The following is a 40,485-nucleotide window of genomic DNA, read 5'->3' on the forward strand; positions in this document are numbered from 1 at the left end:
CTAAATTTTCAATCACCGTGAGATCATTATTTAACAGACTAAAGTTTTGATCCAGATATAGACAAGCACCATTAAAAAAGATTTCCTGAGTCTGATGATGAGCAATCATTTTTAACAACGTTGATTTTCCAATACCGTTGGCACCTTTAAGCTGAATTTTTTCACCAGCACGCAATGAAAATTTGATTTTTTGTGTCGATGCATAGGGCAATCTTAAATCATTGATTCTCAATATTTCACCTTGACGCGCGCTATGCAGTTGAAATTCAAACCTTTGCGGCTTAATTTTCTCTAGTTTGCTTTGTTTATCTTGTAAATCATGTTGTGAATCATCCATTTGACGAAGTTGTTGCGTGCGTAATTTTCCAAAACTTTGTCCAGCTTGCTCCTTTTTAAAGTCGAGTAGAATTTTAGCTTGAGAGTTTGAGTCTCTTAGCTGTGCTCCTTTACGTTGCCGTTTTTGGGCTTTCATTAAGCTTTCATGTTGTTGTTGCTTTAACTGTTTTAATTCACGTTTATCTTGTTGAATCGACTGAGTTAAAGCATTGATCTGTTGCTGATGTTGTAGAATGTAGTCTGTATAATTTCCACGGATGTGCTGCAATCCCAATTCGGTTAATGCATAAATATGTTGAACCTGATCAAGCAATTGACGGTCATGACTGATCAGACATACACCAGCAGGGTGAGCCAAAATAGACTCCATAAGCCATTGTCTAGATTGAATATCTAAATGATTACTCGGTTCATCTAACAGCAAATAATGATCTTGCTTTAAGAATAAACGACACAAAGCTAATTTGGTTTTTTGTCCTTCACTCAGTTGTTGTATTGGATAATTTAAATCCATCGGTAACTGTGCGTTATGTAAAATCTGTTGCCATTTTTGTGGCAGATCCCAAGCATTCTCAACCAAGTCATAATCTTCAAAATTGGCAGTATTTTCCTCAATCCGTTGAAATGCACGATGTAAGTGTTCAACCTCCAATCCTTGAGCAATGGTTTGTGCTTCTAAGCGTTGCAATTGTGCTAAATAGTCATGCTGGATATGCCACGTTATTTGACCGCTATACGCGAGATTTGAATATTGTTGCAAATGCAAAATCTGAAAAAGTAATGATTTACCTAAACCATTTCGTCCAATCAAAGCTGAACTTTGCCCTGAATAAAGCACCAAATTCAATTGATTAAACATATCTTGAGTGGGGAATGCCAAACTCAAATTAGAAATAATACATGCCTGTTGCATGGGAGAACCCTCATATAGAGGATGCACAAAATAGGATGAAATAAAGCTATAAATAACAGGATTATTCTATTTATCGTTAGTGTGGTATCAGAACCAAAAGATAAGTTTTGCCTTGAGTAAAATCTATTTTGCACATCAAAAGTTAAAAATAATGATGAGAAAATGACTTACTTCATTGGCGTTACTCTTTAAAAGATGAGATGAGAATATCTATTTTATAAAATTCAAACCAGATGTCAATCCATGTTTATGGATGATATTGGATAACTTAAAAAATCCCTAGCTTTTAACAACCAGGGATTTTTTTAGATTCAAACCACTCTTTATTAAATCAAGAGGTTGCTTTAATGACTTCTGCAACAGAGCTTGCCACATAGTCAATATTTTTCAAGTTTAAACCAGCAGCGCACATACGACCGCTACGAACCAAGTAAATGGCATATTGATCTTTCAAAATATCCACTTGTTCAGCAGTTAAACCTGTATAACTAAACATACCTTGTTGGGCAGTCAGATAATCAAAGTTGCGATCAGGCAGAGCAGTAGATAATTTTGCTTTTAACAGTTCGCGCATTTGAATAATACGTTCACGCATTTCTTTTAGTTCTGCATGCCATTGTTCAGTCAGCGTTGCGTCGTTCAATACATTATCGACCACTAACGCACCAGTTGTAGGTGGGCTTGAGTAAATACGACGTACAGTTGCTTTTAACTGACCTAAAACTTTTTGTGCTGTTGCTTGATCATCACATATGAATGTCAAACCACCAACACGCTCACCGTACAGTGAGAAAATTTTAGAGAATGAATTGCTGACAATAAAATTTAAACCAGATTGATCTAAAGCACGAATAGCATAAGCATCTTCTTCTAAGCCTTGCCCAAAACCTTGATAAGCAATATCAAGGAAGGGGATTAGATCACGTGCTTTTAAGACTTCAATAACACGATCCCATTCAGCAGGTGTTAAATCTGCTCCAGTTGGGTTATGGCAACATGGATGCAGTAGAACGATACCTTTGGCTGGAATTTGTTTTAAATCTTCCAACATGCCCTCAATATCAACACCATTGCTTGCAGCATCAAAGTAGCGATAGAAATGCGAATTGATTCCTGCGCCATTGAAAATTGCAATATGGTTTTCCCAAGTCGGTTGGCTGACCCAAACATCAGATTCAGGGAAATATTTTTTGAGAAAATCAGCCCCCACTTTGAGCGCACCAGAACCGCCCAGTGTCTGAATAGTCACAGCACGACCATCTTTACGCGCTTGACTGTTTTCGCCTAACACTAATTTTTGGGTCGCTTCGTTATAAGACTTTGAACCATCCATTGGTAAATAAAGCTTTACCTTATCATTGCTTGGTTCAATATTCTTCAACGCTGCTTTTACAGCATTTAACTGAGGAACAATCGTGTCCTCATTATAATAAAGACCAATACTTAAATTTACTTTATGTGTCCGTTCATCCTTACCAAAGGCTTCCATTAAAGAAAGAATTGGATCACCTGCATAAGGATCTACATGTTGAAACATGGTCTCAAGTCCTAAATCAAACGAAGATATTCGTGTTTGATAATATAGGTAATTCGAAGTCCGACTCAACAGCAGAATGAAGTTTATTTTTTATTATTTATTCAACTTTAGATGAAGTTCAGTCTTATTTGTCTATATTTACGACTGAATTTGCGATTAAAGCAGAAGCTAAGTAGAAAATAAGTAATATATGGTGGTTAATGCTAGGCACAAAATATTTTAAAATATGGCTTGCCTTTAAGTCGTATTATTATGACCTGAATGATAAAACTATTGTCCTAGATTTAGCTTCTTGTCATCATAGCCTGAAAGCAATTTTAATTTTGGAAGATTCCTAATGTTACTCAACTATCAATACGATCAAGCCCAATCTACATCGGAAAATCAACAAACACTTGTTTTGATCCATGGCTTGTTTGGTAGTTTAAGTAATTTAGGGATTATTGCACGCGCCTTTCAAGAAAAATTTAATATATTGCAACTCGATGTGCGTAACCACGGGCATTCTGAACACTCTGTAGAAATGAATTATACACTCATGGCATCAGATGTTTTGGAAACACTCGACCATCTCAAGATTGAAACTTTTGTTGTTGTTGGGCACTCCATGGGCGGTAAAATTGCAATGAAACTGGCGGATCTTGCACAGGATCGTATGTTGAAGATGGTGGTGCTAGATATGACGCCTTATGCATATCAAGAAAATCACCATGATCAAATTTTTAAAGCTTTATTTGCTGTTGAAAATGCGCAATTGGAGTCTCGAAAAGAAGCCACTGAGCTTATGCGCCAATATTTAAAAGAAGAAATGGTCATTCAATTTTTATTGAAATCTTTTAATAAAGGGAAGTGGCTATTCAATGTGCACGCATTATTTAACCATTATGCAGATATTTTGGACTGGCAAAATCAGTCGGTAAATACAGTTCCAGCATTATTTATCAAAGGTGGAAATTCTCCCTATATTTCAAAACCAGAGCATTTTGATGCAATTGAATCACAATTTAGCCACAGCCAAGTTGAAATCATTCAACAGGTTGGTCACTGGTTGCATGCCGAAAAACCCGCTGAAGTAAATAAATTGATTTTTACCTTTATAGAGAAATAATCAGATAAAATTTCGAATTTCCGCAGCACTTCATAAATCAATATTTTTGAATTATTGTGCTTAGTCTCATGAGTAAATGCTCATTATGTCATGATGTATTATTAGTTTTAATATTAAAAAAAATACATATTTTGAATTGAACATTGCACATGCACACAAAAAAAATCGTCTGGGCGGATTTTACAATTTATTTAAAACTGACCTGTGTAGCGATGCTATGGGGTGGAACTTTTATTGCAGGGCGTGTGATTGCCTTTGAAATGCCTGCCCAAATCGCAGCGTTGATGCGTTTTATCGTTGCCTCTATTTTACTGATGATAATTTTGATAAAAGTAGAAGGGTCATTTAAAACAATAAACCTTAAACAGCATTTCCTCACTGCATGTATGGGACTCACTGGGGTATTTGCCTATAATATCTTTTTCTTTGGTGCGTTATCACATATGCAAGCAGGGCGAACCGCTTTATTTGTTAGTCTCTCACCGATATTGACCATAATTGCAGCACGAATTTTTTTTAAAGAAGAACTCTCGAAATTTAACTATTTTGGTGTGGTTCTCGCATTTTTTGGAACTTTACTGGTTGTGACCAAAGGTCATCTTTTTTCTCAGTTAAATACTTCTTTTGGAACGGGTGAATTAATGATGAGTTGTGCTGTACTCAGTTGGGTTGCATATACATTGCTTTGTAAAAAAATTGCGGGTTTATCACCACTGATCATTACAACCTATTCAACACTTTGGGGGCTATTTTTCTTATCTATGAGCTTTATTCCATATCTTCGACAATGGCAAAGTTTTACGTTCCATGTCAGTATTTATTTGAGTGTCCTTTATTTAGGCGCTTTAGGTACAGTGTTGGCATTTGTATGGTATGCACAAGGCATTGCAAAAATAGGTACATCCAGAACAATTATTTTTAACAATTTAGTGCCTTTATTTGCAGTACTACTGGCATTTTTACTTCTTAATGAACCAATAACAGTAGTAATGTTGGTTGGCGGCGCAATGAGTTTTATTGGTGTTTTAATGACCAATAAAAAACCTTTAAATTGGCACGACACAGGCTAATCCACGGACAAATCAGCGAATCGAAATAGAATAGGATTTAATTGATATTTTCCAAATCAAAAGATATCGAATCATTGTCGGAAAATAAGTTTTAAAAATGATTTGGTTTCTTCAATAGAACAGCCCTCAAAAGAGGGCTGTTCTATAATCATTAGATTCAGTTTAAATTAAAATAAAATGGTTATAGCTTTTTACTAAACCTCTATCCAAGTATCTTTCACTTCTTGAGAGTCTTTGGTCAGAATAACTTTTTGATCTTGGATTTGTCCCACCCATGAGGTTGGGATCAGATGATGGTGTCCATCTCCATGTTTGGTCAGCTTAATTTGATCTGTACCTACCAGATGATCTACCTCACCAACTTTAGTTCCGCACGCAGCGATAACATCAGCATGATTTTTAATACTCTCAACATTGATAGAAGTCATTTGATTCTTTCCTATTGAAATGTGATTTGAGTATTCACCATAGCCTAAAGATCTCATAGAGTCTTGGAGTGAAAAGGAAACAATACAAGACCATCTAAACATTTACTTAAGGCTTTAAGATTGCTACATGGTAATGTCTTGAAATAAAAAACATTGTAGTATTTAATTCTTAATAATTAATTGTTTTTATTGACTATTTTTTGTTGTTTTTAACACTTTTATCGTAGTTTTGACAAAACTAAACTTCATTTGAATTGAATCATTAAAATGGGCTTCTTATGTGAGTAAAAAAATAAATTGATAAAATAAAGTACTGATACACGACTAAAAACGACAGGCTAAGCAGGGGGCTAATTTTTTAATCTTCATGACTAAATCAATTAGATACGAGTTTAAATGTCATCACATGAACTTATAAACTTCACTTAAAAGGTTCAACATTTGGATGATACTGGTAGATAATCAATAAAATGACTAAACTACCAGTCATAAAATAATAAACTTATCAATTCTATTGAGTATTCAATAGTTTGTACTAAATGGATTTTTTAACTCTACTAAGACGTTTTTTTAAATAGTTTAGAAGGTGTAAATAGATGTGTCTTAATTTGATCTGCTTGAATTTTTCTAAAAATGGTTTGATAGGTATTAAATTTTGAAACACGTTTATCATCTGTATTTGAATAATCCATAACATTGTCTGTAAAACCTTGATGAAATCTCATTTCATTATCATGAAATGTATGTAATAAGCCTAATGTATGGTTTAATTCATGTGCTATTACTTCGATGTAGGGTGGGGCATCGGCAAATATAACGACAGATTTTCCCCATTCTATATCTTTTGTTCTGTAAAGAGGCTCTATTTCAGGTTCTCGTTTAAAAAGTCGAGTATCAGCCTCAAAACTTGCAGATCCTTCAAGGACTGATCCAGGCTCAATCATTGTCATAACATCTTTTTTCAGGACAGGATCATAAACCATCTGATAAATAGGCTCATATCTCATTGCGATCGGTGCAAAAAAGACATATCTATGGGATTCATACGATGAATTTATGGGTAATAATTTAAAGTTTTTTCTCTCATATAACTTCAATAATTCCGCTTTAAATTTTTCACTATTATCCTCAACTAAATAAGTGACTTCTCCCTCTGCTGTATCTTTTTTATGAAATTCATTCACTGGAACGTAGAGCTGGTCTGGATCTCCAATTTTAGTTTCATCTTCGATTTTGATTTTATCTGACCACCATTTTTGTACAAATGCCTGAACTTCTGAATCAGTTTTAGCAAGGCGATCTAAATCAAATACTTCTTTTCTAACCACATCTGCGATCATTAAACATTGGTTAAATATTCTATTTTTTAATTCCCATTCATAATTTTTCGGCTTTTCTAAAATTTTTCCATTTACTTTGACATCAACCATAACTAATTTAATCACATAGATTTCTTTATTCTTAGCGACTAAAAGCATACCCACATTTTGTATTTTTCCAGACTTTTTTGCTTGTACCAGAATATATTCATTTTGGCTCAATGTGTCTCCTGAACAAATAATATTAATGGCTTTTTTCTTTTTATAAGAAAAACGTCTTTGTGTTGCTAACTGTTCTGCAATTCGAACAGAGTTGATAAAATTTGCCAGAGGTTCTTCAACCATTTGAGCTTGTTGATCTTTTCCAAACGTTGAAATTTTTAGACATGAATTTGAAGATTTAAAAACTAGGATAGTGCCATCATCAGCTAAAGGATTTTTATCATCATCTGGACTTTGATGAATCTCTAAATCAAGATTGGCGCCTTGACTATTGATTTGATCGCTGCCTAATGTTCCAGGACAGTTTGTTGCAAAAATGGATAGCCAAGCGGGTAGATAAAGACCTTTATTGATAAATACGCCCCTACCACCATCAAATTGATGGTTAAGCATACGTCGCACAACATTATCATAATCTTTAATTACGGTATCTTTTTTATTTTCATCAGTGTCGATAATTGTTAATGGATATATATATTCATCACGAACCCAATCAAAACCAAATTCACCATTATAATCTGCTGCAACAGGCTCCCCAATTTTATAAGGACGTCTAAAGTGTACAAAGAAATTTCTTAAGCACGTTTGGCATACACTACCTTTTTCTGGGCTTGATTCGATGCGCATCATTTTTATTATGACTCCAATTATCTAAGGCTTTTTATATATTCATGTTAAACAAGATAGTAATTTAAAAAAAATTAAGTGACAAAGGTGTAAAAATTGTTTGTCATTTTGTTTTTAAGACAAACTTTAATGACCGCATTGATTCATATTTTATTCTGATATTCTCAATGACATGGGCATTTGATTTTCTTCCAGATTTTTATTCTATTATAGTTGTTCTCATACATCCATTGAACTTTAAGCTAGGTGATAAAAGGTGAGAGAATGTTCATTAAACATCTGACTTAGGAGAATCGGCGCTAGAGAATAACGATCTACAAAAAGAATAGAATTAACTTAATTTGCCAAAACCTTATTATGCTAAGATATTGAAAATACATAGCAATCTAAGCTTATGCGCGCTTTTCCTATCCAATACAGACTGAGTGGATTTTATTTTTGGTATTATTCAATCGTCGGAACTTTTTTACCGTATTGGAGTTTATACCTTCAAGATCAAGGATTTAACTATAAAGAGATAGGCTTATTATCTTCCATTGCGATATTAACACGAATATTTGCGCCTTTTATCTGGGGATTTATTGCAGATAAAACAGGGAAGCGAATGCTTCTAGTCCGCATTGCAACATGGATGGAAGCGACAATTTGGTTTCTGATTTTTATTATTCCCAATAATATGCAATCAATTGCGTTGCTTATGCTGATCTTTAGCTTTTTTCAAAATGCAATTCTGGCACAATTCGAAGGAGTGACTTTATTTTGGCTTGGAAATAAACATACAGCAGAATATGGGAAAATAAGGAAGTGGGGGTCTATTGGATTTATTGTAGGTGTATTTAGTATAGGGGCAATACTTGACGTTATTGATGTTAAATATTTACCTATCATGCTGTTATGTATCGCATTTAGTGCTTTTATTTGGTCATTTTCAATTAAAGAACCGAGTTCTGCTCCAAGTGCCCAAAAAATACTAGAACCTTTATTGCCGATCATTAAAAGACCTGTTGTGCTCGCATTCTTTACAATTGAATTTATTATGCTTTTTGCACAAGCACCATTTTACAGCTTTTATAGTAATTACTTAAAACTCGCTGGATTTAATACCACACAAATTGGCTTTTTGTGGGCTGTTGGCGTCATTGCTGAAATTATGATGTTTAATTACGCCAATTTTTTTCTTAGCCGCTTTTCATGGCGAAGTTTAGTGGCTTTATGTTTGGTCATGACCAGTATTCGTTTTATATTAGCTGGTCTATTTTCCGAAAGTTTCTTGCTTCAATTCATTTCGCAGAGCTTTCATGCCTTCAGCTTTGGGCTATTTCATATCATAGCAATGCGAGTCATTCTACAAAACTTTGCTGCACAGCAACAAGGCAGAGGGCAAGCTTTATATAGCACAATGTGGGGACTTGGTGTTGCTTCAGGAAGTATTCTGGCTGGGCATTATTGGGAACAATTAACAGGAGCATATATTTTTATTATTGCAGGGCTGTCAGCCTTGTTTGGATTATTTTTGATTCAATTCTTACCTAAAACTTTGCAAGCGACATCAAAGTGAATGAATCTCTTTTATAATAAAGAGAACCATTCACTTAAAATGTTAGCCAAGTAAATGTACAATGATGTTAGCCATAAAAGGTCCAACCAATACCATAAAAATACCTGCTAAAACCATAGTTAAACTTGCGATAACACCTTCATCTTTGTGACGCATATATGCTTTACTGGCACCAAATCCATGCGCTGCATTGCCTAAAGAAGCGCCTTGAGCGAAACTTGATTTAAGCTTTAAGCAACCTAAAACCAAATCTCCAATCAGCATACCTGTAACCCCAGTGATCATGGTAAATAAAATCACCAGTTCAACTGAACCTCCGATATGAGTACTCAGTTCCATGGCAAATGGTGTGGAAATTGACCGCGCCATTAAACTATAGGTGGTCGTTTGATCGAAGTTAAATAACTTGGCTAGATAAAAAGCACTGATCATTCCTGCAAGCATTCCTATGACAACACCCATCGAAATCGAAATAAGATGTGCCTTGATAATCTGGCGATATTCAAAAATTGGAATCGCAAAAGCCACAGTTGCAGGTCCAAGCATCCAGATAATCCATTGACTATCCAGCATATAGGCATCATAAGAAATATGAGTAGTCAGTAAAATCGTAATTAAAACAATGGGAACAAGTATTGCGGGTGATAAAACAAGATATGGAAACTTTTGATAAAGTCTTTTAACCAATATATAAGCAACCAATGTTAGTACAACACAAAAAATTGAAATAATGGACATTATTTATCTCCATGAACCAGTTGTGTTGTTTTAACTGTGGCTCGCTGGCTTAGTTTTTTCTCTAACTTAAAGCCAAGATGAACACTATATGCAGTGAAGATCATCACGCAAATTGTGCCTAATACAACGACGACAATAAGTTGCCATCCTTCAGTCATAAATAAGTCTTTGTATCGCATCAAACCGATAAAACATGGGATAAAAAATAGGACCAATTCACCTAATATAAAATCTGAACCTGATTTGATCCAATTCAATTTAAATATACCTGTCATTAATCCAAATAAAACCATAAACAAACCAATAACAGCCGCAGAGATTGGCAAATTAAATTGTTTTTGAATTATTGAACCCATCCACCAAATCAAGATTAAAAGCCCAATTTGTAAGATGACTTTGTAAATTGATGAGAATGAATGGTGTTGAGTATGTGTAGACATTTACAGGCAGATATTTTCAAGAGATGTGTTATTTTAGTTGCAAATATTGCAGCATATTATGAATAATTAAACCATAATTATGCGTATTTGGAATAATTAATGGATATCAAAAACCTTAAAATTTTTGTGGAAATCGTTCATTGTGAAAGCTTTACGCTTGCTGCTGACCGACTGTTTATGACTCAACCAACAATTAGTAAATCAATCAAACATTTAGAAGAAGAACTTGGCACGGCATTATTTAAAAAGGGAGAAGCTGGCAGAAAAAGGGAAGTCGTACTTACCTATATTGGTGAATTAATTTATCAACATGCTTTAAATATTTTAAGTGAACAAAAACTAATTTTTGATAATATTGATCAGGTTCAAGATTTAAAAAAAGGTAAATTAACCATAGGCTTGCCACCATTAGGTTCAGTTTTACTCAGCCCATTGATTGCCTTATTTCATCAAAATTATCCAGATATTCAACTGAAATTTCTTGAGGTTGGAGCTAATGCAATTGAAGAAGCTATTGCAGCAAAAAGCATTGATGTAGGCATTTTATTGGGAAATTTAAGACCAAGTTTTGCTGCAATTCCTGTGATAGATTCGCCAATGTGTCTATTGGCTAAGAAAAGTTCACATTGGAATCAAAAAAATACTGTGAATCTAAATGAACTTAAAGAAGAAAAATTTTTACTTTATGCTGATTCATTTACTTTAAACAAAATGATTATTCAGGCTGCGAACTCCGTAGGTTTTGAACCCAAAGTTGTTTGTAAAAGCAGTCAATGGGACTTTATTACCAAGATGGTAGAGTTCAATATGGGGATTGCAATTTTACCTAAAATTTACTGTGACCAGTTAGATCCGCAAAAGTTTTGCTCAGCCATACTCAATGAACCTAAATTACATTGGACACTGAGTATGGCTTGGAATATTACAGTAGCGATGAGTCCTGCAACCAAAGCATGGTTGAATATCGTTGAAATGAACCGGGAGAAAATTCATTTTTAATGGGGCATATTTTACGTTAGGTTATACGACGTATTGATTTTCAATGGTTCAAACAAATTTTAGGTGTGGTATGGAATTTACATTAAAAGAATTAAATCAAATTTATTTATTTTTACTTAATCGTCCTGAAGATTCGGCTGTTAAGTTGATGAAGAAGATCGAGTCCAAATATAAGTTTTGTTGGATGTGTCAGGAGTTGGTGTTGCCTGAAAAATTTGAAGCTCATGAACAAGCGCATTTAAAGCGTTTTAGTAAATAAATAAGAACCATGTATATCAAATCTTTAATACATGTAATTTCGCATAATGTATATTATGTTAAATCCGATACCAAAGGCTGTGGCTACACAACGCTATTGTTGCCACAGATCGTCAACGTGAATCCTGATAATTTTAATTCACGTTTACTTACTTAAAGTTGTTAAATAATTTTTGATCATACCATTTACCAAATTGAAAACTACTCTCGGGAAGCTGTTTAATCAATTCCTCACACTCATTAAACATTTTTTTCATTTCATTTTTAACATCAATATTAAATGATTCAAGGTCTTCTAGCTCTGTTCCCCTATGAATTACATCAATTAAGCTTTTTGAATATTTGTTATCTTTTAATAGGTTAATCATATATGGAGCATATAAAAAGTACTCAGCTTCATGAATAGTTATATAATCATTTTTTAAAGAATGTAGAATTCCAAGATTCACCAGTAAAATGAACTTTTGTAAATCAGTTTTTCCGAATTGATCAGAACTATTCAATTAACATTACTCCAATCTTTTTTGTATTTTTAATGATTATTCATCAAAATATCTATTTTTATATACAATTATCACTATTAATTAAGTCATTCTGAAGTCGCATAACTCCATCTTACTCTAAATAACATAGTCTAAGACTACATGCCATGCAACCGTGATGATTCAAAAAATAGAAATTTTTTTTACTAACATTTTTTATAAAGATAAGATTTGATCATTTCATTTGCTTGTATGTCTAATAATTCATCAGCTACCCAAAATACAAAAGACTGATCTTGGACAAACACTTTTTTCTTTATATATGTTGTCACCAAGTTAGATGAAGCATTCTTCACTTTAAAAGATTTTTTATAATTTACTTTTCCAAGCAGCTTACTGCCATTCCAAGGTCCACCGATACAAAAGTTCATAGTATTTTTTATCAATTATTCATGTAATAAAAGTAATGTATTTTGTTTAATTTTTAACTAATACTTTGGTCTAAGCATCCAATAAACCTCTGAAAAGAGGTTTATTTACTTCATATTTTAAGGAATAGAAAATTTTAGCGGCTGATCTTTTTGCTGTAAAGGTATATTATTTTGCTTTAAAATTTGCTGTTGGTAGTCTTGCTCTGAAATCACTCCCCTATTTCTTGCCTGTTGAATAGATTTTAATTGTTGCTCATAAGTATGTGCGCTCAAAGCCTGAGTGTCATTGTTTTTAAGTAGATATTGAGATCTTTCAAATGGACTCATATTTGAAGTATTGGCGCGATTTTCATTTATTCGGAGTACATTTGCATCACGTTGATTGATCTGATCTTTTTCTTGCTGTCTTGAAAGCTCAAAAAAATCAACTTGGTTATCATTGTTATTTTCATGTTGCGTTTCATTTTGCAGAAACACATAAGACAGAGGCTTCTTAAAGATATCTTCAGCACTATACACTGAACATGCAATTATTGATGTTATTAAAACAGTTAAGAGTTTGTTCATCATAGATGTAAAATTTCAAATAAAAAAAGCAATCTTTATATTTTATAATGTCGCTATCATATTTTCAAAGCTTAAAAAAATTAACTGGAATAACAATTATTTGTATAAATTTATCACAGATTTAGACTGCATAAAAACTCACACTGAGTGAGTTTTTATTTGTTGAATTTTCATTAATCATAGAAAATTACCACGGATACTGATTAAAAATAATCTAAAGCTAACACCAAAAAGAATAGAATAATGGATAAAATTAAATATGTATTGATGTTATGAAAGCTCTTAAAATAGTCTAACATTCGTTATCTCCCATAAGAATTTAATAAAATGCTACACGGGTGATCATTTTTTAAAAGTTCAGGAAAACAAAACTAGACAAAAAAATACTCAATGAAATTCACTAATCGACTGATGAAACATTCATATAGATGTGATTGATAACTATGCTAACTTACAGCACTCTATTTTTACTGAAAAAACAACAATTTGATCAAGTGTTTATTCTAGAGTGCATTAACTAATGACCATTAAACGATAAATTTAAATTCAAATTTTCCTTGATAATCAATTTGATCCAAATAATCTTTAATTTCATGAGCGATATTTCTAAATACTTCTAAAACATCGCTGGGTGGATCTATTAGCACTTCTATTTTAAAATTTTCATCATCTTTTTTTGTATGGTGTATATATGTACCATCACAACTCATTTTTAACGTCAGATAATCTTCAATTGTGTCAGTAAACTGTTGTGTGACTAACTCAATTTTTGAAAACTTGTGCATTTGTGTTCTTTCCTCAATCTTATTTCGCGATCTGATAAAGAATCTCGTTTAGAGTCCTTTTGGGCTATAAGATCGATCTGTTATAGAGACGATGGCGCTTAAGCTACGAGTCTCTATATCGTATTTTTTAGATATATTAATTTAAAATTAGCTAAACAATCAACTTAAAATTTTAAAAGAATTATACCAATTTGAGATTTTGTATGACTTAATCAGCATTTTGTTCGTTTTTTTCTATTTAATTCTTATTTTTAATCTATATTGATGAAACCAAATTAACTGATTGAAAGCTGTAATTATTATTAAATTTAACCATCTGAGTAACGATCAAGTATTCGATGATTTAAAAATTTTTTCAACAATATGCTCATGCGTAGGGATGAGCCCAGCTTTTAATCCAAGGGGTTTAAACACTTTATCAACAACAGATTGAGTAAGTTTTCCTTTATCTTGCTCGATATCGCTCAGTGTACGTCGACTAATACCGACCAGTGTTGCATATTGTTCTTGTGACATACTTAATAGATTTTTCCGAAGATAAGCCAACAATTGCCCCATGCTTATTTCATTCATTAAGTACTTTGTATACAAATCAATCAGAACTTGCTGGCGATCTTGTGGTTGTTTTTTAATATTCATAAAAGTTCCCATCGCTTTAATTTAGCTTCAATGTAGTCGAATGAGAGTACAGGCATTTCAATGATCTGTTTGGGTATGCCCTTGTCTATTAATCTTTGTTTGAGTCCAAGCAATTTATTCGCCAATGATTTTAGCGTCTCTAAAGATATATCAGGATCACACCACGGCGCCAATTTCTGTGAAATTTGAATCCATTGGTATTCACCACCTTCTTCATAAGGACTTCCCCATGTTGTTGACCTAATCACATGCTCTGGGTCTGCTTTCATAGGAGCAAAATCATAAATCGGAGAAAGAAAAACATTTCCAGTCTTTTTTAAAAATGAAGTATTACGCCCATGATTATCTGAATTACCAAAAATGATATTAAGTAAATCTCGTTGTAGCCACTCGCAAACAAATTGAGTCGAATTAAACTTAGTATCTATGGTTTTAAATAAAATACAAAGACTGTCAATCACTTCAAAATGATTAAGATGACTCCCTGCTGACTTATTTAAAATTGAATACACTGATTCGAGTCCATATCGATGCCATCGTTGATCACACCATTCAGTATCAAATCTTGGCAACCACAATGAAGGATACCTTTCACCTTCAATAAGCCGCATATTGGCAGTATCAATTGTACTAAAACCCAGTTCATTGAATTCACGGTAATAATAATATTCAGCTTTTAGAATGTTACAGTCAATTTCACTGCGATTATTTCTCGGAAATTTAACCAAGTAATGCTGATCAGGAGTATCAAAGCTTTGTTGATAAGTATCAATCCAGACTTTTTGATCCGCTGTGTTACGCACAAGCAGTTTTGGTGCTTCACCACCTGCACCGGTTGCTCCTCCGCTGATAGCTCCCATTTGCTGTGCATACTCTAAAAAATCTGCATTACGATCAGCAACATCTGCCGTACTAAATTTGCGTAAATGTAAAGTGGACTCAAGATTTATGGGAGGAATTGATTCTTTAATTCGTAAATTTCCAACAGGTGCAATCACTCCTTTTTCTAATAAAATACTGTCTTGTTCTGCATGTGAGAATTTTTGTAAGTTCAGATAGTTAATCCAATAACGTCGTGCAGCACCTGAAGGAATAATATCATCTAAAAAGCCAAACCATGTTTTGGCTTCATGTTTAATAATCAGTTGCACTGGAAGCGATAAACTACAAGCATGTTCATCGCTTTTGTCTAAATATGAAATGGCGTATTCAATTTGGTACTCTAGTTCACAGGGACTCGCCGATCCCTTTTCAGGATCTAATATTTTAAGTTCTGCTATATCTAACCAGTGCGTATCAAATAATGCCTGTATTGTAAATTTCTTCATAAATAGAAATGAGCAATAATTTGCTCAAAATTAACTTGAAAAATTATAAATGTGAATATATTTGCTCATTTATTCAAATTTAAAAGATTTTCGTGCAAATTTTTGCTCAAAAACATACTGAATACCGCCATTATTTTTTGAACTTAGCCTCAAAATTTCAAACTAATCTTGTGGGTGAAGTACATCCAAAGACACTTTAATTCGATCTAATACCACAGTTGTTTTAAACCATTCAACATTCGAATTGCAATGAAATAGCTCATCACACAGTGCTTGAAATCGACTCATACTAGGAACAAGAAGGATTAAGATAAAATCTGCCTCACCTGTCACATAGTAACATTGTTGTACTTCTGGTCTAGAAAAGCTTTGTTTTAATAGATCAAGATCAGCTATATGGGTTTTATTGACATGAACCTCGACCATGATCGTGATCACTTGATTGAGCTTATCGGGATCTAAAATTGCGGTGTGTCCAGTAATATAGCCATGCTCTCGTAATTTCTGAATACGGCGCTGTACAGATGCAGTGGATAAATGTACAGCATCTGCCAATTCACGTAAGGGCGTTAAGCAGTCCTTTTGCAAGTGCATGAGTAACGCATAATCAAACTTGTCTAAGATCATATCAATTGATTGAGTGTCGTGAGAAATTTTCTCATTTATAATAGAAATTTTTAGCAAATTTATCAATCAAGTTGAAATAAAATATCGTTTTCACATTCAAATCACTCAGATGTCACAGCAATCCAATACCGCTTTAGGTATCACTCTCAATGTCATCGCTTCAATACTGTTTGCAATTATGTTTGCCTACACCTCCTTATTGGGTGCATTAGAGGGAAATGAAATATATGGTTGGCGAATTTTACTTACCTTACCCTGTTTGACACTTTTCATTATTGCTCAGGGAAATTGGTCACAGGTCAGGCATATTTATAAACGTTTATTCAAAGAGCCTTATTTTATATTGACTCGTCTGATTTCTTCATTTTTGATCGGATTGCAACTTTGGTTATTTATGTGGGCGCCTCAGCATGGATATGGATTAGATGTTTCCCTCGGTTACTTCATGATGCCGATCACTATGGTTATTTTGGGAAGAGTTGCGTTTAAAGATAAAATGTCAGGTTGGCAAAAGTTATCCTGTCTTTTTGCAATATTCGGCGTGATTCATATGTTGTTTGTATCAACAACCCTTACATGGCCAACACTACTGATTTGTTTGGGCTACCCAATTTATTTTTGGCTAAGGCAGAAAACCAATACCAATAATATTGGCGGCGTTTGGTTCGATATGATACTCAGTCTGCCTTTGAGTATTTTCTTTATTCTCAAAGGTGGTGTTTTAACAGGTGCTTTAGGTTCGCCTTCTTATACATTGTCGTTAATTTTAGGGCTAGGCTTAATCAGCGCACTCGCATTAGGATTTCAGTCTCTTTCAGCACCACACTTGAATTTGAGTTTATTTGGACTTTTGGTCTATGTTGAACCTGTTTTGCTATTTTTTGTTGCAATCATATTCGGTGAGACAATTCATGCAACTGAATGGCCAACCTATATCGCGATTTGGGTGGCAGTCTGTGTATTGGTTATTGAAGGTCTCATAAGTCTAAAGAAAAAAAGCAGTACTCAAGTATAATTTATATATTCGTCTTTTTGCTATTGAGATTGTAGAGTTCGTTCAGGCTCATTTTTTATAGTAGAACCCATCTGCTGAATCTACAGGATTCAGCAGATGCTTAGCTGTATAAGTCTATCTTTACAAGTTGTTGATTACAGCATCCAATCAATTAAATTGGGGCTTTCTTTTTTCCATAAAAGCAGCCACACCTTCTTTATAATTGTCTGAATGTCCGGCAATACGCTGAAATTGACGTTCTAGTTGCAATTGATCCGCTAAAGTATTCTGTGGTGCATGATTGAATGCTTGTTTAATCAGTGAAATTGAATTGCTGGGTTGGTTTGCTAATCTTTCGGCAAGTTCAATGACATTCTGCTCGAAAGCTTCATCCTCATAAACCTCCCAAATCAAGCCCCAATTTAAAGCCTGCTGTGCAGATAATTGATCGCCTAACATCGCCAAACCTTTGGCTCTGGCTAATCCGACTAGATGGGGTAAATGCCAAGTTCCACCTGCATCAGGAACCAACCCAACTTTGCAAAATGACTGTATGAATCTCGCTGACTGCTTAGCCACCACCATATCGCAGGACAAAGCCAGATTTGCGCCTGCTCCAGCAGCTACCCCATTTACCGCAGCAATGACAGGTTTGGACATCTGAGTAATTTTCAAGATCAAAGGGTTATAAAATTTTTCCAAGGCTGCGCCTGCATCATAGTCTGGAGCACTAATCACCTCTTTACTTCTTGTTGTTAAATCCTGTCCTGCACAAAATCCTTTACCTGCTCCTGAAATCACGATGGTATGAATATCTTGACTAAAGGACCATTGGTCTAACATTAAAATAATTTCTTGATGCATCTGTTCGTTAAAACTATTTAGTACTTCTGGTCGGTTTAAGGTTAAGTAACCTACTTTATTGTGCTGACGAACTAAAATATGTTGGAAATTCATTGATCTCTACCCATTCAAATATATATGACGTAATTTTGCTTAAAATGCAAAATCATCAGGATCGAGTTGCATAACGGCTTTCGCACCTGATTGGATCGAAGCAGCATGGCTTTTGGTACGATGAAGTAGTTTTTCAAAGAAAAATTGAGCAGTGGCTAATTTGGCACGATAAAATTTTTCTTCTTGTGTTCCATCATTTAACTTTTGCTCTGCGACTTGCGCCATACGAGCCCAAAGGTAAGCAAATACGACATAGCTTGAAAAGTACAGATAATCGACTGAGGCAGCACCAATTTCTTCTGGATTTTGCTGGGCTTGAACCGAGATATGCTGAGTGATGGACAACCATTGTTGTTTCAATTCAGTCAAAGTTGTTATATAGGTTACAAGTGCAGGATTTGATTGATGGGTTGCAATAAATTGATCAATCAGATCAATCATATTGTTTAACAGTTTTCCTTCAGACTTTAATACTTTGCGTGCCAATAAGTCTAATGATTGAATCTCTGTTGTACCTTCATACAAAGTAGAAATACGTGCATCACGAGCAATTTGTTCCATGCCATGTTCGACAATAAATCCATGTCCACCAAAGATCTGTACACCATGTTTAGCAGACTCATTACCAGATTCGGTTAAAAAAGCTTTGGCAATAGGCTTCAAAAAAGCCAGTAATTCATCTGAGTGTATCTTTTGCTCTGGATTGTGAGTGTTTTCAACAATATCGACATGTTGCGCTAAGAAATATGCCAGTGCACGCCCTCCTTCAGAAAATGCTTTTTGAGTCATTAACATTGAACGTACTGCAGGATGTACGATGATTGGATCCGCATTTTTTTCTGGGTATTTTGCACCAGTCAAAGCACGCATGGCTAAACGTTCCTTAGCGTAGTTCAAGGCACCTTGAAATGAAATTTCAGAGGCTGCAAGTCCTTGTACTGCTGTACCAATACGTGCGGTATTCATAAAGGTGAACATGCAATTTAAACCTCGGTTTTCAGGTCCAATTAAAAAACCTTTTGCCCCATCAAAATTCAACACACAAGTTGCATTACCATGAATTCCCATTTTATGTTCAATCGCACTACAAATGACTTTATTTCGATCTTGGAGATTGCCAGAATCATCTACTTTAAATTTGGGTACGATAAATAGTGAAATTCCTTTCGTTCCAGCGGGTGCTTGAGGAAGACGAGCGAGAACGATATGGACAATGTTTTCTGCCAAATCATGTTCCCCAGCAGATATAAAGATTTTCTCGCCAGTAATGGCATAACTTCCATCCACATTCGGTTCAGCTTTAGTGCGAATCAATCCCAAATCTGAGCCAGCATGTGACTCGGTTAGGCACATGGTTCCAGTCCAAATTCCACTGATCAATTTGGATAAATAGATTTGCTTATGTTGTTCTGTTCCATGATGCTCAATCGTACGCATTGCGCCATGCGATAAGCCTGGATACATTGCCCAAGCCCAATTCGCACCACATAACATTTCTGAAATTGCAATCCTTAATAACGTAGGTAAACCTTGTCCACCGTATTCAGGATCAGCTGTAAGTGAGGTAAATCCTAACGCTGTATATTTTTGATAAGCCTCTTTAAAGCCTTTCGGTGTTGTTACTTTGCCATGATCAAATAGGCAACCTTGCTGATCGCCATTTTGATTGATAGGTGCAAGTTCATTTTCACAAAAGTCTGCACCAGCCTGTAAATATTGGTTGATCAATTCACGACTCAGTTCATTCTGATCATTCAAAAATTGCTGATAAGTTTCTTCTGTATTCAACATTTCATGAAGTACAAACTGCATATCACGTAATGGTGCTTTATATAAAGGCATACGTTATTCCTTTTTCAATTGCGCTTCCTATGCTTGCTATAGGGAAAAGCGATTTCCTTTGAATGAACTTTATTCTCGAATGAATTAAAAATATCAAATAAATTTCATATTGCAAAATTTATTTTCATTATTTTGGTATAAAACCAAATTATCAACTACGTGTATATGTTTGGATTTTGATTAATTCATTGTATTTAAATAGTTTATTTAAATTTTAAATTAAAATTGCTTTAATGATATTATAAATTTAATTTTGTATTGCAAAATAACATTCCGTAAATTTAAAATTTATAGTATGTTAATGCTATCGCTTAACATTGCAAGGAAGATTTATGGATAGCCCTCAATACACTGGTCTTGAGTTCCTAACTGCTTTAAAGAATGGAGAAATTTCAGCATCTCCGATGGCACATACCATTCCGATGCAGTTAGTTGAAGTTGCTAAAGGAAAAGCAACGTATAAGGTTACGCCAAGTCAAGCACATCGAAATATACAAGGGACAATCCATGGTGGTTTTTGTGCAACCGCTTTAGATACAGCAACAGGAAGTGCCGCCCATACATTACTTGAACATGGCGTTGGTTATGGCACGATAGACCTGAACGTAAAAATGATTCGCCCCATGCAAATAGATACAACCTATTATGCACAAGCAGAATTGATTAATGCAGGACGTAATATCATCACCACTGAAGGAAAAATTATCGATGACCATGGCAAAATTTATGCATTTGCAACAGCAACATTGATGGTCATACGTAAGTAAGGCTTTAAATAAATACCTTAAGTAGCATTTGCTTTAAGCTCCTGATGGAGCTTAATTTTTGATCTGTTGTTTTTTCATCGTGTAAAAGTCAATCCGGTCTATCGCCAAGCTCACTAATGCCATAGTAAAGCCCAATATCACACATGCCACCCATCCCCAATGTTTCCAAGCATAAACTGCGACAAAAGAACCTAATGCAGCACCACCAAAATACAAGGTCATATAGATAGAATTAATCCGAGAACGTGCCTGTGCCGAAATGCGATAGACCAAATTCTGATTGAGAACATGAAATGCAGATAAGCCAAAATAAGCTAAAATGACGCCAAATGCATAAGCAAATAAAGAGCGTTGTGCAAAAAATAGTGGAATCCATGCAATCAACAGCAATGACATACAAATGATAGCAACTTTATTCTCTAAGCCTTTGGCGATTTGTTTTCCAGCCCAAGGCGTTGCGAAAACTCCTGCTAAACCCACTATGCCAAATAAACCAATTTGAAAATCGTTAAAATAATAAGGTGCATTGGCAAGAATAAACGTCATGGTGGTAAAGATCAGCGCTAAAATACCAAAACCAATCCCACCCGCTATGCCACGGCGAATTAAATGCGGTTGGTCAACAGCCAAAGTAAATAATGAGCGATAAATCTGTAAAACAGTGAGTTGATGTGACTTTCGAGCGAGAGGTAACTTGATCCACATTACCATAGCGAAAGCTAAAATGACGATGCCACTCAGTAAATATACGGCATGCCAAGACCATATGGTGGATAGTAGACCTGCGATTGATCGTGCCAATAGGATACCGAGAAACAACCCACTCATCAGTGTTCCAACCACCTGAGGGCTTTTTTTCGGACTAGCTAGACCTGCTGCAAAGGGAACCAAGACTTGTGTGGTGATTGAGAAAAAGGTCGCCAAAAAGGTAAAGCCATACAATGTGTGTAAGGATTGACTGAAAGAGAGTCCAATTTGTGCAAAACCTGTGCAACACATCAGCAAACAAATGTAGCTCCGTTTTTCAAAAAAATCACCAAGTGGTACTAAAACGAATAGACCAACTGCATAAGAGAGTTGGCCGATAACAATAGTGAATGCGACTTGTTCAACATGAACCTGCAAGGCATTGGCAATAGAATAAATCAAAGGTTGATTATAATAGTTTGAACCTGCACAAATTCCACAAGCCATAGCCATGATGAAAATAAAGCTTTTTGACAAGATTTGTGTTGTTTCAGGTCGAACTACGCTTTGCATTGCCTTAACCTCACCTGTAGTTAAAATTTATACATCGACACAAAATTAATGCGAGACACATCCGCTGTTCTTCCATCAAACACTTCCCGTTTGCCTTGGTGATATTCCATGCCAATATCAATTTGTTCCGCAGGCGAATAGAACAGGTTTGCTGCATAATCTGTCAGACGTTTGTTTGCATCAGGGTTAAGTTTTGCATAGGCTGAATCATCATCAAAAGCAAAAATAGAGGCTGACAAATTGGCACGCCATTGTGGATTAAATTTATAGGAATAGCCGACATTTAGACTATTGAGCTTATTCATTAGTAATTCATTTTTTTCTGTATTTAACGAAAAATCACCTGCTGCATTCAAGTTAGTCGCATTTGTTAAACCACTCTGGGTGATGTAAGGCATGAATTTTTGATCACCTACAATATATTGATAATTGGCTTGGAGGGATTGTTGTGGTGTCAGTTGGTATTTTAATCCAGCACCGAGTCCCCAACTTACTTTCTTGACCGTATCTTTTGCGACATCGACAGACTTTTCATTGATAAAACCTTGAGCTAAAGCAGTCAAAGCCCCTTGTTTAACCGTATAGCGACTGGTCAATGTCGGGAATGCTGAAACTCGAGATCCTGTATATTCCAATGCAACTTTTAAATCGCTGTTTCCGTTTACTTTCCAATCGTAACGCACTTGAGGCGTACGGGTATAGGATGTTCCCATAAACTGGGTATAGTCCACGGATTCTGTTCGAGTTTCCATATTTGACATCAATGACCAAGTTTGACCAAAGGTCCAGTCTTTATACGTAAAGAAAGCATGACGAATACGGAACTTACCATCACCCGTTCCCATATTTGAACTGTCAAAAAAATCTGCTTCAATATTTCCTGTAACAGCCTTATCTGGACTATTGAAATACACGCCTATTCGACTGGCATTGATCATGGAATCCGAACGAGCATGATCAGAACGTTTGTCACTTTCAAATGGGGTGCGGTTCAAACTATTTGTGGTTCTTCCCCCAGTGTCAGGTGACGACTTGAAATCAACTGCTGCATCCAGTCGAGCAATCCCATAGACTTTGACATTATCTGTCCATGTCACCCATGAAGGTGCGATGGGTTTTGCGCTTTCATCGGTCTTATTTTTTTCTACATTTTCTTCAATTTTTGCTTGCTGGACTTGCAAGTTATTTTGCGCGCTTTTTTGTGCTTCCAGTTCTGCTTTCAGTTTTTGCAACTCAGCTTCTAATACATTAATTCGTTGTTCTGCTGTGTTCGGAGAATTTGCAAAAATAGTCCCTGAAGCCACAGCACAAGCTGTAGCTAAAATTAATTTTTTCATCTTTTAATCCTTAAAGAAGCGTTTTTCCATATAGGTCAATTAATTGACACGGGCATCTATCAGTGGGCAACCCGTTAGTGCTTGTAATTCATCAAAACTCAGTCCTTGAACGACTTCTGTGACATAAGCCTTGTGATCTTTCAGTTCGATAATGCATAAATCAGTGTATATACGATTGACACATTGTTCTCCAGTCATTGGATAGCTGAGTGTATTGACGATTTTTGCTTCGCCATGTTTGGTCACATGTTCCATATAGACATAAATTGATTTTGCACCCACCGCCAAATCCATCGCACCACCGACTGCTGGTACATCATCTACTTTTCCTGTATGCCAATTGGCAAGATCGCCATTCACCGCAACTTGAAATGCACCAATCACACAAATATCAAGATGACCACCACGCATAATGTCAAAGGAATCACCATGATGCATGAAACAGCCACCATCTAATAATGTGACTAACTCCTTTCCTGCATTGACTAAGTCTTGATCTTCTTCATCTGCTTTTGGCGGAGGCCCAAAAGCCAAAACACCATTTTCTGAATGCAGGAAGATTTCTTTATCTTGAGGTAAATACTTGGCCACATTGGTCGGTAAGCCAATACCTAAATTGACATAAGAACCTTCGGGAATATCCAAAGCAATCAATTGAGCGATATCTTCACGTGAACGTTTTTGAATTGACATTAGATATCTCCTACTTTAACGACATGCTGTACAAAAATTCCGGGGGTAATAATGCATTCGGGATCAAGACTCCCCAACTCAACAGTATGATTGACTTGAACGATTGTTGTTTTTGCAGCCTTTGCCATAATCGGACCAAAGTTCCGTGCAGCTTTACGATAGGTCAAATTGCCCCAACGATCTGCTTGATCTGCATAAATCAAAGCAAAATCGGCTTCAAGTGGATACTCAAGTACATAGTTTCGACCATGAATCGTTCTGGTTTCTTTACCTTCTGCGACTTTTGTGCCATAGCCTGTAGGTGTAAATATGGCACCGAGACCTGCACCTGCCGCCTGTATCCGACAGGCTAAATTACCTTGAGGCACCAGTTCCAATTCTATTTTTCCTGCACGATATAAATCTTGAAAAACGCTAGAACCGGCTGACTTTGGAAAAGAGCAGATCATTTTTCTGACACAACCTGCAATGATAAGTTGGGTTAAACCACGATCACCAGAAGCAGCATTGTTATTCACGATGGTTAGCTCTTTTTTACCTAAATCAATCAAGGCTTCAATGAGTTCTGCTGGCTGACCTGTGACACCAAAACCACTGGTCATGATGGTTGCACCATCGGGAATTGCCTTTAAAATGGGTTCAATATCACTGGTGATTTTATTGATCATTTCCCTTGTCCCTGTATATGCTTGAATTCAACTGGCAGCTTAAACATCACTCTGCCTTTTGTGGATTAAATAGTCTGTCTTTGATAAATAACAATGGAATTACCCCACAGATAAAGTAAGCACCTGCCATGACCAACAGTCCTAAGCCAATCGAACCATTTTGTGACAGAAAACCAATCGTGAGTGGTGAAAAAATCGAAAGCACTTTACCAATGTTATATGCCCCGCCTACAGCAGAACCGCGGATGGAGGTAGGAAAACTTTCCGTCATATAAGTGGCATTAATGGCATACGGTATGCCGTATAAGAAACCAAAGAACAACATGAGCCATAGAATATTTGCTGGCGTATTCAGATAAACAATCACGGGAATAAACAGCGCAGTACCAATTGTCCCAAAGGCAAACACAGCACGGCGACCCAATTTATCGGCAATAATTCCTGCAATGATCTTAGCGAACATCATGATCAAGAAAGTACCTACCATATACATGGCCATTTCTTTAAACTTGATTCCTAGATCTGACTCTAAATAGGCAGGCAACCAATTACTTACGCCGTAGTAGCCAAATTGCAAAGCACCTGTACTGAGAATCCATAACACAAACATAGTGCCATGTTTTTTATCACGTAAGATTTCCCAATATGGATTTTGACGTTTAACCGCTTGTGTACTTTGAGGCGTAACCAGCATTTTTAATTGGCGTGCTTTTTTCCATGACTCCGGCTCAGGAACAATAAAATGCATCAGTACAGATAATATAATCGGTGTAATAGCGAGCCAGTAAAGAAAGCGCCAACCATGTTCTGGAATAATATGACCCGCCAACAATGTGGCAAGTAAAGAACCGAGGGTATAACCCGTCATCAGTGTTGCTAAAACAGTTGAACGGTGTTTAGTTGGCACCATCTCAGACATTAAAATATTGCAGGCGATATAGAGTGCCCCCAAGCCCATTGCTCCAACTGTTCTCAAGATGGCAAATTGCATATAAGAATGGGTAAAACCCAATGCACAAGTGAGCACTGAAGAAAAAGCGATGAAAAATACAATAATTCTGACTCGACCAAACCGATCACAAGCCCAACCGCCAATTAAACCGCCTACGGCTGAACCGAGTAGTGTTAAACTCCCCAATGTACCAGCTTGTACACCGGTCAGATGAAATTCAGTTTTTAAACTGGTCAAACTCAAGGCTAAAAAGCCTAAATCTGCGCCGTCGCATAACAATGTAAAAAATGCAAATATAAATGCAGTAATCCAAATCTTCTTAGGCGTTTGAATGGCTTCTCCAGCATCCAATTGACCACCATTATTTTGTGTAACAGTTTCCGTTGTCATGTCCATATCCTCAGAAAGAATATGAGGCATCCCCTGCCTCAAGCGATGTATGCTTTATTAAGTTGTTGCTTCCCGAATCATATTTTTTGCAATAATCAATTGTTGAACCTGCGTAGTTCCTTCATATAAACGGAATAAACGTACATCACGATAAAAACGTTCAATTGCGTATTCACTGATATAGCCCGCACCACCATGAATTTGCACACAGCGGTCTGCAACTCGACCACACATTTCAGTGGCAAACATTTTGCTACAAGAGGCTTCTGTACTAATGTTTTCACCACGATCACGGCGACGTGCAGCATCAAGGACCATGCATTTCGCTGCATAAATTTCTGCTTTTGAATCTGCAAGCATGGCTTGAATCAATTGAAAGTTAGCAATGGGCTGACCAAATTGCTTGCGCTCAATGGCATAGTGCAATGCATCATTTAACATCCGTTCAGCGATGCCCACACTATAAGCACCAATATGTAAGCGCCCTTTGTCTAGGACTTTCATTGCAGTTTTAAAGCCTATGCCTTCCACACCACCGATTAAAGCAGATGCGGGAACTCGACAATTTTCAAAAATTACATCACAAGTATGAGAACCTTTTTGTCCCATCTTTTGATCAATTTTTCCTAAACTTATCCCAGGGGTATTGGCTTCGACTAAAAAAGCAGAAATGCCATTTGCACCTTTGATTTCGGGGTTTGTTCGCGCCATAACTGTAAAAGTTGAAGCATGAGGAGCATTGGTAATAAAGCGTTTTGTGCCATTGAGAATATAAAAATCACCCTCTTTAACTGCACTGGTTTTTAAAGAGGCTGCATCTGAACCTGCTTCAGGTTCGGTCAAACAAAACGAACCAATAATTTCTCCACTGGCGTAGCGAGGAAGGTATTTTTGTTTTTGCTCTTCTGTACCATCGATTAAAATAGCACTTGAACCGATACCATTATTGGTACCAATGAGTGAGCGAAAAGCTGGAGAGGTTTGTCCAAGTGCAAATGCAACATTAACTTCTTCTTCCATGGTAATCCCTAAACCACCATATTGCTCTGGAATGGTGAGTCCAAATAAACCAAGCTCGCGCATTTGTTGCACAATATCTTCTGGTATTTTGTCTTGCTCAGCCACTTCATTTTCACGTGGAATCAATTCATTTTTTACAAAATCACCAATTGTCGTCAGTAATTGCTGCAACATCCCTTCATCACGAATCATCTATGATCTCCTTTCTTGTATCTATTTTCGGTGAATTACGCCCAACGACGATATCCTGCATCGGGCTGGATTTTTAATCTTATTGACTATGAATGTGTTTCATAATAAGAGATTAAAAATGAAAAATTCAAGCTTTTTTGAAAATTAATTTCGTTTAACGAAATTTTATAATTGACGATTATTAAATATCAATCACTTAGATAAATAGTCAACCACTTAAATTTTCATAGAGACAAATAATGCTTGAAATAAATTTCAAAATAAGCATTATTAAAGAAATATAGTTTTGATATGCGAAACAAGGAATTCATAAATGAGTGAAATCACAGGGAACAATTTCATCGAAGTTGATTATGGTTTTCAAAATATAGCAATCATTAAGATCAATCGTCCAGAAGCTAAAAATGCGTTGAACACTGAAGTACGTAAACAACTGGCTCAAGTATTTACTGAATTAAGTTTCGACGATCAGATCCATGCCATTGTATTAACAGGCGGTGATGAGGTGTTTGCAGCGGGTGCTGACTTAAAAGAAATGGCAACAGCAACATCGACAGAAATGCTTTTGCGACATACAGAGCGCTATTGGAGCGCCATTGCCCAATGCCCTAAACCTGTGATTGCTGCAGTAAATGGCTATGCATTAGGTGGTGGTTGTGAACTGGCAATGCATAGCGACATCATTATTGCCGGCAAAGGTGCAATTTTCGGGCAACCCGAAATTAAGGTGGGCTTGATGCCAGGCGCTGGTGGTACACAACGCTTATTCCGTGCTGTAGGTAAGTTTCATGCGATGCGAATGATTATGACGGGTACAATGGTAAAGGCGGAAGAAGCTTATATCATTGGATTGGTTTCTCAAGTGACTGAAGATGATCAAACCATTCCCACTGCGATTCAAATGGCTCAAAGTCTCGCAAAAATGCCACCAATTGCCCTGCAGCAAATTAAAGAAGTTGCATTGATGAGCGAAGATGTTCCTTTAAATGCAGGGCTATGCTTAGAGCGCAAATCGTTCCAATTGCTGTTTTCAACTGAAGATAAAAACGAAGGTATTCAAGCTTTTATTGAAAAGCGTAAACCATCATACCAAGGCAAATAACCTTCACCGATCAACAACGTGGAATAAAAATGGCAAGAAAAGTATTGATTAGCGCGGGCGGTGCTGGAATTGGGCGTCATATTGCAGAAGCATTTTTAAATCAACAAGATGATGTCTATGTTTGTGATATGAATGCAGACAGCTTAACTCAATTTCAGCAAGCGTATCCTAGCCTTCATATTTATCAGTGTGATCTATCGAAACATGATCAAATCAAAAACATGTTCAATGATGCGACAGAAAAACTGGGACATATCGACATATTGGTTAACAATACTGGGATTTCGGGTCCAACTGTAGCAGCAGAAGAACTGAGTTTTCATGATTGGAATACTGTATTGAACCTAAATTTAACCAGTACTTTTCTGCTTACCCAATTTGCTATTCCTTATCTAAAACGTGCTAAGTCTGGTGTCATTATCAATATGTCATCCATCGCTGGACGTTTAGGCTATCCCTATCGGTTAGCCTATTCAACATCAAAATGGGGACTGATTGGTTTTACCAAGACATTGTCAATGGAACTTGGTCCAGACAATATTCGGGTAAATGCCATACTTCCTGGTGCCGTAGATGGTGAGCGTGTACAACGTGTGCTGCAAGCACGTGCAGATCTGACCCATAGCACCTTAGATGCTGTCACTCAAAATGCACTCAAAAACCAATCACTCAAATATTTTGTCAATCCTAAACACATTGCTGACTTATGCCTATTTTTAGCTTCAGAGAGTGGTCGTTCGATTTCAGGACAAATTTTACCTATAGATGGTGATAAGCAATGTCTGAGTTAAAAACTCAAATTTTACGCGTTTTATTTTTGAATATAGATCAGTTATCAGGATGATCACATGACTTATGATATTAAAAGCTTGGCTGTAATCGGTGTGGGCATTATGGGCAGTGGTATTGCTCAAATCGCAGCACAATCAGGTCATACAACTTATTTATATGACACAAAAGATGGGGCTGCGCTACAGGCTAAAGAAAAGCTTGCAGCAACATTTCAAAAATTAGTCGAAAAAAATAAAATCACTGTTGAACAAGCTGAAAGTGCCAACCAACATTTAATTGTTGCGCAACAACTTGAAGACTTAAAATCTTGCGATCTTGTTATAGAAGCGATCGTTGAACGTCTAGACATTAAACAAGGTTTAATGCAGCAACTTGAACAAATCGTTTCAGATACCACCATATTAGCTTCAAATACCTCATCGCTGTCTATCACGGCAATTGCTGCAAACTGTAAACTGCCTGAACGTGTTGTCGGCTTTCATTTCTTTAATCCTGTTCCACTGATGAAAGTTGTCGAAGTTATCCAAGGGTTAAAAACAGATCCACAGATCATTGAAGCACTTTGTCAGTTATCTCATGCATTTGGTCATCGCCCTGTAATTGCCAAAGATACTCCGGGATTTATCATTAACCATGCTGGGCGAGCATATGGAACAGAAGCATTAAAAATTTTAAATGAAAATGTTTCAGATATTAGTGAAATTGACCGCATTTTACGAGATGGTGTGGGTTTCAGAATGGGTCCCTTCGAGCTCATGGATTTAACTGGGCTTGATGTATCACATCCAGTAATGGAATCGATTTACCATCAATATTACGAAGAAGCACGCTATAAACCCAATCCTTTAACCAAACAAATGCTCGAAGCTAAACAACTTGGGCGAAAAGTCAAACAAGGTTTTTATAGCTATGCAACAGGTAGCAAAAGCGGTGAAAAACCAGCACAGTATGTCGAAGCATTAACAAAGTATCCGAGCGTATGGATTGCAGCAGACTTTGCTGAGGATAAACAACGCATCGAGGATTATCTCATCCAGCACAATATTTCTTTGGATACGGGCGAACATCCGCAGGCGGAAAGTTTATGTCTAGTGGCTTGTTATGGTGAAGATACCACACAAACAATCAAACGGCTTCACTTAAACCCTGAGCATACAGTAGCAATCGACCTGCTATATGGTATCGAAAAACATCGAACACTGATGCCATCGCTACGAACAACATCTGAGTACCGTCAGGCTGCCCATTCTATCTTTAACTTAGATGGCGCAATGGTCAGTATGATCAATGAAAGTATTGGTTTTGTTGCACAACGTGTTTTAGCCATGGTGATCAATCTGGGTTGTGATATTGCCCAGCAAAATATCGCATCAGTTGATGATATTAATGCTGCTGTTCGTTTAGGGCTCGGGTATCCATTTGGTCCAATTGAATGGGGTGATCAGATTGGAAGCGATAAAATCTTACTGATCCTCAACCGTATATCTGCCTTGACCTATGACCCACGTTATCGTCCTAGCCCATGGCTACAGCGTCGTGTCGCATTAAACTTACCACTTACTTTTAATTCTGAATATTGAAAAGGAAATTCTCTATGTTAAATGCTTATATTTATGACGGTCTACGTAGTCCAATTGGTCGACATGCAGGCGAACTTGCATCAGTGCGCCCCGATGATCTTGTTGCGATGGTTATGCAAAAACTTCTAGAAAAAACAGGTGTGCCTGGTGCAGACATAGAAGATGTCATTTTAGGAGATACCAATCAAGGTGGTGAAGACAGCCGCAATGTTGCCCGGAATGCTCTATTGCTTGCAGGTTTACCTGTAACGGTTGCTGGACAAACAGTCAACCGCTTATGTGCCAGTGGTTTAGGTGCTGTCATTGATTCAGCACGTGCGATTACCTGTGGTGAAGGTGACTTATATATTGCTGGAGGTGTAGAAAGTATGTCTCGTGCGCCTTTTGTGATGGCGAAAGCTGAAAGTGCTTATAGTCGTGATGTAAATATCTACGACACCACCATTGGTTCACGTTTTCCCAATAAAAAGCTGATTGCACAATATGGTGGACATTCTATGCCTGAAACAGGCGATAATGTTGCAGTTGAATTTGGCATTACTCGAGAACAGGCAGACCTATTTGCTGCTCAATCACAGGCAAAATATCAACAAGCCAAGCAAGATGGCTTTTTCAATGATGAAATTACACCCATCGAAGTTTTTCAAGGAAAAAAATTACCTCCAAAATTGGTCACAGAGGATGAACACCCACGTCCGAGTTCTACACTAGAAGCTTTAAGCAAGTTAAAACCGCTATTTGAAGGTGGTGTAGTCACAGCGGGTAATGCCTCGGGCATCAATGATGGTGCAGCAGCACTTCTTATAGGTTCAGAACTCGCTGGTCAAAAATATGGCTTAAAACCTATGGCTAAAATTTTATCCGCGGCAGCGGCAGGCATTGAGCCACGTATTATGGGGGCTGGTCCAATTGAAGCCATCAAAAAAGCTGTAGCACGTGCAGGCCTTCGTTTAGATGATATGGATATTATTGAAATCAATGAAGCTTTTGCTTCTCAAGTCTTATCTTGCTTAAAAGGTTTAGATATTGATTTTAATGACCCACGTGTGAACCCAAATGGCGGTGCAATTGCGATTGGTCATCCTTTGGGTGCTTCTGGTGCACGTCTCGCACTGACAGTGTCACGAGAACTGATTCGCCGTAATAAAAAATATGCAGTGGTGAGTTTATGTATTGGAGTGGGACAAGGCTTAGCAATGGTGATTGAAAACGTTGCTTAAGCATTAACGATTATCCATTCATCACAACAGCGCAGTGATGAATGGATTTATTTTGCATAGCGAAATATAATGGATAAACTGTTGTTTATTATATTTGAGTATCGAATGTCTCAGAATTCAGAACCTGAACAAACTATAAATTTTGATGAGATACGTCTAGATCCTATTTCTCATATTCATCGTGAAAATAACCCACAATTTATTGCATCTTTGGCACGTGGCTTAGAGCTGTTACGTTGTTTTTCTGCTAACCATCAAGTGTTAGGTAACCAAGAGTTGGCAAAAATGACCGGTTTACCCAAACCGACGATTGCACGGATTACCAACACGCTTGTGTCTTTAGGTTATTTAAAACAACTGCCTAACTCAACTAAATACACTTTAGACATTGGTGTCTTGTCTTTGGGTTATGCTGCCTTGTCCAATATTTCGATTCGTAATATTGCGCATCGCTATATGGAAGAATTGAGTCAATATGTTCAAGCACCTGTTGCAATGGCGACACGTGATCGCTTAAACATGGTTTATATTGATGTAGTTCAAATTGAAACAGCGTTAAATATGCGCCGTCCGATAGGTTCAACCTTGCCCCTCCACAGCAGTTCTATGGGAAGAGCATGTTTAGCGGCAACACCTGAACGTGAACGTAATTTCTTGCTCGATGCGCTGAAACAAAAAAATCCTGAAAACTGGCCTGCAATTAAACGCTCTCTTGAACGTGCTTTTCGAGATTACCAAGATTATGGATATTGTCTTTCTTTAGGTGAATGGCATAAAGAAGTCAATTCTGTTGCTGTGCCTTTAGTGAGTTCTCAACATGGTCTTTATGTCTTTAACTGTGGCGCACCTAGTTTTCATTTAAATCCGGAAAAACTTGAAGGTGAAATTGGACCTCATTTAATTCATATGGTGCATAACATTCAAGATGCATTGAATGAAACACACTGATCAGCTGATTTGAAAAAAGATCAAAGATCATATGAATAAATGATTCAATTTCATGCTAGCAAACAAAAGGCATGATGAAAAACACACTCTATACCCCGACCATTATTTTAATGGCAATTGCAGCAGGCATCTGTACGGGCGGGAATTACTTTAGCCAACCACTGATTCACTCAATGAGTTTGAGTTTAAATATATCGGATACCACAACAGCGTGGGTGCCAACTTTGGCGCAAATTACTTATGCTTGTGGCTTGCTGTTTTTGATGCCTTTAGGGGATATTCTTGAAAAGCGTAAGCTGCTTTTTATCTTTATGTTGCTTGCTGCATTCGGACTGATTATTAGTGGCTTTTCTCACAATATTTATCTGTTGATGTTTGGAACAATCATTACAGGGCTATTCTCGAGTTCAGCTCAACTACTGTTACCGCTTGCAGCGAGTCTGGTCCCTGTTCAACAAAGCGGGCGTGTTGTGGGATTTTTACTCAGTGGATTGATGATGGGCGTGTTATTGGCACGTTCAATTTCTGGACTGATCTCTACACTCTTTGCATGGCATGTGATCTATTTGATCAGTGGATTTTTACTCTTAATTATTGCGATTATTTTATATCGTAATATTGGTCGATTCCCTCCAACCCAATCTGAAAACTATGTAAAAACCATTCATTCCTTGCCAAAGATCTTTTTTCAGAATCGTCGACTAAGAAGAAGAACCTATATTGGTGGATTAACTTTTGCCTGTGTCAGTTTGACCTTTACCATAATGTCACTATTGCTGGCTCCAGCACCATATTTTTTGAGTGATTTCACGATTGGATTATTTGGTTTTGTTGGTATTTTAGGCACATTTGTGGCGAATTTCTCAGGTAAATTCATTGATCAAGGCTACATTCATAAAATATCAATCACTTGTGGTTTCGGGCTAATCCTCAGTTGGTTATTATTTTTATTATTGGATTATCATTTCATCTTTTATATTTTTGCCCTACTCATCCTTTATGCATCACTTTCTGCTGTTCATGTCACCAATCAAAGCATTGTGTTTAAGCTTAACCAAGAGTTACGATCACGTTTTAATGCAATCTATATGACGGGATATTTTGCAGGTGGTGCATTAGGCACGACGACAGGCAGTTATGCTTGGAAACATTTTGGCTGGATAGGTGTGTGTAGCTTAGGCTTGGTATTCGCCATTTTATGTTTATATTGTTGTATTTCAGATGCAAAAAAACCAGCATAATTTATGCTGGTTTTTTTAAATTTGTCTGGATCAATAAATCAGCTATACACGCTGTATTTAACTAATCTCAGTACGAATATTATTCACCATATGTAATAAACGTGGCGCAATATCTTCTTCCAGTTTTTCACGATTCATTATAAAGCTTGGACCACCGCAGTTAAATACCAATAGACCATGTTGTTCATGAATCAATGGAACAGCTACAGAGTTGACATCTTTATGCCACTCCCCAATGGAAAAGCAATAACCAAAATCTTGATAATCTTTGAATGCTTTGTCTAAATCACGATTGATTTTAATCCAGTCTTCTTTATGTTTACGACGGATTGCATCCAGCAAAAATTCTCTTTCATCTTCAGGCATTGCTGCAAGACACGCACGCCCCATCGAGCTTAAATGAATCGGCAAATAGGTTCCAACCTGACGTCGCATGGTCATATTACCTTTACCTTGAACCACATCCAAATAAATCATATTCAAACGATCACGTGTCGCCATTGCAACAGCAGCACCTGCGTAATCTGCTAAATTCTTCATATAAGGATGTGCAATATTACGGATGGACACATTGGAAAGCATTGAATATCCGAATGCCAAAACACCAACAGAGAGTTGGAATTTACTCGAATTTGGCACTTGTTTGATATAGCCCAAGCGTGACAAAGTATGGGTTAAGCGAGTAATTGTCGGTTTAGGTAAACCTGTCATTTGTGAGAGTTCTTGATTACCTAAATGTTGATGTTTTGGCGTAAAACAACGCAATAGCTCTAAACCACGTCCTAAGGCAGTGATAAATTGACGATCATTTTCATCCTGCATATCTTCTATAGGATGCAATAGCTCATGGCGCAAAGGCGCTAATAATTTTTCTGTTTGTTCTGCATCAAAGGCATCAGTCATGGTTATAACACTTCATCTATTTGTTTCGCACTGCGAAAATTATAATCTATTTTTTCTATAAATACACTTTAAAATAAATAATGCATAAAGGTGGATGTGAAAAGTCTAATTTTTCTGATGATTGCGAAACTTAATCATCATAGCCCTTTCACATCAATGGATTAAAACTCTTAACCAATCACACCTTGAGCTTTTAATTCTGCAAATTTCTCATCTGAAATAATACGACCTAAGATTGTTTGTGTATGCTCTCCCAATAAAGGTGGTGCATTTCGATACTCTACAGGTGTCCGAGAAAGTTTGATGGGAGAACCAACGACTGTCATTTTTTCACGAAGTGGATGTGGCATTTCTACCAACATTTCTCGTGCAATCACTTGAGGTTCATTAAAAGCTTGTTCGAGATTATTAATCACCCCAACAGGCACTTTGGCTGCATAAATTGCATTTACCCATTCATCAGCAGTCTTGGTTAAAAAATGCTTGGATAAAATATCAATCACTTCCTCACGATGTTTGATTCGACTCGCATTACGGCTAAAGCGAGGATCGTTGGGTAAATCAGCTAAACCAATACTGTTACATAGTTGAATGAATTGGCTGTCATTACCACAAGCAATAATGAATTCTCGATCTGAAGCTTTAAATAACTGGTAAGGCACAATATTGGCATGTGCATTGCCATAACGCTCAGGAATTTTTCCTGAGGAAAGATAGTTCATTCCTTGGTTTGCCATCGTAGCGATTTGCACATCAAGTAAAGCCATATCTATATATTGACCTAAACCTGTTACATGACGGTTGAGTAAGGCTGCCTGTATGGCAATGGTTGAATATAATCCAGTGGATAAATCAGAAAACGCTACCCCCACTTTTTGAGGACCACCGCCGGGTAAATCATCCTTTTCACCTGTGATGGACATCAGACCGCCCATACCTTGGATGATAAAATCATAACCCGGTTCTTCTGCTCTTGGTCCATTTTGTCCAAAACCAGTGATTGAGCAATAGACCAGTCTTGGGTTGATTTCAGATAAAGTGGCATAATCTAAGCCATACTTTTTTAAAGAGCCTGTTTTATAGTTTTCAATAACCACATCCGTATCTTGGATGAGTGCTTTGATAAGCGATTGCCCTTCTGGATTTGCAATATCAATCGCAACAGAAAGCTTATTTCGATTGGTCGACTGATAATAAGCAGCTTCACGTGTGTCCTGCCCTGCATCATCTTTCATCCAAGGTGGTCCCCAAGAACGGGTATCATCACCCAACTTTGGTCTTTCAACCTTAATAACTTCTGCACCTAGATCAGCAAGAATCTGTCCACACCACGGTCCAGCCAGTACTCGACTTAAATCAAGTACACGAATTCCATTTAAAGCGCCCATGTCTATTCCACGTTCGATTTGTTTAATTTCCTACAGAAAAACTTATCTAGTATAAGTTTCGCATAGCGATATGTATTTTTAATATACATGCAAGTATGCAAAAATCAATCAAAATATTTTTCCTAGTTGATAATAATGTGTTTTTAAATAAACATAGATCAATAAAATCAAGTAATTATAATATTTTAAATAAAATACAACATATCGCATTGCGAAATTAATTTTCAAAATATATTGTTTTATGCAATTCCATTGATTAATATCGAAACGAAATGCAGGGTTTTGCCCGCATTAGATTGATGTTTTAAGTAAGTTGTATAAAGGACAAGACTATGATTCGAGATCAGGAAACACTTAACCAACTGGTAGATATGATTCGACAGTTTGTAGATGGTGTATTGATTCCTCATGAGAATGAAGTCGCAGAAACAGATCAGATTCCTCAAAAAATTATTGAGCAAATGCGAACTTTAGGTTTATTTGGTCTGACGATTCCTGAGCAATATGATGGTCTTGGACTGACTATGGAAGAGGAAGTGACGATTGCATTTGAACTTGGTCGTACTTCCCCTGCTTTCCGTTCCTTGATCGGTACCAATAACGGCATCGGTTCAAGCGGTTTAATCATTGATGGGACCCAAACTCAAAAATCATTTTTCTTACCTCGTCTAGCACGTGGAGAGCTAATCAGCTCATTTTGTCTCACTGAACCAGATGCGGGTTCAGATGCAGCTTCGCTCAAGACGACTGCCATTAAGGATGGTGATTTCTATATTTTAAATGGTACTAAACGCTTTATAACCAATGCACCACATGCAGGTGTATTCACAGTCATGGCACGTACTAACCCTGAAATAAAAGGTTCTGGTGGGATCTCAGCATTTATTGTGGATAGCACAACAGCAGGAATCTCTTTGGGTAAACAGGATCAAAAAATGGGACAAAAAGGTGCGCACACCTGTGATGTCATTTTTGAAAACTGTCGGATTCCTGCCTCTGCACTGATCGGTGGTGTCGAAGGCGTCGGCTTTAAAACAGCAATGAAAGTTCTAGATAAAGGGCGCTTACATATTGCTGCAATTAGTGTAGGTGCCGCTATCCGTATGTTGGATGATGCGCTCAAGTTTGCGATTGAACGTAAACAGTTTGGACAAGCGATTGCAGAATTTCAATTGATTCAAGCCATGCTTGCTGACTCTAAAGCTGAAATTTATGCCGCCAAATGTATGGTCATAGATGCAGCTAGACAACGTGATGCTGGACAAAATGTCAGTTCAGAAGCTTCATGCGCCAAAATGTTTGCGACTGAAATGTGTGGTCGTGTCGCAGATCGATGTGTACAGATTCACGGGGGTTCAGGTTATATCAGCGAATATGCGATTGAACGTTTTTATCGAGATGTGCGTTTATTCCGTCTTTATGAAGGAACAACTCAGATTCAGCAAATGATTATTGCCCGAAACATGATTCGTGCTGTGTCTTAATTAATTCTTCGGCACTTTAAAACGAATTAAAGTGCCATAAATCAAATGTAGGTAATGGATTATGGCTACAAACTACACCACCTCTATCTCCCCAATACAACCCCACACTTGGAAAATTGCATTTATTTTTGCATTCTTGGCTTTGTTGGTCGATGGCGCTGATCTCATGCTGCTGTCTTATAGCCTAAACAGTATTAAAGCAGATTTTGGCTTAAGCTCAGTTCAAGCAGGTATGCTCGGTAGTTTTACGTTGGCGGGTATGGCTGTAGGGGGAATATTTGGAGGATGGGCATGTGATAAATATGGTCGAGTGCGTATTGTAGTACTTTCGATCCTAACTTTTTCACTCCTGACATGCGGATTAGGCTTTACCCAAAATTTCCTAGAGTTTGGCTTACTGCGCTTTTTTGCTTCACTGGGTTTGGGTTCACTTTATATTGCCTGTAATACTTTAATGGCTGAATATGTACCGACGCGTTACCGTACAACCGTCTTAGGTACATTACAGGCAGGTTGGACAGTCGGTTATATCGTTGCAACTTTGCTTGCTGGTTGGATTATCCCAGATCATGGTTGGCGCATGTTGTTTTACGTTGCCATTGTCCCTGTATTGATTGCGATTTTGATGCACGTACTTGTGCCAGAACCTTTAGCGTGGCAAGAGTCTCGCCTTAAACAGCCAGTCGTTACTCATGATGTTGAAAAAACCTCTGCTTTCCAATTGATTTTTAAAGATAAGCGTAATCGTAATATGTTTATTTTATGGGCATTAACAGCAGGTTTCTTGCAGTTTGGTTATTATGGGGTCAATAACTGGATGCCATCCTATTTAGAAAGTGAATTAGGGATGAAGTTTAAGGAAATGACTGCATATATGGTCGGAACTTATACTGCCATGATTCTCGGTAAAGTTCTTGCAGGGATGATGGCTGATAAATTGGGGCGCCGTTTTACCTATGCATTTGGCGCAATTGGTACCGCGATTTTTCTACCTTTGATTGTTTTTTACAATTCACCAAGCAATATTTTGTATCTTTTGATCGCTTTTGGATTCTTATATGGTATTCCATATGGTGTAAATGCAACATATATGACTGAAAGTTTCCCTACAGCGATTCGTGGTACAGCAATTGGTGGCGCTTATAATGTGGGTCGACTTGGTGCTGCACTTGCGCCTGCAACGATCGGATTCTTGGCATCTGGTGGTTCGATTGGTTTAGGTTTTGTGGTTATGGGAGCTGCATATTTAATTTGTGGTGTTATTCCTGCGCTTTTTATCAAAGAAAAATTATACGATCCGCAAAAGTCCTAAATTTTAAAATTTAACGACCGTGAAGCCAGCTTAATTTTGCTGGCTTTTTTGTTGCTATCTTTTTGGATTTATTTATAAAATTGAGTTTATATCGAGCTCTTTCATTTGATATTTTTATTAAAATAATTTAAAATACCGCCAAGCGAAATGGAATTTCTTTTATGAATGATATACAACGCGAATCGATGGAGTTTGATGTCGTGATCGTAGGCGCAGGTCCTGCGGGTCTTTCTGCTGCGATTAAAATTCGTCAATTGGCTATTGAAAACAACCTTCCAGACCTTTCTGTTTGTGTAGTTGAAAAAGGCTCTGAAGTTGGTGCGCATATCCTTTCTGGTGCTGTACTTGAACCTCGTGCAATCAATGAACTTTTCCCTGACTGGAAAGAACAAGGTGCACCTTTAAATGTACCTGTGACTGAGGACAGGACTTATTTCCTCATGTCTGCTGAAAAATCTCAAGAAGCACCGCATTGGATGATTCCTAAAACCATGCACAACGATGGCAACTATGTCATTTCATTGGGTAATGTTGTTCGTTGGTTGGGTCAAAAAGCTGAGGAATTAGAAGTTTCTATTTTCCCGGGCTTTGCTGCTTCAGAAATTCTTTATCATGAAGATGGTTCTGTAAAAGGGATTCAAACTGGTGATATGGGCGTTGGTAAAGATGGCGAACCAACGCATAACTTCACACCTGGTTATGAACTTCATGCCAAATATACGATTTTTGCAGAAGGTTGCCGTGGACATCTCGGTAAACGTTTAATTGCAAAATACAACTTAGATCAAGATGCCGATCCGCAACATTACGGTATCGGGATTAAAGAGCTTTGGGAAATCGACCCTGCAAAACATAAACCAGGTTTGGTGATGCATGGTTCAGGTTGGCCATTTTTAGAAACAGCAACATCAGGTGGATGGTGGTTATATCACGCTGAAAATAACCAAATAAGCTTGGGAACTTTTGTTGACCTGAGCTATACCAACCCACATATATACCCTTTTATGGAAATGCAACGTTGGAAAACACAT

38 protein-coding genes and 1 pseudogene (1 of these 39 only partly in view) are annotated in these 40,485 nt (G+C 37.0%); 16 read left to right on the forward strand and 23 right to left on the reverse strand.

Going from position 1 to position 40,485, the window contains the following annotated elements; genetic code table 11:
• Both AC1Z3T_RS05820 and AC1Z3T_RS05825 read right to left on the reverse strand, forming a co-directional pair.
• On the reverse strand, window positions 1-1,249 hold the 5' portion of the coding sequence (locus AC1Z3T_RS05820) for an ATP-binding cassette domain-containing protein (RefSeq protein WP_100885222.1). Its footprint begins 320 nt before the window's first position; the window shows 1,249 of its 1,569 coding nt (coding positions 1-1,249); its start codon is at window positions 1,247-1,249; its stop codon lies off the left edge, out of view.
• A 331-nt stretch (window positions 1,250-1,580) separates the two neighbouring features.
• A complete protein-coding gene (locus AC1Z3T_RS05825; protein WP_005028851.1) occupies window positions 1,581-2,786 on the reverse strand; it encodes an amino acid aminotransferase in 1,206 nt (401 codons plus the stop codon).
• Between the two features lie 337 nt (window positions 2,787-3,123).
• On the opposite strand from AC1Z3T_RS05825, the gene AC1Z3T_RS05830 reads away from it, so the two are divergent.
• Window positions 3,124-3,894 carry an alpha/beta fold hydrolase gene (locus AC1Z3T_RS05830; RefSeq protein ID WP_100885223.1) on the forward strand — a complete coding sequence of 257 codons (771 nt, stop codon included), beginning with the start codon at window positions 3,124-3,126 and terminating at the stop codon, window positions 3,892-3,894.
• Window positions 3,895-4,043: 149 nt separating this feature from the next.
• Entirely contained in the window at window positions 4,044-4,964 is a 921-nt protein-coding gene (locus AC1Z3T_RS05835; protein WP_100885224.1) for a DMT family transporter, read from the forward strand.
• A 194-nt stretch (window positions 4,965-5,158) separates the two neighbouring features.
• Here the strand turns inward: AC1Z3T_RS05835 and AC1Z3T_RS05840 are convergent, their stop codons facing one another.
• Both AC1Z3T_RS05840 and AC1Z3T_RS05845 read right to left on the reverse strand, forming a co-directional pair.
• A complete protein-coding gene (locus AC1Z3T_RS05840; RefSeq protein WP_004830796.1) occupies window positions 5,159-5,392 on the reverse strand; it encodes a DUF2171 domain-containing protein in 234 nt (77 codons plus the stop codon).
• A 557-nt stretch (window positions 5,393-5,949) separates the two neighbouring features.
• Window positions 5,950-7,563: a hypothetical protein gene (locus AC1Z3T_RS05845; protein WP_483396536.1), complete on the reverse strand. Its 1,614-nt coding sequence runs from the start codon at window positions 7,561-7,563 to the stop codon at window positions 5,950-5,952.
• Window positions 7,564-7,954: 391 nt separating this feature from the next.
• Between AC1Z3T_RS05845 and AC1Z3T_RS05850 the strand changes: the two genes are divergently transcribed.
• Complete coding sequence (locus tag AC1Z3T_RS05850; RefSeq protein ID WP_100885226.1) at window positions 7,955-9,118, forward strand: MFS transporter; 1,164 nt, start codon at window positions 7,955-7,957, stop codon at window positions 9,116-9,118.
• A gap of 42 nt (window positions 9,119-9,160) precedes the next feature.
• On the opposite strand, the gene AC1Z3T_RS05855 is transcribed toward AC1Z3T_RS05850, so the two are convergent.
• Both AC1Z3T_RS05855 and AC1Z3T_RS05860 read right to left on the reverse strand, forming a co-directional pair.
• Window positions 9,161-9,856 carry an LrgB family protein gene (locus AC1Z3T_RS05855; RefSeq protein WP_009586300.1) on the reverse strand — a complete coding sequence of 232 codons (696 nt, stop codon included), beginning with the start codon at window positions 9,854-9,856 and terminating at the stop codon, window positions 9,161-9,163.
• Complete coding sequence (locus AC1Z3T_RS05860; protein ID WP_004830792.1) at window positions 9,856-10,296, reverse strand: CidA/LrgA family protein; 441 nt, start codon at window positions 10,294-10,296, stop codon at window positions 9,856-9,858. Before AC1Z3T_RS05860 ends, AC1Z3T_RS05855 begins: the two co-directional genes overlap by 1 nt.
• A gap of 99 nt (window positions 10,297-10,395) precedes the next feature.
• On the opposite strand from AC1Z3T_RS05860, the gene AC1Z3T_RS05865 reads away from it, so the two are divergent.
• Window positions 10,396-11,295: a LysR family transcriptional regulator gene (locus tag AC1Z3T_RS05865; RefSeq protein ID WP_004830791.1), complete on the forward strand. Its 900-nt coding sequence runs from the start codon at window positions 10,396-10,398 to the stop codon at window positions 11,293-11,295.
• Between the two features lie 70 nt (window positions 11,296-11,365).
• Entirely contained in the window at window positions 11,366-11,554 is a 189-nt protein-coding gene (locus tag AC1Z3T_RS05870) for a hypothetical protein (protein WP_004830790.1), read from the forward strand.
• Between the two features lie 148 nt (window positions 11,555-11,702).
• Here AC1Z3T_RS05870 and AC1Z3T_RS05875 read toward each other — a convergent pair whose 3' ends face one another.
• The 7 genes from AC1Z3T_RS05875 to AC1Z3T_RS05905 form a co-directional block, all read right to left on the reverse strand.
• Window positions 11,703-12,056 (reverse strand): DUF3969 family protein, encoded by a 354-nt coding sequence (locus tag AC1Z3T_RS05875; RefSeq protein ID WP_042086410.1) that lies wholly within the window; start codon window positions 12,054-12,056, stop codon window positions 11,703-11,705.
• Window positions 12,057-12,241: 185 nt separating this feature from the next.
• Window positions 12,242-12,466 carry a hypothetical protein gene (locus AC1Z3T_RS05880; protein WP_004830777.1) on the reverse strand — a complete coding sequence of 75 codons (225 nt, stop codon included), beginning with the start codon at window positions 12,464-12,466 and terminating at the stop codon, window positions 12,242-12,244.
• A 117-nt stretch (window positions 12,467-12,583) separates the two neighbouring features.
• Entirely contained in the window at window positions 12,584-13,036 is a 453-nt protein-coding gene (locus AC1Z3T_RS05885; RefSeq protein WP_100885227.1) for a hypothetical protein, read from the reverse strand.
• 524 nt (window positions 13,037-13,560) lie between these two features.
• On the reverse strand, window positions 13,561-13,818 hold the full coding sequence (locus AC1Z3T_RS05890; RefSeq protein ID WP_004830774.1) for a hypothetical protein: 258 nt from the start codon (window positions 13,816-13,818) through the stop codon (window positions 13,561-13,563).
• A 327-nt stretch (window positions 13,819-14,145) separates the two neighbouring features.
• Window positions 14,146-14,457 carry a helix-turn-helix transcriptional regulator gene (locus AC1Z3T_RS05895; RefSeq protein WP_004830773.1) on the reverse strand — a complete coding sequence of 104 codons (312 nt, stop codon included), beginning with the start codon at window positions 14,455-14,457 and terminating at the stop codon, window positions 14,146-14,148.
• Complete coding sequence (locus AC1Z3T_RS05900) at window positions 14,454-15,785, reverse strand: type II toxin-antitoxin system HipA family toxin (protein WP_100885228.1); 1,332 nt, start codon at window positions 15,783-15,785, stop codon at window positions 14,454-14,456. Before AC1Z3T_RS05900 ends, AC1Z3T_RS05895 begins: the two co-directional genes overlap by 4 nt.
• A 162-nt stretch (window positions 15,786-15,947) precedes the next feature.
• The gene (locus AC1Z3T_RS05905) at window positions 15,948-16,412 is read right to left on the reverse strand and encodes an Lrp/AsnC family transcriptional regulator (RefSeq protein WP_100885229.1); all 465 of its coding nucleotides are present in this window, start codon (window positions 16,410-16,412) and stop codon (window positions 15,948-15,950) included.
• Between the two features lie 109 nt (window positions 16,413-16,521).
• Here AC1Z3T_RS05905 and rarD point away from each other — a divergent pair, with 109 nt between their 5' ends.
• Window positions 16,522-17,427 (forward strand): EamA family transporter RarD, encoded by a 906-nt coding sequence (gene rarD / locus AC1Z3T_RS05910; RefSeq protein ID WP_100885230.1) that lies wholly within the window; start codon window positions 16,522-16,524, stop codon window positions 17,425-17,427.
• Window positions 17,428-17,574: 147 nt separating this feature from the next.
• On the opposite strand, the gene paaG is transcribed toward rarD, so the two are convergent.
• Together paaG and AC1Z3T_RS05920 are read right to left on the reverse strand one after the other, a co-directional pair.
• On the reverse strand, window positions 17,575-18,363 hold the full coding sequence (gene paaG / locus AC1Z3T_RS05915) for a 2-(1,2-epoxy-1,2-dihydrophenyl)acetyl-CoA isomerase PaaG (RefSeq protein ID WP_100885231.1): 789 nt from the start codon (window positions 18,361-18,363) through the stop codon (window positions 17,575-17,577).
• A gap of 39 nt (window positions 18,364-18,402) precedes the next feature.
• Window positions 18,403-20,205 (reverse strand): acyl-CoA dehydrogenase C-terminal domain-containing protein, encoded by a 1,803-nt coding sequence (locus tag AC1Z3T_RS05920; protein ID WP_483396537.1) that lies wholly within the window; start codon window positions 20,203-20,205, stop codon window positions 18,403-18,405.
• Between the two features lie 317 nt (window positions 20,206-20,522).
• Between AC1Z3T_RS05920 and AC1Z3T_RS05925 the strand changes: the two genes are divergently transcribed.
• On the forward strand, window positions 20,523-20,972 hold the full coding sequence (locus AC1Z3T_RS05925; RefSeq protein WP_100885233.1) for a PaaI family thioesterase: 450 nt from the start codon (window positions 20,523-20,525) through the stop codon (window positions 20,970-20,972).
• 51 nt (window positions 20,973-21,023) lie between these two features.
• Here the strand turns inward: AC1Z3T_RS05925 and AC1Z3T_RS05930 are convergent, their stop codons facing one another.
• From AC1Z3T_RS05930 to AC1Z3T_RS05955, 6 genes are read right to left on the reverse strand one after another with little or no spacing between them, the layout of a single operon-like run.
• Window positions 21,024-22,232, reverse strand: coding sequence for an MFS transporter (locus tag AC1Z3T_RS05930; protein WP_100885234.1), 1,209 nt, complete (start codon window positions 22,230-22,232; stop codon window positions 21,024-21,026).
• 20 nt (window positions 22,233-22,252) lie between these two features.
• Window positions 22,253-23,569 (reverse strand): outer membrane trimeric porin-like protein DcaP, encoded by a 1,317-nt coding sequence (dcaP, locus tag AC1Z3T_RS05935; protein WP_100885235.1) that lies wholly within the window; start codon window positions 23,567-23,569, stop codon window positions 22,253-22,255.
• A 39-nt stretch (window positions 23,570-23,608) separates the two neighbouring features.
• Window positions 23,609-24,262 (reverse strand): 3-oxoacid CoA-transferase subunit B, encoded by a 654-nt coding sequence (locus AC1Z3T_RS05940; RefSeq protein WP_042088109.1) that lies wholly within the window; start codon window positions 24,260-24,262, stop codon window positions 23,609-23,611.
• Window positions 24,262-24,930 (reverse strand): 3-oxoacid CoA-transferase subunit A, encoded by a 669-nt coding sequence (locus tag AC1Z3T_RS05945; RefSeq protein ID WP_100885236.1) that lies wholly within the window; start codon window positions 24,928-24,930, stop codon window positions 24,262-24,264. The genes AC1Z3T_RS05940 and AC1Z3T_RS05945 overlap by 1 nt, the downstream gene beginning before the upstream one ends.
• A gap of 46 nt (window positions 24,931-24,976) precedes the next feature.
• Window positions 24,977-26,272 carry an MFS transporter gene (locus AC1Z3T_RS05950; protein ID WP_213065026.1) on the reverse strand — a complete coding sequence of 432 codons (1,296 nt, stop codon included), beginning with the start codon at window positions 26,270-26,272 and terminating at the stop codon, window positions 24,977-24,979.
• Between the two features lie 57 nt (window positions 26,273-26,329).
• Window positions 26,330-27,484 (reverse strand): acyl-CoA dehydrogenase family protein, encoded by a 1,155-nt coding sequence (locus tag AC1Z3T_RS05955; protein ID WP_100885238.1) that lies wholly within the window; start codon window positions 27,482-27,484, stop codon window positions 26,330-26,332.
• A 313-nt stretch (window positions 27,485-27,797) separates the two neighbouring features.
• On the opposite strand from AC1Z3T_RS05955, the gene AC1Z3T_RS05960 reads away from it, so the two are divergent.
• The 6 genes and pseudogenes from AC1Z3T_RS05960 to AC1Z3T_RS05985 all read left to right on the forward strand — a co-directional run bounded on the left by AC1Z3T_RS05960 (window position 27,798) and on the right by AC1Z3T_RS05985 (window position 34,386).
• Complete coding sequence (locus AC1Z3T_RS05960; protein WP_100885239.1) at window positions 27,798-28,586, forward strand: enoyl-CoA hydratase; 789 nt, start codon at window positions 27,798-27,800, stop codon at window positions 28,584-28,586.
• A 29-nt stretch (window positions 28,587-28,615) separates the two neighbouring features.
• Window positions 28,616-29,377 carry an SDR family oxidoreductase gene (locus AC1Z3T_RS05965; RefSeq protein ID WP_100885240.1) on the forward strand — a complete coding sequence of 254 codons (762 nt, stop codon included), beginning with the start codon at window positions 28,616-28,618 and terminating at the stop codon, window positions 29,375-29,377.
• 57 nt (window positions 29,378-29,434) lie between these two features.
• The gene (locus AC1Z3T_RS05970) at window positions 29,435-30,958 is read left to right on the forward strand and encodes a 3-hydroxyacyl-CoA dehydrogenase (RefSeq protein ID WP_004830755.1); all 1,524 of its coding nucleotides are present in this window, start codon (window positions 29,435-29,437) and stop codon (window positions 30,956-30,958) included.
• 14 nt (window positions 30,959-30,972) lie between these two features.
• Complete coding sequence (locus AC1Z3T_RS05975) at window positions 30,973-32,178, forward strand: 3-oxoadipyl-CoA thiolase (RefSeq protein WP_009586414.1); 1,206 nt, start codon at window positions 30,973-30,975, stop codon at window positions 32,176-32,178.
• Between the two features lie 105 nt (window positions 32,179-32,283).
• Window positions 32,284-33,126 carry an IclR family transcriptional regulator gene (locus tag AC1Z3T_RS05980; RefSeq protein ID WP_004830752.1) on the forward strand — a complete coding sequence of 281 codons (843 nt, stop codon included), beginning with the start codon at window positions 32,284-32,286 and terminating at the stop codon, window positions 33,124-33,126.
• Between the two features lie 71 nt (window positions 33,127-33,197).
• A pseudogene (locus AC1Z3T_RS05985) lies at window positions 33,198-34,386 on the forward strand (MFS transporter).
• Window positions 34,387-34,424: 38 nt separating this feature from the next.
• On the opposite strand, the gene AC1Z3T_RS05990 reads toward AC1Z3T_RS05985, so the two are convergent.
• Complete coding sequence (locus AC1Z3T_RS05990) at window positions 34,425-35,270, reverse strand: IclR family transcriptional regulator (protein ID WP_004830750.1); 846 nt, start codon at window positions 35,268-35,270, stop codon at window positions 34,425-34,427.
• Window positions 35,271-35,440: 170 nt separating this feature from the next.
• On the reverse strand, window positions 35,441-36,658 hold the full coding sequence (locus tag AC1Z3T_RS05995; protein WP_100885242.1) for a CaiB/BaiF CoA transferase family protein: 1,218 nt from the start codon (window positions 36,656-36,658) through the stop codon (window positions 35,441-35,443).
• A gap of 332 nt (window positions 36,659-36,990) precedes the next feature.
• On the opposite strand from AC1Z3T_RS05995, the gene AC1Z3T_RS06000 reads away from it, so the two are divergent.
• The 3 genes from AC1Z3T_RS06000 to AC1Z3T_RS06010 form a co-directional block, all read left to right on the forward strand.
• Entirely contained in the window at window positions 36,991-38,142 is a 1,152-nt protein-coding gene (locus AC1Z3T_RS06000; protein WP_100885243.1) for an acyl-CoA dehydrogenase family protein, read from the forward strand.
• Window positions 38,143-38,203: 61 nt separating this feature from the next.
• The gene (locus AC1Z3T_RS06005) at window positions 38,204-39,454 is read left to right on the forward strand and encodes an MFS transporter (protein WP_100885244.1); all 1,251 of its coding nucleotides are present in this window, start codon (window positions 38,204-38,206) and stop codon (window positions 39,452-39,454) included.
• Window positions 39,455-39,615: 161 nt separating this feature from the next.
• A partial coding sequence (locus AC1Z3T_RS06010; RefSeq protein ID WP_483396538.1) for an NAD(P)/FAD-dependent oxidoreductase occupies window positions 39,616-40,485 on the forward strand: 870 nt, incomplete at its 3' end.

The organism is Acinetobacter sp. B-6 (assembly GCF_056930735.1).

Coding starts and splice junctions, on each gene's coding strand:
- AC1Z3T_RS05825 (WP_005028851.1), bottom strand. CDS start 2,786: ATGTTTCAACATGTAGATCCTTATGCAGGTGATCCAATTCTTTCTTTA.
- AC1Z3T_RS05830 (WP_100885223.1), top strand. CDS start 3,124: ATGTTACTCAACTATCAATACGATCAAGCCCAATCTACATCGGAAAAT.
- AC1Z3T_RS05835 (WP_100885224.1), top strand. CDS start 4,044: ATGCACACAAAAAAAATCGTCTGGGCGGATTTTACAATTTATTTAAAA.
- AC1Z3T_RS05840 (WP_004830796.1), bottom strand. CDS start 5,392: ATGACTTCTATCAATGTTGAGAGTATTAAAAATCATGCTGATGTTATC.
- AC1Z3T_RS05845 (WP_483396536.1), bottom strand. CDS start 7,563: ATGATGCGCATCGAATCAAGCCCAGAAAAAGGTAGTGTATGCCAAACG.
- AC1Z3T_RS05850 (WP_100885226.1), top strand. CDS start 7,955: ATGCGCGCTTTTCCTATCCAATACAGACTGAGTGGATTTTATTTTTGG.
- AC1Z3T_RS05855 (WP_009586300.1), bottom strand. CDS start 9,856: ATGTCCATTATTTCAATTTTTTGTGTTGTACTAACATTGGTTGCTTAT.
- AC1Z3T_RS05860 (WP_004830792.1), bottom strand. CDS start 10,296: ATGTCTACACATACTCAACACCATTCATTCTCATCAATTTACAAAGTC.
- AC1Z3T_RS05865 (WP_004830791.1), top strand. CDS start 10,396: ATGGATATCAAAAACCTTAAAATTTTTGTGGAAATCGTTCATTGTGAA.
- AC1Z3T_RS05870 (WP_004830790.1), top strand. CDS start 11,366: ATGGAATTTACATTAAAAGAATTAAATCAAATTTATTTATTTTTACTT.
- AC1Z3T_RS05880 (WP_004830777.1), bottom strand. CDS start 12,466: ATGAACTTTTGTATCGGTGGACCTTGGAATGGCAGTAAGCTGCTTGGA.
- AC1Z3T_RS05885 (WP_100885227.1), bottom strand. CDS start 13,036: ATGATGAACAAACTCTTAACTGTTTTAATAACATCAATAATTGCATGT.
- AC1Z3T_RS05890 (WP_004830774.1), bottom strand. CDS start 13,818: ATGCACAAGTTTTCAAAAATTGAGTTAGTCACACAACAGTTTACTGAC.
- AC1Z3T_RS05895 (WP_004830773.1), bottom strand. CDS start 14,457: ATGAATATTAAAAAACAACCACAAGATCGCCAGCAAGTTCTGATTGAT.
- AC1Z3T_RS05900 (WP_100885228.1), bottom strand. CDS start 15,785: ATGAAGAAATTTACAATACAGGCATTATTTGATACGCACTGGTTAGAT.
- AC1Z3T_RS05905 (WP_100885229.1), bottom strand. CDS start 16,412: ATGATCTTAGACAAGTTTGATTATGCGTTACTCATGCACTTGCAAAAG.
- rarD (WP_100885230.1), top strand. CDS start 16,522: ATGTCACAGCAATCCAATACCGCTTTAGGTATCACTCTCAATGTCATC.
- paaG (WP_100885231.1), bottom strand. CDS start 18,363: ATGAATTTCCAACATATTTTAGTTCGTCAGCACAATAAAGTAGGTTAC.
- AC1Z3T_RS05920 (WP_483396537.1), bottom strand. CDS start 20,205: ATGCCTTTATATAAAGCACCATTACGTGATATGCAGTTTGTACTTCAT.
- AC1Z3T_RS05930 (WP_100885234.1), bottom strand. CDS start 22,232: ATGCAAAGCGTAGTTCGACCTGAAACAACACAAATCTTGTCAAAAAGC.
- dcaP (WP_100885235.1), bottom strand. CDS start 23,569: ATGAAAAAATTAATTTTAGCTACAGCTTGTGCTGTGGCTTCAGGGACT.
- AC1Z3T_RS05940 (WP_042088109.1), bottom strand. CDS start 24,262: ATGTCAATTCAAAAACGTTCACGTGAAGATATCGCTCAATTGATTGCT.
- AC1Z3T_RS05945 (WP_100885236.1), bottom strand. CDS start 24,930: ATGATCAATAAAATCACCAGTGATATTGAACCCATTTTAAAGGCAATT.
- AC1Z3T_RS05950 (WP_213065026.1), bottom strand. CDS start 26,272: ATGACAACGGAAACTGTTACACAAAATAATGGTGGTCAATTGGATGCT.
- AC1Z3T_RS05955 (WP_100885238.1), bottom strand. CDS start 27,484: ATGATTCGTGATGAAGGGATGTTGCAGCAATTACTGACGACAATTGGT.
- AC1Z3T_RS05960 (WP_100885239.1), top strand. CDS start 27,798: ATGAGTGAAATCACAGGGAACAATTTCATCGAAGTTGATTATGGTTTT.
- AC1Z3T_RS05965 (WP_100885240.1), top strand. CDS start 28,616: ATGGCAAGAAAAGTATTGATTAGCGCGGGCGGTGCTGGAATTGGGCGT.
- AC1Z3T_RS05970 (WP_004830755.1), top strand. CDS start 29,435: ATGACTTATGATATTAAAAGCTTGGCTGTAATCGGTGTGGGCATTATG.
- AC1Z3T_RS05975 (WP_009586414.1), top strand. CDS start 30,973: ATGTTAAATGCTTATATTTATGACGGTCTACGTAGTCCAATTGGTCGA.
- AC1Z3T_RS05980 (WP_004830752.1), top strand. CDS start 32,284: ATGTCTCAGAATTCAGAACCTGAACAAACTATAAATTTTGATGAGATA.
- AC1Z3T_RS05990 (WP_004830750.1), bottom strand. CDS start 35,270: ATGACTGATGCCTTTGATGCAGAACAAACAGAAAAATTATTAGCGCCT.
- AC1Z3T_RS05995 (WP_100885242.1), bottom strand. CDS start 36,658: ATGGGCGCTTTAAATGGAATTCGTGTACTTGATTTAAGTCGAGTACTG.
- AC1Z3T_RS06000 (WP_100885243.1), top strand. CDS start 36,991: ATGATTCGAGATCAGGAAACACTTAACCAACTGGTAGATATGATTCGA.
- AC1Z3T_RS06005 (WP_100885244.1), top strand. CDS start 38,204: ATGGCTACAAACTACACCACCTCTATCTCCCCAATACAACCCCACACT.